The organism is Peribacillus asahii, assembly GCF_003570725.1.
GTDB classification, from domain to species: Bacteria; Bacillota; Bacilli; order Bacillales; family DSM-1321; genus Peribacillus; species Peribacillus asahii.
The window spans coordinates 1-57,671 of sequence record NZ_QWVS01000018.1; the positions used below are offsets into that span (position 1 = coordinate 1).

The 57,671-nt window shown below is 36.5% G+C and carries 61 protein-coding genes and 2 pseudogenes (1 of these 63 running past the window's edge); 44 read left to right on the forward strand and 19 right to left on the reverse strand.

Annotated features, from left to right (window positions below):
- The first annotated feature begins 210 nt into the window (after positions 1-210).
- The 12 genes and pseudogenes from D1953_RS10815 (at position 211) to D1953_RS10865 (ending at position 13,472) form a co-directional block, all read left to right on the forward strand.
- Positions 211-1,728 (forward strand): phospholipase D-like domain-containing protein, encoded by a 1,518-nt coding sequence (locus D1953_RS10815; RefSeq protein WP_119117203.1) that lies wholly within the window; start codon positions 211-213, stop codon positions 1,726-1,728.
- Between the two features lie 177 nt (positions 1,729-1,905).
- Entirely contained in the window at positions 1,906-2,484 is a 579-nt protein-coding gene (locus D1953_RS10820; protein WP_119117204.1) for a CBO0543 family protein, read from the forward strand.
- Positions 2,485-2,507: 23 nt separating this feature from the next.
- Positions 2,508-3,191 carry a DUF421 domain-containing protein gene (locus D1953_RS10825; RefSeq protein WP_119117205.1) on the forward strand — a complete coding sequence of 228 codons (684 nt, stop codon included), beginning with the start codon at positions 2,508-2,510 and terminating at the stop codon, positions 3,189-3,191.
- A 542-nt stretch (positions 3,192-3,733) separates the two neighbouring features.
- Positions 3,734-4,300, forward strand: a complete 567-nt coding sequence (locus D1953_RS10830) for a cupin domain-containing protein (protein ID WP_119117206.1) — start codon at positions 3,734-3,736, stop codon at positions 4,298-4,300.
- A gap of 224 nt (positions 4,301-4,524) precedes the next feature.
- Positions 4,525-5,037: pseudogene (locus tag D1953_RS10835) on the forward strand (DUF72 domain-containing protein); the annotation flags it as partial.
- A 245-nt stretch (positions 5,038-5,282) separates the two neighbouring features.
- A complete protein-coding gene (locus tag D1953_RS10840) occupies positions 5,283-6,602 on the forward strand; it encodes a hypothetical protein (RefSeq protein ID WP_119117208.1) in 1,320 nt (439 codons plus the stop codon).
- Positions 6,603-9,260, forward strand: coding sequence for a hypothetical protein (locus D1953_RS10845; protein ID WP_119117209.1), 2,658 nt, complete (start codon positions 6,603-6,605; stop codon positions 9,258-9,260).
- Positions 9,261-9,271: 11 nt separating this feature from the next.
- Positions 9,272-11,017 (forward strand): site-specific integrase, encoded by a 1,746-nt coding sequence (locus tag D1953_RS10850; RefSeq protein WP_119117210.1) that lies wholly within the window; start codon positions 9,272-9,274, stop codon positions 11,015-11,017.
- Positions 11,001-11,744 (forward strand): hypothetical protein, encoded by a 744-nt coding sequence (locus D1953_RS10855; protein ID WP_119117211.1) that lies wholly within the window; start codon positions 11,001-11,003, stop codon positions 11,742-11,744. Before D1953_RS10850 ends, D1953_RS10855 begins: the two co-directional genes overlap by 17 nt.
- 104 nt (positions 11,745-11,848) lie before the next feature.
- Positions 11,849-12,640, forward strand: coding sequence for a DUF2971 domain-containing protein (locus tag D1953_RS10860; RefSeq protein WP_119117212.1), 792 nt, complete (start codon positions 11,849-11,851; stop codon positions 12,638-12,640).
- A gap of 38 nt (positions 12,641-12,678) precedes the next feature.
- Positions 12,679-12,813 (forward strand): hypothetical protein, encoded by a 135-nt coding sequence (locus D1953_RS21955; protein ID WP_281271540.1) that lies wholly within the window; start codon positions 12,679-12,681, stop codon positions 12,811-12,813.
- Between the two features lie 146 nt (positions 12,814-12,959).
- Entirely contained in the window at positions 12,960-13,472 is a 513-nt protein-coding gene (locus D1953_RS10865) for a GrpB family protein (RefSeq protein ID WP_119117213.1), read from the forward strand.
- A 272-nt stretch (positions 13,473-13,744) separates the two neighbouring features.
- Here D1953_RS10865 and D1953_RS10870 read toward each other — a convergent pair whose 3' ends face one another.
- Positions 13,745-14,179, reverse strand: coding sequence for a hypothetical protein (locus tag D1953_RS10870; protein ID WP_245980041.1), 435 nt, complete (start codon positions 14,177-14,179; stop codon positions 13,745-13,747).
- Between the two features lie 193 nt (positions 14,180-14,372).
- On the opposite strand from D1953_RS10870, the gene D1953_RS10875 reads away from it, so the two are divergent.
- The 7 genes and pseudogenes from D1953_RS10875 to D1953_RS10905 all read left to right on the forward strand — a co-directional run bounded on the left by D1953_RS10875 (position 14,373) and on the right by D1953_RS10905 (position 19,771).
- Positions 14,373-14,582 carry a hypothetical protein gene (locus D1953_RS10875; RefSeq protein WP_119117214.1) on the forward strand — a complete coding sequence of 70 codons (210 nt, stop codon included), beginning with the start codon at positions 14,373-14,375 and terminating at the stop codon, positions 14,580-14,582.
- 118 nt (positions 14,583-14,700) lie between these two features.
- On the forward strand, positions 14,701-15,354 hold the full coding sequence (locus D1953_RS10880) for a peptide arginase family protein (RefSeq protein WP_245980043.1): 654 nt from the start codon (positions 14,701-14,703) through the stop codon (positions 15,352-15,354).
- A 159-nt stretch (positions 15,355-15,513) separates the two neighbouring features.
- Positions 15,514-15,846 (forward strand): annotated as a pseudogene (locus tag D1953_RS10885) (DUF72 domain-containing protein); the annotation flags it as partial.
- A gap of 70 nt (positions 15,847-15,916) precedes the next feature.
- Positions 15,917-16,747, forward strand: coding sequence for a sulfite exporter TauE/SafE family protein (locus D1953_RS10890; RefSeq protein WP_119117217.1), 831 nt, complete (start codon positions 15,917-15,919; stop codon positions 16,745-16,747).
- 12 nt (positions 16,748-16,759) lie between these two features.
- Positions 16,760-18,145 carry a bifunctional metallophosphatase/5'-nucleotidase gene (locus D1953_RS10895; protein WP_119117218.1) on the forward strand — a complete coding sequence of 462 codons (1,386 nt, stop codon included), beginning with the start codon at positions 16,760-16,762 and terminating at the stop codon, positions 18,143-18,145.
- 71 nt (positions 18,146-18,216) lie between these two features.
- Entirely contained in the window at positions 18,217-18,510 is a 294-nt protein-coding gene (locus D1953_RS10900) for a YunC family protein (protein WP_425454269.1), read from the forward strand.
- A gap of 175 nt (positions 18,511-18,685) precedes the next feature.
- Entirely contained in the window at positions 18,686-19,771 is a 1,086-nt protein-coding gene (locus D1953_RS10905; protein WP_119117220.1) for an HD-GYP domain-containing protein, read from the forward strand.
- A gap of 74 nt (positions 19,772-19,845) precedes the next feature.
- Here the strand turns inward: D1953_RS10905 and yunB are convergent, their stop codons facing one another.
- The 3 genes from yunB to D1953_RS10920 form a co-directional block, all read right to left on the reverse strand.
- The gene (gene yunB, locus D1953_RS10910) at positions 19,846-20,604 is read right to left on the reverse strand and encodes a sporulation protein YunB (protein ID WP_119117221.1); all 759 of its coding nucleotides are present in this window, start codon (positions 20,602-20,604) and stop codon (positions 19,846-19,848) included.
- A 179-nt stretch (positions 20,605-20,783) separates the two neighbouring features.
- Positions 20,784-21,779 carry a M23 family metallopeptidase gene (locus D1953_RS10915; RefSeq protein WP_425454268.1) on the reverse strand — a complete coding sequence of 332 codons (996 nt, stop codon included), beginning with the start codon at positions 21,777-21,779 and terminating at the stop codon, positions 20,784-20,786.
- A 125-nt stretch (positions 21,780-21,904) separates the two neighbouring features.
- Entirely contained in the window at positions 21,905-22,558 is a 654-nt protein-coding gene (locus tag D1953_RS10920; protein WP_182480578.1) for a YhcN/YlaJ family sporulation lipoprotein, read from the reverse strand.
- Positions 22,559-22,672: 114 nt separating this feature from the next.
- Between D1953_RS10920 and D1953_RS10925 the strand changes: the two genes are divergently transcribed.
- Entirely contained in the window at positions 22,673-22,948 is a 276-nt protein-coding gene (locus D1953_RS10925; protein WP_119117223.1) for a YutD family protein, read from the forward strand.
- A gap of 120 nt (positions 22,949-23,068) precedes the next feature.
- On the opposite strand, the gene D1953_RS10930 is transcribed toward D1953_RS10925, so the two are convergent.
- Complete coding sequence (locus D1953_RS10930) at positions 23,069-23,359, reverse strand: cytosolic protein (protein WP_119117224.1); 291 nt, start codon at positions 23,357-23,359, stop codon at positions 23,069-23,071.
- Between the two features lie 68 nt (positions 23,360-23,427).
- Positions 23,428-23,694: a DUF3055 domain-containing protein gene (locus D1953_RS10935; protein WP_119117225.1), complete on the reverse strand. Its 267-nt coding sequence runs from the start codon at positions 23,692-23,694 to the stop codon at positions 23,428-23,430.
- A 225-nt stretch (positions 23,695-23,919) separates the two neighbouring features.
- On the opposite strand from D1953_RS10935, the gene D1953_RS10940 reads away from it, so the two are divergent.
- From D1953_RS10940 to D1953_RS10950, 3 genes are all read left to right on the forward strand, one after another.
- Positions 23,920-25,224, forward strand: coding sequence for an EAL domain-containing protein (locus D1953_RS10940; protein WP_119117226.1), 1,305 nt, complete (start codon positions 23,920-23,922; stop codon positions 25,222-25,224).
- 21 nt (positions 25,225-25,245) lie between these two features.
- Positions 25,246-25,683 (forward strand): DUF86 domain-containing protein, encoded by a 438-nt coding sequence (locus D1953_RS10945; RefSeq protein WP_119117227.1) that lies wholly within the window; start codon positions 25,246-25,248, stop codon positions 25,681-25,683.
- A 167-nt stretch (positions 25,684-25,850) separates the two neighbouring features.
- A complete protein-coding gene (locus tag D1953_RS10950; protein ID WP_119117383.1) occupies positions 25,851-26,618 on the forward strand; it encodes a TIGR01457 family HAD-type hydrolase in 768 nt (255 codons plus the stop codon).
- Between the two features lie 120 nt (positions 26,619-26,738).
- Here D1953_RS10950 and D1953_RS10955 read toward each other — a convergent pair whose 3' ends face one another.
- Complete coding sequence (locus D1953_RS10955) at positions 26,739-27,236, reverse strand: phosphatidylglycerophosphatase A family protein (protein ID WP_119117228.1); 498 nt, start codon at positions 27,234-27,236, stop codon at positions 26,739-26,741.
- Positions 27,237-27,427: 191 nt separating this feature from the next.
- Here D1953_RS10955 and yutH point away from each other — a divergent pair, with 191 nt between their 5' ends.
- The 5 genes from yutH (at position 27,428) to thrB (ending at position 33,199) form a co-directional block, all read left to right on the forward strand.
- The gene (gene yutH / locus D1953_RS10960) at positions 27,428-28,429 is read left to right on the forward strand and encodes a spore coat putative kinase YutH (RefSeq protein ID WP_182480579.1); all 1,002 of its coding nucleotides are present in this window, start codon (positions 27,428-27,430) and stop codon (positions 28,427-28,429) included.
- Between the two features lie 345 nt (positions 28,430-28,774).
- Positions 28,775-29,680, forward strand: coding sequence for a L,D-transpeptidase family protein (locus D1953_RS21700; protein WP_245980045.1), 906 nt, complete (start codon positions 28,775-28,777; stop codon positions 29,678-29,680).
- A 227-nt stretch (positions 29,681-29,907) separates the two neighbouring features.
- A complete protein-coding gene (locus D1953_RS10970; RefSeq protein ID WP_119117230.1) occupies positions 29,908-31,206 on the forward strand; it encodes a homoserine dehydrogenase in 1,299 nt (432 codons plus the stop codon).
- A complete protein-coding gene (thrC, locus tag D1953_RS10975) occupies positions 31,203-32,264 on the forward strand; it encodes a threonine synthase (RefSeq protein ID WP_119117231.1) in 1,062 nt (353 codons plus the stop codon). The genes D1953_RS10970 and thrC overlap by 4 nt, the downstream gene beginning before the upstream one ends.
- Positions 32,261-33,199 carry a homoserine kinase gene (gene thrB / locus D1953_RS10980; RefSeq protein ID WP_245980046.1) on the forward strand — a complete coding sequence of 313 codons (939 nt, stop codon included), beginning with the start codon at positions 32,261-32,263 and terminating at the stop codon, positions 33,197-33,199. The genes thrC and thrB overlap by 4 nt, the downstream gene beginning before the upstream one ends.
- 131 nt (positions 33,200-33,330) lie before the next feature.
- On the opposite strand, the gene D1953_RS10985 is transcribed toward thrB, so the two are convergent.
- Positions 33,331-33,573: a NifU family protein gene (locus D1953_RS10985; RefSeq protein ID WP_252282673.1), complete on the reverse strand. Its 243-nt coding sequence runs from the start codon at positions 33,571-33,573 to the stop codon at positions 33,331-33,333.
- 136 nt (positions 33,574-33,709) lie between these two features.
- Between D1953_RS10985 and D1953_RS10990 the strand changes: the two genes are divergently transcribed.
- The gene (locus tag D1953_RS10990; RefSeq protein ID WP_119117233.1) at positions 33,710-34,042 is read left to right on the forward strand and encodes a YuzD family protein; all 333 of its coding nucleotides are present in this window, start codon (positions 33,710-33,712) and stop codon (positions 34,040-34,042) included.
- A gap of 60 nt (positions 34,043-34,102) precedes the next feature.
- Here the strand turns inward: D1953_RS10990 and D1953_RS10995 are convergent, their stop codons facing one another.
- Positions 34,103-35,170, reverse strand: a complete 1,068-nt coding sequence (locus D1953_RS10995; protein WP_119117234.1) for an NAD(P)/FAD-dependent oxidoreductase — start codon at positions 35,168-35,170, stop codon at positions 34,103-34,105.
- A 314-nt stretch (positions 35,171-35,484) separates the two neighbouring features.
- Between D1953_RS10995 and D1953_RS11000 the strand changes: the two genes are divergently transcribed.
- On the forward strand, positions 35,485-35,721 hold the full coding sequence (locus tag D1953_RS11000) for a YuzB family protein (RefSeq protein WP_119117235.1): 237 nt from the start codon (positions 35,485-35,487) through the stop codon (positions 35,719-35,721).
- A 50-nt stretch (positions 35,722-35,771) separates the two neighbouring features.
- Here D1953_RS11000 and D1953_RS11005 read toward each other — a convergent pair whose 3' ends face one another.
- A complete protein-coding gene (locus D1953_RS11005) occupies positions 35,772-36,461 on the reverse strand; it encodes a DUF2225 domain-containing protein (RefSeq protein ID WP_119117236.1) in 690 nt (229 codons plus the stop codon).
- 208 nt (positions 36,462-36,669) lie between these two features.
- Between D1953_RS11005 and D1953_RS11010 the strand changes: the two genes are divergently transcribed.
- Positions 36,670-37,032 (forward strand): HesB/IscA family protein, encoded by a 363-nt coding sequence (locus D1953_RS11010; RefSeq protein WP_119117237.1) that lies wholly within the window; start codon positions 36,670-36,672, stop codon positions 37,030-37,032.
- Between the two features lie 222 nt (positions 37,033-37,254).
- On the opposite strand, the gene D1953_RS21960 is transcribed toward D1953_RS11010, so the two are convergent.
- Positions 37,255-37,779, reverse strand: a complete 525-nt coding sequence (locus D1953_RS21960) for a CBO0543 family protein (protein ID WP_119117238.1) — start codon at positions 37,777-37,779, stop codon at positions 37,255-37,257.
- 405 nt (positions 37,780-38,184) lie between these two features.
- On the opposite strand from D1953_RS21960, the gene D1953_RS21705 reads away from it, so the two are divergent.
- Positions 38,185-38,652 (forward strand): hypothetical protein, encoded by a 468-nt coding sequence (locus D1953_RS21705; protein WP_119117239.1) that lies wholly within the window; start codon positions 38,185-38,187, stop codon positions 38,650-38,652.
- Positions 38,653-38,796: 144 nt separating this feature from the next.
- Here the strand turns inward: D1953_RS21705 and D1953_RS11025 are convergent, their stop codons facing one another.
- The 3 genes from D1953_RS11025 to D1953_RS11035 are packed head-to-tail and all read right to left on the reverse strand — an operon-like array spanning position 38,797 to position 42,767.
- A complete protein-coding gene (locus D1953_RS11025; protein WP_119117240.1) occupies positions 38,797-39,891 on the reverse strand; it encodes a GerAB/ArcD/ProY family transporter in 1,095 nt (364 codons plus the stop codon).
- Positions 39,892-39,919: 28 nt separating this feature from the next.
- Complete coding sequence (locus tag D1953_RS11030) at positions 39,920-41,140, reverse strand: Ger(x)C family spore germination protein (RefSeq protein WP_119117241.1); 1,221 nt, start codon at positions 41,138-41,140, stop codon at positions 39,920-39,922.
- Positions 41,130-42,767: a spore germination protein gene (locus D1953_RS11035; protein ID WP_119117242.1), complete on the reverse strand. Its 1,638-nt coding sequence runs from the start codon at positions 42,765-42,767 to the stop codon at positions 41,130-41,132. The genes D1953_RS11030 and D1953_RS11035 overlap by 11 nt, the downstream gene beginning before the upstream one ends.
- A gap of 149 nt (positions 42,768-42,916) precedes the next feature.
- Between D1953_RS11035 and D1953_RS11040 the strand changes: the two genes are divergently transcribed.
- Complete coding sequence (locus tag D1953_RS11040) at positions 42,917-43,162, forward strand: YczF family membrane protein (RefSeq protein ID WP_119117243.1); 246 nt, start codon at positions 42,917-42,919, stop codon at positions 43,160-43,162.
- A 185-nt stretch (positions 43,163-43,347) separates the two neighbouring features.
- Here the strand turns inward: D1953_RS11040 and D1953_RS11045 are convergent, their stop codons facing one another.
- Positions 43,348-44,340 carry an NAD(P)/FAD-dependent oxidoreductase gene (locus tag D1953_RS11045; protein ID WP_119117244.1) on the reverse strand — a complete coding sequence of 331 codons (993 nt, stop codon included), beginning with the start codon at positions 44,338-44,340 and terminating at the stop codon, positions 43,348-43,350.
- Positions 44,341-44,764: 424 nt separating this feature from the next.
- Here D1953_RS11045 and D1953_RS11050 point away from each other — a divergent pair, with 424 nt between their 5' ends.
- The 3 genes from D1953_RS11050 (at position 44,765) to D1953_RS11060 (ending at position 46,396) form a co-directional block, all read left to right on the forward strand.
- Positions 44,765-45,247 (forward strand): NUDIX domain-containing protein, encoded by a 483-nt coding sequence (locus tag D1953_RS11050; RefSeq protein ID WP_119117245.1) that lies wholly within the window; start codon positions 44,765-44,767, stop codon positions 45,245-45,247.
- A 33-nt stretch (positions 45,248-45,280) separates the two neighbouring features.
- Positions 45,281-45,598: a YuiB family protein gene (locus D1953_RS11055; protein ID WP_119117246.1), complete on the forward strand. Its 318-nt coding sequence runs from the start codon at positions 45,281-45,283 to the stop codon at positions 45,596-45,598.
- 186 nt (positions 45,599-45,784) lie between these two features.
- Positions 45,785-46,396 (forward strand): 3D domain-containing protein, encoded by a 612-nt coding sequence (locus D1953_RS11060; RefSeq protein WP_119117386.1) that lies wholly within the window; start codon positions 45,785-45,787, stop codon positions 46,394-46,396.
- A 127-nt stretch (positions 46,397-46,523) separates the two neighbouring features.
- On the opposite strand, the gene D1953_RS11065 is transcribed toward D1953_RS11060, so the two are convergent.
- Positions 46,524-47,321 (reverse strand): cobalamin-binding protein, encoded by a 798-nt coding sequence (locus D1953_RS11065; RefSeq protein WP_119117247.1) that lies wholly within the window; start codon positions 47,319-47,321, stop codon positions 46,524-46,526.
- Positions 47,322-47,331: 10 nt separating this feature from the next.
- Positions 47,332-47,814: a divergent PAP2 family protein gene (locus D1953_RS11070; protein WP_119117248.1), complete on the reverse strand. Its 483-nt coding sequence runs from the start codon at positions 47,812-47,814 to the stop codon at positions 47,332-47,334.
- A gap of 234 nt (positions 47,815-48,048) precedes the next feature.
- Between D1953_RS11070 and D1953_RS11075 the strand changes: the two genes are divergently transcribed.
- Positions 48,049-49,554 (forward strand): leucyl aminopeptidase, encoded by a 1,506-nt coding sequence (locus D1953_RS11075; RefSeq protein ID WP_119117249.1) that lies wholly within the window; start codon positions 48,049-48,051, stop codon positions 49,552-49,554.
- A 110-nt stretch (positions 49,555-49,664) separates the two neighbouring features.
- Here D1953_RS11075 and D1953_RS11080 read toward each other — a convergent pair whose 3' ends face one another.
- Positions 49,665-50,054 carry a YuzC family spore coat inner layer protein gene (locus tag D1953_RS11080; RefSeq protein ID WP_119117250.1) on the reverse strand — a complete coding sequence of 130 codons (390 nt, stop codon included), beginning with the start codon at positions 50,052-50,054 and terminating at the stop codon, positions 49,665-49,667.
- A gap of 218 nt (positions 50,055-50,272) precedes the next feature.
- Between D1953_RS11080 and D1953_RS11085 the strand changes: the two genes are divergently transcribed.
- From D1953_RS11085 to D1953_RS11110, 6 genes are all read left to right on the forward strand, one after another.
- Positions 50,273-51,022, forward strand: coding sequence for a GTP cyclohydrolase II (locus D1953_RS11085; protein ID WP_119117251.1), 750 nt, complete (start codon positions 50,273-50,275; stop codon positions 51,020-51,022).
- 15 nt (positions 51,023-51,037) lie between these two features.
- Positions 51,038-52,147, forward strand: coding sequence for a bifunctional diaminohydroxyphosphoribosylaminopyrimidine deaminase/5-amino-6-(5-phosphoribosylamino)uracil reductase RibD (gene ribD, locus D1953_RS11090; protein ID WP_119117252.1), 1,110 nt, complete (start codon positions 51,038-51,040; stop codon positions 52,145-52,147).
- A complete protein-coding gene (locus tag D1953_RS11095; protein WP_119117253.1) occupies positions 52,148-53,230 on the forward strand; it encodes an FAD-dependent monooxygenase in 1,083 nt (360 codons plus the stop codon).
- 10 nt (positions 53,231-53,240) lie between these two features.
- Entirely contained in the window at positions 53,241-53,804 is a 564-nt protein-coding gene (locus D1953_RS11100) for a 5' nucleotidase, NT5C type (protein WP_119117254.1), read from the forward strand.
- Between the two features lie 124 nt (positions 53,805-53,928).
- Complete coding sequence (locus tag D1953_RS11105; RefSeq protein WP_119117255.1) at positions 53,929-54,315, forward strand: hotdog fold thioesterase; 387 nt, start codon at positions 53,929-53,931, stop codon at positions 54,313-54,315.
- A 98-nt stretch (positions 54,316-54,413) separates the two neighbouring features.
- Entirely contained in the window at positions 54,414-54,971 is a 558-nt protein-coding gene (locus D1953_RS11110; RefSeq protein ID WP_119117256.1) for a DUF5366 family protein, read from the forward strand.
- A 39-nt stretch (positions 54,972-55,010) separates the two neighbouring features.
- Here D1953_RS11110 and D1953_RS11115 read toward each other — a convergent pair whose 3' ends face one another.
- The gene (locus D1953_RS11115; RefSeq protein ID WP_119117257.1) at positions 55,011-56,876 is read right to left on the reverse strand and encodes a transglycosylase domain-containing protein; all 1,866 of its coding nucleotides are present in this window, start codon (positions 56,874-56,876) and stop codon (positions 55,011-55,013) included.
- 200 nt (positions 56,877-57,076) lie between these two features.
- Between D1953_RS11115 and kapD the strand changes: the two genes are divergently transcribed.
- Positions 57,077-57,671, forward strand: the 5' portion of a protein-coding gene (kapD, locus tag D1953_RS11120) for a 3'-5' exonuclease KapD (protein WP_119117258.1). It continues 29 nt past the right edge of the window; 595 of the gene's 624 nt are visible here — the first part of the coding sequence; it begins with the start codon at positions 57,077-57,079; the stop codon falls past the right edge of the window.

Here is a 57,671-nt window from a genome sequence, read left to right on the forward strand (position 1 = left end):
GATAGCTTTTCACTACCTAACGTGTCGCACTCATGCAGAACAAGCCAGTCACGTGCATAAATTTGAAAGTCTATTAAAATTTTCCTAACTTAATAATTGTTCACCAAAGGTGAGCCTGTAATGTATATCTAAACATTTCCTTCGTATTCCAAACGTATACTCCCTACACAGTTTGTACATGTTAAGAGAAAAACAAGGGAGGGATTTCAGTTGGAGTGGATTTTTGGTCTATATCTATTTAATGCACTCTTTATGTTATTCATAGCAATTTGGGAAGTTCGTCGTCCTGCCAAGGCTTTGAATTGGATAATAATCGTACTTGTTTGGCCTATCATTGGTTTCTGTCTATATCTTAGCATATCAAATCCCAAGATTATTCATCGGAAAAGATTGACCTCTTCTCATAATGAGTCTGATAAATTACCTGATACATATAGTGATTCAGCATCGATAATCGCCGATGCTTTACGGCATTTCACTGTGCATGGGCTTCGAGTCGGTAAAGTCCAAGTACTAAACAATGGAATAGCAAAATATGAACAACTCATCGAATCCCTACAAAAAGCCCAAAAAACCATTGATCTGGAATATTATATCTATCGGAATGACCAAATAGGTAATCGCATCACAGAACTGCTGATCGAAAAAGCAGTAAACGGAGTGCGGGTTCGTTTTATTAGAGATGGTTGGGGGAGTAAAAAATTTCCGCGTCAAAAAATCCTTCAGATGATGGAAGCAGGGATAGAATGCCGGACAATATTTCCTTTACGCTTTCCATGGATTTTATCCAATTGGAATTATCGGGATCATTGTAAGATTGTCACGATTGACAGAAAGGAATCCTTTACTGGCGGTATGAACGTTGGGTATGAATATACAGGATTAAAGCCAGACGTAGGATTTTGGAGGGACACTCATTTGCAAATTATAGGGGAAGCAACAGGCGACTTGCAGACTATCTTCGACGTTCATTGGAATATCGCTGTACCAGAACGGATAAAGTCAAAAACAAAATCTGAGGCAACGAAAAAGGCCACTAAAATCCCAAAATATAAATCAAAGGGAATCAATCCAACCGGCAGCATAGATTTTTCAAGATGGTCTGCCGAATTAGGATCTGAGTTATGGCCTATAGAAGGTAAAACAGACAATACCCAAACAAAGACAGGAGAATTGCAAAAAGCATACATCCATACGTTGGAAGGAAACCCTGGAATTCCTACACCAGTTATTCGTCAAGCTTACTTTATATTTATAACACAAGCGACCAAAACCATTGATATAACAACGCCCTACTTTATACCAGAAACAGATATTATTATGGCATTAAAGACAGCTGTGGCTCGTGGTGTACAGGTAAGATTACTTGTTCCTCGCCATATTGATCAAAAAATCGTGGGCTTTGCAAGTCGTACCTATTACGGGGAACTTATAGAAGCTGGGGTCCAAATCTACCAGTACGATAAAGGAATGTTACATGCGAAACTGATGATCATTGATGAGGAAATTGCAGAAGTAGGCGCAGCAAACTATGATATGAGAAGTTTTCGCCTGAATTATGAAGTGTGTCAAGTCGTGTACAGTGCTGATGTGGCAAGGGAACTCACAGAGCAGTTCGAGAGGGATCTTACTGATTCTGTACCATTAAGAATTGAAGACTTGTTGCAACGATCCCTGACCGAGCGCATTGTTGAACAGGGTGCTCGCCTGCTTTCTCCGTTATTATAAGTTGATGTATCCTGTTTTTATTGTTCTATCTTAAATCTAGATTTAAAAAATTTTTGTTTTTAAAATATTTCTTATTTACAACGGAAATTAATTAACAAAAAACGGTAATGCTAAAAAGGCAGCTCAAAGAGTTTGAATTCAAAAATATCTGTTACTTTTTAATTTAAATATTAAGGAATGATAACAATAGATAATATATTTGGAATTTTTGAGGAAATACGTTTATTAGAGGATAAACTGTACCTTTTAGAATTAAATAATTGGCTAAAGAATGAATTTTTAACTTGGGAATGGTGGATATTAGTTGGTTTTTTAGTTGTGCCTTGGATTATATGGTCTAAATTGGTTAAACGAGACATTATTTTAGAAATTTTGTTGTTTGGTACCATAATTATCATAACAACAACCTTATTAGATGTAGTTGGCTTACAATATAGGTTTTGGGATTATCCAATTGCATTCCTACCTATTATTCCTCGGGCCTTGCCCTTTGATTTTTCAATGATACCTGTAGCTTACATGTTGTTATATCAATATTTTAGAACATGGAAACTTTTTATAATCGCACAAATCACTATGGCACTCACATACGCCTTTATTGGTGAACCTTTTTCCGAGTGGGTCGAACTTGTTTATTATTTTGAGTGGAGATACAGTTATTCATTCATATATTACATCATCGTTGGAATTGGAACTCGAGCTTTAATACTAAAACTAGCCTCTTTATCTAAAATTCAAGATCTTACAACTAAGTAAAATTTAAATTGGAGGAAAAAACTTTGGAAGAAGTTAATATTGGTTTACTGACGATCAAAGTCATAGTAGGTTTTGCCACTTTATTTTTTATCATTATCATAACAGGCAGAACATCCATCTATCAGTTAACCCCGTTTCACTTAGTTTTTGTGTTAGTACTTGGAGATTTTTTAGGAAATACCATTTATGAAGATAAGGTAGGGATTTTTCATTTTTTATATGCCATCGGATTGTGGACGTTTCTTATGTTGGGAATAGAGTTTATGACTCTAAAAAATAAATCGACACGTTCTCTCTTATTAGGCAATCCTAACATAATCATTCGAGATGGTGTTATGGACAGAAAGTTACTTACAAAGAACAAATTGGATGTAAATCAAGTATTGAGTATACTCCGTCAAAATAATGTCTTTTCAGTTCGCGAAGTCAAATACGGTATATTGGAAGCTAATGGGCAATTCAGTTTATTATTAAAATCCAAGTATCAAAAACCAGACAAGCAAGATCTCAATCTTCCAGAAAGTCGAGTAGACCTCCCAACATCGTTAATTATAGATGGGGAAATTTTATGGGGTAATTTACATGAACTCGGATTTGATCAACAGTGGTTAGATAACCAATTAACTACCAATGGATATGATAATGTAAAGCGTATACTCTACGCAGATTGGCGAGAGAGTGAAGGCATACATATAAGTCCTAAATAAAATTTGTTAGGATAAGAGCATATCAATTTTCTTGGTGAATATAATGTGGATTTAAAAATAAGATTCACCGTTTATAAAAAAGATGAACCAGAGAATCCGTTTTAAGAATTTATCTGATAAGGTGTTTGTTACTCTTCGGTCTTCCACAATCGAGCGCGATTGTGGAATATGCTCCTCTGTTTCTTCTTCAAGGAGTGCATTAGTTGAAGAAGGATTGGCTACTGAAGAGGAAAAAGCCCCACTCAATTGAGAAGGGCTGAATAAATTATTACATTTGAATGTGTCTTCTTTCGTCCTCCGTTGTTTTATATTGCATTTAAAATCTTTAAGTCGAATTTTTTATAAATGTTATTTAGAGCCCTTTTTTATAAACTATTTCTTTCTATGTTAAGTATAATACGATTTAAAAAGAGTATTTGGTATAGCATGCATACGCTTCATGGGTGGGCAATGACTCTTGCCTATTTTTCTCATTTTATGTACCTATAAATAGTTAACTGAATAGAATGATGAAAAAAATGGATTTATGAGAGGAGAATAAAATGTACTACCAACCATGCTACCAATATCAGTGGCATAATTATATGGATACTAACTGGAATAATAATAAATGGGGCAATTACAACTGGACTAATCATCAGTACAATAATAGTTGGAACAATATCAATAGGAACTCTTATTATCGAAACAACCGATTGAATGATTATGGCTCAAGACCATTTGTAGTTGATATTGAGAAGGTTACAAAGAAAAATAATACTTTCCGCACTGCTTTATGGACAGGAAAGCATTTACAATTGACCTTGATGAGTATCGGTGTTGGTGAAGATATTGGTTTAGAAGTTCACCCACATCATGATCAATTTATCCGTATAGAGGAAGGTCAAGGATTAGTTCAAATGGGGGACAGAAAAGAAATACTAGATTTTCAACAAAACGCTTATGAAGACTTTGCGATATTTGTACCTGCAGGAAAATGGCATAACGTAACGAATACAGGGAATAAGCCACTGAAGCTCTACTCTATTTATGCTCCACCTCAACATCCCTTTGGTACAGTTCATCAAACAAAAGCAATTGCTATGGCTGCTGAAGAAAACCACTATTAATAATTATTTGATGGAAGATTCTATTGGTTAATTATATATCGTTAAAGAAAGCTGTCTATTTTTATAGGTGGCTTTTTTTATTGATAAATAGCCGAAAGTTGTTGATAAATTACAGGAAAGCATTGATAAATATTCATACAGGGAAAGGGTTGTCTTTAGCTTAACTTTTTGGTCCTTTGAGATATATGTTAAAATAAAGAAAACTGCGGAATAGGTTGGTTAGAATGATTTATATCGGAGTAACAGGTTGGGGGGACCATCATTCTTTGTATCGTTATGGCGTGTCCCAACGTGATAAGTTAAAAGAGTATGGTGCACACTTTCCAATTGTGGAAGTGGATGCGTCTTTTTATGCTGTTCAACCGAAGCGAAATAGTGAAAAGTGGGTGAGTGAGACACCTGCTAATTTTCAATTTGTCGTAAAAGCATATCAAGGCATGACAGGACATCAGCGTGGAGAGATTCCGTTTTCAAATAAGAAAGAGATGTTTATGGCTTTCCGTGATTCAATCGAACCTTTTCAGAGAGCTGGTAAACTGGCTATGGTACTTTTTCAGTTCCCGCCTTGGTTTGATTGTACACGTCAGCATGTAGACTATCTTCGTTTCTGTAAAGCGGAAATGGGTGACATTCCAGTTGCGCTAGAATTTCGACATCAAAGCTGGTATTCCACTGTCTTTAGGGAGCAAACCTTGCAATTTATTAAAAATGAAAAATGGATTCATACTGTATGTGATTTATATTAGGATATCTTGGTGTTATACATAATTAATACTATATCAGGTGGTTAAAAGGTTTATATATCAATATTTTAGGGGGTAGACTATTTCACACGAATAGTCTTTTTTTGTGTGGAAATTATTTCACCTATAGGTTAATATAATATGAATAAAGTATTAAGACTATTTACTTATTAGTTTTAGGGGGACAGAGTCCCGTAGCGGGTAGCGGTGACTGGGTTACTATAGTTAGGGGGATTAAAGTGAATTATGAATTTGTAGTAAAACAAAAGAAGATAAAGGAAATGAGGGAAGGTAAACTAATTACAAGTGAAAAAACATTTCTCTGTGTGAAAGATAAGGAAACAGGATTACTTTACCCCCATCCATTATCTAATTTTATTAAAAATGAACTGGAAAGAAAATCTTTAGCCCCTACGACTCAGAAAAACTATGCAGAAGAAATAAAAAAGTTCTTACATTTTATTTTGGAGTGTATAGAGAATGAGGATGAAATATTCCTGCATTTAGAGGAGGAAGGGATACCAGGATTAGAATTACAACATGGTGCAAATTATATCTCATTCTTGACTCATCGGGTTAAATTGGGGCAACTTCAACCTACACAGGTGTATCGGACTGAACGTATTCTTGTAAGACTTTATCGATGGCTAAATGAACAAAAGATAACTAAAGAGACTGTGAAGTATAGGGAAGACATAAGAAATATAAATGGTGCAAGGGTACTTACAACCATTTCACCTTTTGATAACCTTGAACTGGGTACAGAATATCCCAATAGAAGGGAAAGCACACAGAGAATTAAAGACAGGAGACTACATGATTTTGGTAATGGTAGATTAGACTTGGTAAATCTTTTTATAAGGGTTGCGGAATTAGAAGCATCTGATATTGCATTAGGAGTAGCCTTTCAATGCTATGGAGGGTTACGAAGGGGAGAAGTGGTAAATCTATTGCGTAGCAGTGTTAAAGAGCCAAATAAGAATGGCTCAGGAGACTTTACAATTAACATACAGGACAATTGGAGAATCCTTTTTCCGAGCAAGGAGCTTATGGTGTCCGAACAAGTAAAGAAAGAAAGAATCCAAGCAATATTTAAAGTTCCTATTGTCTTAGAGTTGTATGAGAAACATAAGGAAAATTTATTACGATTAGAAAGAAAAGGAAAGATAAAAAATAAACATGCCCTGTTTTGTTCTATTCATACTGGAAGACCAATTACAGGAATGGCGTACTGGGAACGGTTTACTAAAGTGAAAAATAAATTCTTAGATATTCTTCTTGAGACTAACGAAAAGGATTACCAGTTTTTGACCTCAAAATCTTGGTCTACGCATATAGGAAGGGGGATTTATACTAATATGCTTGTGTTCTTACTTGGGTGGTCTGCGAGTGAAGTGGCTATTGCAAGAGGAGATAGTAATATTCAATCAGCACAAAGCTATATTGAAGAGCAAAATGTTAAGAAGCAAACCGAGGAAGCTATAGAAATTTTATCCAGAGCAACAATTCAAGCTGGTAATAAAAAATATATGAAAATCGAAGATTTAAGGAGCTTTTAAATGGAAGGCTATGAATCATTTTTTCAAGTCTATATTAAATACAAGGATTATGGGCTGACAGGGGGAAAAATTAAGAGGCTAATAGAAAGTAAAGAACTTGAAGAAAAGGTAGTAGGTAATCGAATTTATATTTCTGTTCAATCTTTGGATAAGTATGTTCAAAAAGTAGATACAATACGTAGGGATTATATGACTGTAGAAGAATTTAGATTTAATCTTACAGAAAATGCTCGATACAATCTTTCTGTAATTAAACAATTCGGTGAAGATACTTGTCTCGAATTATTAATAATGGACATTCCCATAACTCAAAGTGAGAAATACTTTATCAAGAAAAGTAGTTATGAGCTATTTTTGCAAGAATATATTTCAATTCAGAATGCCTATCAGGAACTTAAGATGCACAAAGATATTTGGGCATTTAAGGAAAGGCTAAAGCATCAAGGGATAATCGTTTTTCAACTTAATAATCGTTATGAGTGCCAGTTTGTTAAGAAAAAAGATATAGAACAGTTCCAGGAAAAGATAAGTTTAATTGAAGCAAGGGAAGCGTTAGGGATAATAGAGAAAAACTTGAGTAAAGCAATTAAACTATATGGGATTGAAAGTTTTTGGGGAGAAAAGGCGAGACGTTATATTACAAAACGTGATTTTGAGTTTTTAGTAGATTTACAGCAAAAAAAACTTAATGAATTAGAAGAAACCACTTATACAGGGGAAGAGGTAGCTAATCTTTATAAAGAGAAGATAGGCGGTCAAAAAATACTCGATGATGCCCTTAAAAAGTGTGTGATTGCTGGTGAAATCCATCCAATTATGCGGAAAGGTAAATATCAGAGTAAGAGTACCGTTTATTCTAAAGTGGCGGTCGATGAATATATTGACCGATTAAGAAAAGATAAAGAAGTATCGAGGTTATGTGATACAGCAGACACTTCAGACTATTATCTGCTTTTACATCCTATTCTTGAAATTGATGATGTTCATTTTTCTAAAAAGGCATCATTAACAGAAGAGCTTTGGTTTCGATATGCTCAACGGAAACTTAAAAATATGCAGGGCAACAGAGACACAGCCCTAAGTAGATTGTCTGGTTTTAGATACTCTACAAAAATATTAGTAGAATTGACAGAAACAAAAGAAATATATGGGTTTTCAGCAAATGAGCTAAATTTGCGATTGTTCAATAAGAATGTACCGATAAAGTATCAAACAGAGATTTTTTCGTTTTTGTATAACATTAAACAAACAGTTGAACAAAAAGGTGGAAAAAGATTATTTGAACTATCCAAACTAAATTTTAAATACAACCAAAACCAATCTAACAATAGAAAGGAAAAAGAAGTTTATTCGGTTGATGAATATTTATCTCTATACCGTTACGTAAGTGACTATCAAAACCATAAGAAATTAGCGATAGATGATGTGAAGAATGCGTTAAATAACAAGAAAGGTTATAACAAATATGATTCTACTTGGTTGTATGTATTATTGCATATAAACAATGGTTGGAGAAAAAGCTCCGTTGTGGAGTTCCCAAGGTTTCATCATGTTCTTTTTGATAAATTAAACTTGAATTCTATTGAATCATTAGAAAATATACAACTGACATACAGTGAAGCAGAACAAATCGTCAGATTCTATCAAACACAATGGTTTCAACATAACAAGAACAAGGAAAAAGCGACTTTCCATTGTTCAAGTGTACTTACTTTACCAATGGCTTACGCCATTTTAATCTGTGAGTTTAGATGTAGACAGTTACACCTTCATGCAGAGAATCTGATTCATTTTTATAATACAAGAAACCAGGTTAGCCCTCGTATTCATGATGTGTTCTTTAAGAACTATAATGATGATTTTAAGTTTGAATCAAGAAAAATGAATAGAACTGTTTTAACTTATACAAGTTCGGTAATTGAATCTGTCTTAGATGGAGACCCTATACAAATCGCTCAACATTTAAGAGGTCATGTAGGTAGTGAAACTACTAACATTTATATTCAACTTCCTCAAGAGCATTTAGATTTCATCACTGAACAGCTTTTTGATACAGGGTACTTCGGATATGTCTATAATCAAGTCAATCACTTATTAATCGGTAAGAATCCTGTCCATAGGATAGAGCAAACAACAACTTCAATAGAACTGAGAGAGCTACTTGGAGATGTTATAAAATTAGAAGACATGACTGCCTATCTAAAGTATTTATCGCAAGAAAGAGAAGATTTAGGTAAATACCTGGGAGAAATGTCTAAAGAAGAGTTAAAGAATAGATTAAATCTAATCAACTTGGGGCTTTCTCCTGCCAAAGAAGAAACGTATCAATGTCTCTTTGCCAGTTGTATCTCTAATCAAATAGAGTGTAATAAGTGTCCGTTTTCTATCCCACATTTCTATACACTTAGCATAATTGGTAAGAGAATAAAACGTACTCTCAGCAGATATAAGAACATAGTAGATAATCCAGATACTCCAGTAGGAGAGAAAAACAAACTCTATAATTTATTGCTTATGGATTATCAGAGCATTCTGGAAGCTAAACAAAAGTTTGGAACAGAGATTGTCGAAATGATGATTGATAATGAACTAAATGAACTCGTAGAAGACTTAGAGGAACAGCCAGACCCACAAGCAGACTTACAATATATAGATTAAGAGGGAAGTATATGGCGATAGAATCAGTAGATGTAATGGAGCAATTATTGAATAATATCCAAGACTATAATGACAGTAGATACAATCTGGAGTATTCAATTGAAGAGGCAAAAGAAATCCTTGAAGAAGAAATAAATAGAAGAGAACTAAGTGAATGTTACTTTGAAAACGACACATGGTATTTAGAGAGGTATTTGATAGGAAAAAGAAGGATAATTGATTTTAGTAAAATAACGGAAGTTATTCAATTCAATAAAAACATCAACGCAATCGAATTTACTAACATAGTTAAATGTTGGACTGCATCTTTAATTGAGGAAGGGTACTCTTCAGAGACTGTTGGAGACATGGTGCAATTGGGATTAAGAGGATTTCTAATTTTAACAAAAGGACTTACAGAAACTAATCATGAGGAGCTTGCCGATGAATTGATTAATTTGTCTATATCGAAATTGGGGTATATATGTAGTAGTGCATTAAACTTTTTCGATTATTACACCGACTTTGAAGCTGAAGAATATGTATCGTTATTATATTCAGTCAGAAAACACTATAAAGCGAAAGCAAGATTACTCCCTCCTTCTAAAGATATACTTATCTTTTCAAAGGTGTTAGAGGACTATTTTTCTAACGAGATATCCGAACTGCAATATCGGAGATGGTTTCCTATTTGGCTCTGGTGGAACTTGACTACTTTGATACCTATTAGACCAAGTGAATTTTGTACAATAGAACGTGAGTGTCTTATTAAAAAGGATGCTAATTTCTATATTAAGTTACCAAGACATAAACAGAAGCTAAATAATAAAAAACACATTCAGATTATAGATGAACTAAAGATTCCTGAAGAATTATATAGAAAGATAGAAGAATATAAGCATAGAACAGAATCCTTTGGAAAAACTGATACCTTGATTTCTTATTTATCTATTCCGCATTTTGTGAACAGAAAGTATGTTTCAACATTCCATCATACCCGATTGAATCCGCATAAGTATTCACTTCACATTTTCAGAAGACATTTAGAAGTATTCTATGAAGAGGTAGTATTTGGTGAATATAATGTAAGATTGTCCGAGGGTGCTTCTTCTATAGACGAGCTATCAATTACTCAAAGATTACTTCCTGGTGATACACGTCATTTAGCATTTCTTAATTTGAATAGACAGGGATATCACCCTGTTGAAATTGCACGACTTGGTGGACATGTTTCTATTCATTCGCAAAATCATTATTTCAATCACGTTCAAAGTTTTGTAGACCTTGAGATTTTAGAATTAATTACAAATGTAGAATTAGATGGTTATCAAAATAAAATGACCGATACAGATTCAAAGCAGGAACAAGCAATCAGCATGTCCTTTATTGAGAAGTATGTATTAAGACCTTCACGAACTGATTTTAAGTTGAAATTGATAGACGGTTATTGCACTGATGCATATCAACGATGTAAGGTTGAGGACTGTTGGGAATGTGATGCATGGAGAATCTCAGAAGAAGAGTTTCATGAAAAAAAGGATACTTTATCAAGAAAATTAGTGAATAGCGAATCTGAAATTAATCAAGTGATAGCGAATCTTAAAGACTTATACAAGGGAATTTACGTAAATGGAAAGGATGAATTTTATTCTTCCGATAGTCCTGAAATAAGAAAAGAGTTAATAAACAAAGCTAAACGCATAGACAATGCTATTAGGAAATACGTCAATCTCGTAAAGGTAAAAGAAAGGATTGATTCGATTGGAAACAAGGGGTAGAAAACCTTCAATATATCCTCAACAAGAGATAGAGAATATTGTTTACCGATTTACTCAAGAAGAAAAGGTTACTGGTTGGATTAAGTATTCAGAAGTATATCGGTACGCTAATAGGCTGTATGAAAATGGAGAAGTAAAATATAAGTTAAGTGAAGATTATTGGAGAAGAGATGGTCGTCAAGGAAAAGAGATAATAGATAAGGCAAACAAGTTATATGAAGCCACGTTCATTAATAAAAAGACTGCTGAAATCGATGTTTATGTAGATACAGAAGAATGTGTTAATAAGTTTTTTAGTGGTAAGCCCTCTGATAAAAAGAAACTCATAAATGCCCTGAGAATAAATGAAAAGAAAGCCAAGGATTCAAATAAACTTTTGGAAAAAATCGAAGATTTAAAACAGGAATTATCCAATCAAAAAGATAAAAACAAGGAGTTACAGGAATTAATTGACCAACAACAAATGATATTATTTTCGTGGTTCAATGCCAGTCATAAATCAGATGTACCTTTAATCAATTTGATAACAACAGGAAAGTCAAGGCATCCAATGGTGGATTTGTTTTTTGAAACTGCATTTTCTAATCCTATGGAGGGTTATGAGAAGTTTGAAGAATACAGGAAAAATAACAAACATGATGAAAATGAAGATAATAAAAATAATGTCGTTATACCCATTAAGAAAAGTAGACTTCAAGCAATTACGGAAAAATTTAATGATAAGTAAATAATTACCGAAAATTGGTATAATGATTGTGATTGAAATTTTAATTATGGTACGTGAAATTCCATCGTTTTAAATTGGAAGTAAAGGAAAGGAAATGAAATTCAATGAATACACCGAACATGTGGATGAAAAACTTTTTTGAAATGTATATGAAGGGTGACAGAGATGGGGCATATAGGCTTAAACATATGTATATACCTCAAAAATTATATAAGTATCAGTCTCTTTCTGAAAGAAACATTAATTCTATAAAGAACGGTAAATTGTGGTTTTGTAATGCCAAAAATTTAAATGACCCGTTTGATTGTAAAGCTACATATTTCAATGAAGAAGAATTATTGAGCCAATTAAAAAATAGAAGTGTAATTGAAAAAAAAGATGTAATCAATAAGTCCCTTGATTTTTTACAGAGCATAGCTAAAGTTACTTGCTTTACTGAAGACCCTTTCAATATGCCAATGTGGGCACATTACGGTGATAATCACGAAGGTATTTGTGTTGAATACGACCTAACTCAACTACCTTACGGGAGTGATTTTTCAAACGGTTTATATCCAGTAGGTTATGAAGATAAAAGATATGACGTTACTAACTTATTAAAGATGACATTTGAAGAAGAACCAAATCAGAAATTAGCATTGCTTTTTTTCTTAATGCTCTTGAAACATAAAAGTTGGAGCTATGAAAAAGAATGGAGAATAATATTACCAGATGAAAGGCATAATGGAGGATTGGAAAATTTTCCGATTAAACCAACTGCAGTTTATTTTGGATTAAATTCTTCCCAAGAAGAAATTGAAAATGCAAAACTGAAACTTGATAAGGATATCAAGTTTATAAAACTTAACATGCACAATAGCGAATTTTTTAACCTTGATATTAATGAATTAGCTTGACAATAAAACAGCTATATTTTTTAGAGGGGGTAGGATGAGTGATGACATTAAAGTGTAAGAAAGTAACCAACCCAACCAAAAGACCAATGTCTGTCCCGATGAAAGAGGAACTTGATGACTTAAAAAAAATGAATCGTAAGGCACTACGACTTCTTGCAAAAAGGGGCTTTTAAGGAATTTTAAAATATTAATAGAAATAATAAAGTCATTTAAATTTACTTTTGGCTCTGTTAAAGAACAGTGTTGATTTTCTTATTCAACTAACGGGCAGTAGAGTTGAACAAGGAGAGTTTTTTCTAATTGAGGTAGGGGGAGAAGAATGGATAAGGAAATAACAATTGAAGACTACAACTCAAATTGGTCCAAACAATTTAAAGAAGAAAAAGTTAAACTAAAGGAAATTTTAGCTGACAAGGCTATATCTATTGAACACATAGGAAGTACATCTGTTGAAGGGTTAGGTGCTAAACCTATTTTAGATATTGCTATCGGAGTAAATGATTTAGAGGTAGTTGGCGAATTCATTGAGCCTTTAAAACAAATAGGATATGAATTTGTTTATCATAAAGAACTTCCTGAAAGACGTTTCTTCAGAAAGGGACAATGGAGAGCTGGTACACATCATTTGCATTTTTATCAGTTTGAAGGAGAACATTGGAACAATCAAATTTTGTTCAGAAATTATTTAAGAAATAATCCTGATGTTTTAAAAGAATATCACCAATTAAAGGTTGATTTGGCAAAAAAGTTTCGTTTTGATAGAGTTTCTTATACTGAAAATAAACATCCTTTTATCCAGAATGTATTACAAAAAGCCAAAAAAGAAGAATAACTGGCATTAATTTTTATTGTGCTAACGGGGGCGTTAGTTTAATAAGGAATCACTAAAAGGACCTCCTTTTTCTTTTGCCCAAAAATCAACATTATCGTTTAACAGAGCCTTACTTTTAAAAATGTAAAGGAGGCTACTTAAATTGTAGTATCTCCTTTTAAAGTTCTTTAAAAATATTCAGTTTAGCTTTATTTCTGAAATTAAAACAGATAATAAAGTTGTTTAATCCTTGTTCTACTAAAGCATCCGTTAGGTCAATAAGGAATAGCAGTTTAATGGTATTGAAACCAAACAAACCATCCTTTTTCCTTACTTTTAGCTAAAAATATTTGACCTTGGGCTAAGTTAGCTCCAGGTGCTTTGGGAAAATCTAAACGTACAAGCCATGATTTTTCAGCAATTTCTTTGCCACAAAAGGTCTTTGCCATTCCAAAATAGTCTTCTTCTTCTTTATTACCAACTGTTTTTGGAAAAGGTTTGGCAGTTACTACATTCCACTTAGTATATATGTCAGGAAAATCATCTAATCCAGTTCCATAAGTTTTTGGTATTAAAGTATTTAACGCTTCTATTACCTCTTTTTTATCCTTAATCGATGTTTTCTTTAATTCACTTAATACTGGACATTCTTTAGGTTGTGCGTATCCTTGAATTGAACCAAAAAACAACATCGGAATGGTAATAATCAATATATATAAGATTTTCATATAATAAACCCACCTCAGAAGTTATCTTTCCTAATTTTAAGAAAAATAGTCCAGTTTTTGAGATATAATAGCTCAATAGTTAGTATCGGGTCTTCGTTTTTAAAGAACTTTATTGTTTTTTAAACGATTATATTATTTTTCAAACAACTTTATTGTTCGTGAACAAAGTAACTTTTGGAAAAGGAGTGAGGATATGAAATTTCAATATTACAATGACACTAAAAGGGATATAAGTATTCATCCTGGAACTACGCTTCATGGTTGTGAATGTGATACCTCTCCTATACAGCATGGCGAAGTTAGAACATTTATCTTGCCTCCAGGAACATTTCCTTTTGTGAAAATGTGGGATTATGGAGAGGAGAACGGTTTAAGTATATTAGTTTCCCCCATAAAGGAATAGTGAATAGTAAGAACAAGTAGGACAACAGGAAACAAAAGAACTTCTTGGATTTTTAGAACGTTTGGAAAAGGATATTTTTCTTTTGGAAAATATATGACATTTTATATGGAGGGGTATTTTGGATTTCGACAGTGAATATAGGATTTGTTTTCCTAATGAAAAAATATTTATTTCAAGAGACCATAATTGGGCATTTTCAGCATGGGAAATAGGGAGAATCCGAAATTATATAAAACCTGGTGCTACAGTTGTACATATAGATGCACACTTGGATTACCTTGAACCGTTATGTGACAATGCACAAATTACATCAGAGGACGAAGCCATTCATTTCGGAAGAAATTTAGGTATAGCTGAGTTTATTATTCCTGCACAAAAGACGGGAACTGTAGGTAAAGTGCTTATGGTCAGTAACGATAGGGTAAGTATAAATGAGGAAGTAGGAATTGAAAGAGCATATACCCTAAATCATTATGAGCAAATATATAAAAGAAAGTGGTTCGATGATACAGATGGGCAAAGTGTGATTTTAGACCTTGATTTAGACTTCTTTAACTTCAATTATGAGGATTGGAATTGTAATTCAGTTTTATTACCAGAACCGTTAATAAGAAGAGAGTTAGAATACATAAAGAAATATATGTGGGATTGGGATATGGTAACGGTAGCTTTATCACCTGAATTTTGTGGTGGAGAAGACCGAAGCAGTTATTTGTTTGAACTGTTCCTTGATGTATTTAATTTAGATATAAAAAATGCAATTTCTTGGTGAATAAATACACGAAAAAACCTAATAAATAATCAAAAAATGTGCTGTTTTTTTATGTAACTTTTTATTTCTCCCAAAACTACATGTGGCGAAATTGATATAATATATGATAATAAAGGAAAAAGTTAATTTCACACAACAAATTATCTAATATAATCTCACGAACCACAAGCTGGGGCAGGGTCGATACCAATTGTACTTGAAGCGACAGATATTAAAAAAACATTAATTCGGTTTCATGGCCGCAATGTACATGGTTGGCAGCACCCATCGGCACATAATTGGCGTGAAGTTCGCTATCTTTATCGCTATACTGAAAAAGAGCTTGTAGAATGGGTGGACCGTCTTCGATTGCTAGAGAAACAAACGCAAGATATATATGTGCTTTTCAATAATAATTCTGGTGGTGACGCGGCTGATAATGCAAAGCAATTTATCGATTTACTAGGAATTGAATACGAAGGGCTTGCTTCTAAGCAACTTGATTTATTTTAAATAATAGATAATAAACAGGCTGTGTTAAAATCTATCATTTTATTTAACAGAGTCAAGAGGACGGATAGAAATGGAAATAATTGTGCTGGTTATTGTTGGTTTTTTATCTGGAACGATTGGAGCGCTCGTTGGTCTTGGCGGGGGAATTATTACCGTTCCAGCTCTACTTTTTTTAGGAAGTTCTACTTCACTGCTTGACTCCATTACTCCCCAGGTTGCAGTTGGTGTTTCGACAATCATTATGATTTTTACGGGCCTATCATCAACATTAGCTTATATGAAGCATCAAACTGTCGATTATAAGGCGGGGGTCATTTTCTTTGTCGGCAGTGGGCCAGGGGGTATAATTGGAGCTCATGTTAATAAAATTCTTGATATACACTCTTTTTCATTATATTTTGGTTTGTTTATGATTTTAATCGCGACAATTCTATTTGTTAAAGACCGTTTAAAGCCGCTTACATTTAAACCAGGGAAAGGGAAAGTTATTAAGACATATAGCAATAAAGATGGAATGCAAACTACATATGGCTATCATCCACTTGTTGCGATATTGATTTCCTTTATCGTAGGTTTTAGCTCAGGATTATTTGGCATCGGTGGTGGCACAATCATTGTACCTACCATGATTCTCTTATTTTTCTTCCCTCCACATGTGGCGGTTGCGACATCTATGTTTATGGTGTTTTTATCATCGATTACGAATTCGATTACACATATTTCACTTGGAAATGTGAATTGGTTATATGCTTTAGCACTTATTCCAGGCGCTTGGTTTGGGGCAAAGTTCGGTGCTTTTATCAATACTCGTTTAAAAAGTCGTTCAATTGAACATGCTTTGAAAATTGTATTAATTTTATTTGGATTTCGTCTCGTATATCAAGGAATTACAGGACAATAAGGGAGGCAAATGATGTCTGAAATCATTCATTTATATCATACTAATGATTTTCATAGTCATTTTGAAAACTGGCCTAGAATCGTAGAATTTCTTAAAGAAAGACGTTTGCTTCATCAAGAGGCAGGTGAAGAAGCGCTTATTCTCGATATTGGGGACCATGTAGATCGTTGGCATCCCTATTCAGAGGGGACATTAGGCAAAGGGAATATTACGTTGCTCAATGAGGCTGGCTATCAATATGTAACGATTGGAAATAATGAGGGAATTACATTGCCGCATGAAGCACTAGATTGCTTATACGAACAGGCCGAATTTGAAGTACTTGTCGCGAATCTATATGAGGAACAGGACAGAAGGCCTAAGTGGGTGCTGCCTTATTCGATTCATACAACGAAGCAAGGAACAAGAATTGCTTTGATTGGTTTAACTGCGTTTTTTCAAAAATTTTATTCCACACTTGGCTGGGAGGTAAAAGAGCCATTTGTTGAATTACAAACGCAGCTTCAACAAATTAGAGGAGAAGCAGATATTATTGTTGTACTTTCTCATCTAGGTCTTAATGATGATGAGAAGATGGCAGAGGATTTTCCCGAAATTGATATTATTCTAGGTGCGCACACCCATCATGTACTTCATCAAGGTAAATTAGTAAATGATGTTCTGCTTTGCGGCGCAGGTAAGTTTGGTTTTTTTATTGGGCAAGTGGAGATCGATTTTGATGAGCATAGAGGAATTACGAAGAAAAGAGCCTATTTGTATGACACAAATGAGCTGCCAGAACTCGTTGGAGAAAGAGAATGGATTGAAGCTATGTATCATGCTGGTGGAGAAGCACTTCAAAAAGTAGTAACGAACTTACCAGAACCGTTACATAATGATTGGTTTCAAAGAGAGCGGTTATCAGAAATTTTATGTTCAGCATTAAGAGAGTGGGCCAAGGCAGATTGTGCTTTTTTAAATGCAGGCTTATTACTGGAAGGGTTGCCGAGCGGAGTCGTAAAAAAAGGCGATATTCATCGAATTTGCCCGCATCCGATTAACCCGTGTGTAATTGAAATACAAGGGAATGAGCTGAAAGAAATTTTATTGCAATCTAGAAATGAAGAATGGCCTCACCTTCAAGTAAAAGGATTTGGATTCAGAGGTAAGGTGATGGGAACCATGCTGTACGATCAAATCGAATTTTTGCAAACGACTAATGGGGTAGTTAAACAAATTAATATAAATGGAAACAAACTGCAGCCGCACGACATGTATAAATTAGTTTTACCTGACATGTTTACGTTTGGTTACTTCTTTCCACAAATTCAACGTTTGAAGAATAAAGAATATTTAATGCCTGAATTTTTAAGAGATATTTTAATTTGGAAATTAAAAAAAATGTATCCTGATTATTAAAGGATATTTCACGGTTTCGTCCTCTTTTTCATAATGTAAATAGGAGAAAGGGGCGAAATCAATTGATTAGCATGAATCCTATTAAGCTGAAAGAGTATACTTTTCTAGCGATTTCAGTTGAATTGCCAAAGACAACGTTACTTGTTGTGACTTCTGATAAAGGCTATATTATGTGTGGTGCTCTAGATGTGGCCCTTTTAAATGATAAATTAAAGGATCGAAAGATTGTAGCAGGCAGGGCAACGGGTGTTAAGACGATTGATCAATTGTTAGAAGCACCGTTAGAGTCCGTAACATATGAAGCAGAAGCTTTAGGCATTCACCGAGGAATGATTGGAAAAGAGGCATTATTGAAAATGGTTTAATGCTGAATGTAAGCGAGTTTTCTATTTATACTAGAAAACTTGCTTTTTTTATGTACAATAAGTATCGCTTTTCCAAAGAAGGGCGTTGAAAAATCCCCTTTTTAACCGATAATAGTTATATATTGTACAAATTATGTTTGTGAGAAATACATGCTAATGAGAACGGAGTACGGCCATGAGACTATTAGCTACAGAATCATTGAATCCAGGAGCTATCCTTGGGAAAACGATTTTTAATGAGCAAGGAAATATTCTATTAGGTGAAGGAATCACCTTAACAGAGAAAATGATCAATCGATTAATGGTTCTTAATATACGATTTGTTTATATTGTAGATGAACAAACAGCAGACATTATACCAAGCGAGCCTATTTCAGATCAATTAAGGATGGATACGTTTAAAGCGATTGAATCTGTTTTTATTCAATTACAAAGCGATAATAAGCTTAAAACGAAAATTGTTGTCGAAAAAGCGGCTGCACGATTTACAGAACTTGTCCGCAATATCACAGCTGAATTGAAAAATAATAAAGAGTTATTTACGTTACTAGGGGATCTTTTTACATATGATAATGAAATTTTTAGTCATTCATTAAATGTCACTTTATATTCATTAGCGTTAGGAATTGAATTAAAATTAAATGAAAAACAACTAGAATTGCTCGGCATAGGAGCTATTTTTCATGATATTGGAAAAATGGCAGTGCCTGAGGATATTTTGAAGAAACCTGGAAAGTTGACAGAAAGTGAATTTGAACAGGTGAAGAATCATTCAGAATATGGATTTATGTTACTGAAAGATATTCATACGATTTCTTTACATGTTGCTCATTGTGCATATCAGCATCATGAGCGAATTGATGGCTTAGGCTATCCACGTGGGATTAAAGGGGATGAAATACATCAATTAGCGAAAATTATTTCGGTTGCTGATGTTTTCGATGCCGTTACGTCCCATCGTGTGTACCGAAAAGCAATGCTTCCAAGTGAGGGGTTAGAAGTTCTATACGCCGGTGCAGGGAGTCAGTTTGAAGTGGGCATTGTTGAAGCATTTCGTCGAGCAGTAGCCATTTATCCAAATGGTCTGACTGTGCAATTGAATGATGGAAGAAAAGGGGTGATTTCTGGTCAAAATATTAGGCTGGGAGATCGTCCAATCGTTCGTATTTTAGAAGAATTTGATCATACACTGAATCAGGCGTACGAATTAAATTTGAAAGATTATCCTCAATTAATGATTGTGCAATGTGCGAATGCTTAGTAAAAGCTCCCTCATGCCATCTAAGGAGTGAGAGGGAGCCTTTTGAATTCATACGTATGGAAAGAAAAAACGGCTTACTCCTTCTCCTCCTCCTCCTCGGGCTTCATGATAGCAGGGGCAATTGTGCTTGAACCGTTACTGTAATAGCTTGGTACATCTCCCTCAATTAATATTCCACCAGCATTGATTGTATGTTCAACAATCATATCATCGGCTAAAGATGGAATAACAATTTGCATATTGACCTTAAACTTAACCGTTAATTCAAGAAAGACTGTATTAATGCCTGCGTGGGTTAAATGTGTATTAAAGTCTGATTCGACGTTACCGATAGCAGCCATTTTAACAGGGATTTTTGGACCGTAATTAGCGAGAAGGGCATTGCCTGTAATAACACCTAAAGGAATATAATACACCACTTCTTTGAGTTGTTCTTCGTCTATCGATGAGGCTGTCGCAAATGGATTAGAGTCGATGATTCCGAGTTTTTTTTGAATGTCCTCTTTAATGTCTGTTTGTAAGCTAATCGACGCTTTTGGATTAATTGTATAGGAAGGAGAACTATTGTCTCCTGTATCGTTCTTCATAATGATTTCGTTTAAATTTGCTTCTTCCATATTTTCATCTATAGATTCGTGAATAGCGTTTGTGGCAATTCTGTCCACTTCGTTTTTAGCGATGCTCATAATAACCGGTTCAACTGTTTTATTAACAAAGGAAAGAGATAGAATACTTGTAAAAATAAAAAGAATGAACGAGATGAAGAATACGTGACGTGTTTTCAGGGGTCCCTTTTTACGAAATAGTTTGGATCTTCGTCTTGCTCGAAACATGCTAAGGGCCTCCTTTAATAAAGGCTGTACTGAAAGGATGCGAAATTATGGCTTTACATAAAATAGACTAAAATATAGCGTTCCATAAATAAAGTCTTATTCAAAGGATATGCATGACGCTTAGAGAATTATGTTAAAAAGCGGTGAGAAATCTATCTTCTCACCGCTGAATATGTTTATTAATTTTTTCTCTCTAGTTTGTCATTGCGTTCCCAAATTCTTAAGTATGGGTAAGGATCAAAACTCCATTCAGTAATGCCATTATCTTTATAGAGACCAAAATGTAAATGAGGAGGGAACTTCCCAGAGGTTCCAGGAGGTCCGTAGCCGGTACTTCCAACACTTCCAATTATTTGGGCGGGTTTAACGACTTGTCCTACTTTTAAATCGTTAGCAAAGCCGTTGAGATGAGCAAAGTAATGATAATTATTATTTAAATCTCGAATGCCTATTCGCCATCCCCCATATTTATTCCACCCTTTCATTTCAATGATGCCATAACAGGTTGAACGAACGGGAACCCCGTAAGAGGCAAAAACGTCCGTCCCTTCATGAATACGTCTCCCGCCCCAACCGCGAGCAGAACCCCAGGTACTTCTATACGTATAATGACTTCCAATAGGGAGAGGAAACGCTTTTTCCTGTAAATCTAACGTACCAAATGTTTTATAAATTCGAGCATTTCCGATAATAATACCTACCGCTTTATCTCTTTTGTAATAATTCCATAATCCAATGCGTATATTTTCTTCATCCGTCCCATAGTTAAGTAAATAGTTTGCAAAGGTATATAAACGGTCAACATCACTATTGATGTCGGCACGTCCATCTCCATCTCCATCTAAGCCAATGCCGCCAAATAAGCTAATGGACAGCGGCTTAACATCGGCAGGGTTTGGGTTTAATGCTCCTACCCATTTCGAGGGTTCAATATAGATGCCAATGACTCCTTTCGCTTTTTCACGGTCTTTACGGGTTAAGCGCAAATTATGTTCATACTGATCTGCTGCGGCGAGATAATACCAAGGGACCTGTAGGACAGTCTCCATATTTTGATATAACTCTAATCTCTTGGTAAATAAATCAGCCTCGGATGGTGATGGAGTAGCAGCGAAGACTGATCCGCTGCTGCATATTATGGAAATCATTATTAGAGAAAGGATGGCTCTTTTCACAATGTCAGTCTCCTTTCAATGTATGCTGTCATTAGTGTTCATCATTGGAGGGGAAATCATGAAAGATAAATTGTGGTAATGTTGCAAAAAGAGGGATTGGTCTTCAAGCCCCAATCCCTACAATTTTACATATTCCTTGTGTTTTCATGGACGTTTTTGTTATTATGTCGTTCAGTAACATTTTCTCCATTTTCATTTTCTTCATCACTTATTTTAGAGCCTTGTGGAGATTTAAGCATTTCTTGAATGGTTTTATTAAGCGAGAACTCCATGCCTTCATGATCTGATTCTAAATTTGCATAATTTTCAATATATGGAGCTAATGCAATATTGTCACTCACATACACATGATAATAGCGAGGAACAGCAGACATAGCCGTTCGCTTCACTTGGTCGGCTGTTTTTTGGCGATTATTTGAATCGGTTTCATACACGACAAGTACTTCCTCATCTGTCACAAGTGTTGCTACGTCATGTACATTAGGGAGTTGGATACTTAAATTAGAAATGACATCGGCTAACTGTTCGCGGTCAACGGATGAAATTTGATTATCAATGTTTTGGCCCTCTATGGTTGTTTTATTAACTCGAGTAAAGCCGAAATCATCGCGGTCTCTGGCAGTATTTTGGTAATCTTCATCATAGTAGCGAGCAGGAGTTCGTACTGTAAGTGGTTTTGCTGTATTTGTGTCCATGCTTGTATCTTTATCTCCATTTGTTGAGCAGCCACCTATAATAAACAATGAACTAAGTCCAATGGATAAAATTGCTTTTTTCAAAGCTGACACCCCCTTATCGATTAGGTTAGGCATCTTTCTGTAAATTTCGCTTAGTAATTGATGGTGAATCAGTTATAATTTAAGAATAACTATGTATTTTGAGAGGTGAAGAACATGATTACGATCAATAATATAGCCTATGAAGTAATCGATGAGCGGAGAGATGGCTATAATGAAGAGGCATTTAAGGCCCGTTATAGTGAAATCTTAACGAAGTATGATTATATTGTTGGCGACTGGGGATATGGACAGTTAAGGCTTCGTGGCTTTTTTGATGATCAAAATCATAAAGCCACCTTTGATACGAAAATAAGTACAGTAACAGAGTACTTATATGAATACTGTAATTTTGGCTGTCCGTATTTTATAGTGAAAAAAATAAAGAAATAAGAAAAGAGGTGCCCCAAAAGGTCGTATTTCTTACGATTTGTTTTGGGGCACTTTCTTTTTATGAACCTCTACTGAGTCAGTAACTAAATGACTTTAGTTAGGGGGGGTATTATTTACCCTTTATTCTCTTGTGCCGTCCGTATACGGACGTTGAGCATTTGTATTCGGATCGTCATGAGTCGGATGAGCACCTGGATATTGACGAGGCATATTTTCATGCAGGCTTTTATTTTCATAGTTGAAGTTGCTGTATGAGCGTTGTTCTTCACCCCATGGTGTGCTTTTGCCTTCAACCGGTGTATTTTCACCTCGCGGAGCCCCATAAGGACCGTCTGGCAGGTCTTCAGGAATGATATAATTCCGCTGTTTTTCAACATTGGAAAAGTCGTAATATTTTCCTTTTTTGTTCAAGATGAATCCCTCCTAATAGATGGTGGTTCATCAATAGGGTGTCCAATAATCACAGATACATAAAGGAATTAAATGACTTCGGTTAAGAATCCGCGTAGTTCCGCTGCTTCTTCTTCAGTTAGTTGAAAGGCTTGTTCAAGATATCCTTCTTCTTCTAAGTCATCGTGTCCGATAATGGCGAAACGATTGCTTTGTAAATTTAACACTAATTTTTTGCCATAGAACCGGTCAGTCATCGTAATAGCTAAATCAAAACGGGATTCTTCCCCCATAAAGCTCACAAATCGTGTCTTTGTATCGATTAAATCGTTGTATAAATAAAAGCGCTCTCCCACATGCATTCTCCTTTCAACATTTTATTTCTTCGTTTCATCATAACAAAATCTAAATAATAGTGAAATGTGTGCATGGAGAAGGTATTTGTATCTTTTTGATGAACCTATGAAATTTTTGTGGAGGAAGGAACATCTAATAGTCGATATTTTCGACAAGGTTTCTTTATTTAAGACAAAATATGATAATATATAGGTAATATAGCCCGGGTGAAAGGGATGATAAACATGTCGCTGAATGATAAGAAAGGTTATAAATCACTAGGGAAGTGGCTTAAACTGTTTAGTCCATTGTCTAGGCTTCGTTTCTATCCACCTCAGTTCATTATGAGGAATCCAATGATACAGGCAGTAAACGTATCATTTTCACAAGGATATGAAGTAGCCGTCATTGTGTTTGATATTCAAGATGTACTTCAATTCAAAGAAGAGATGGGTAAACAGCAATATGATACCTATATCAAACAGCTAAAAAAGGCATTCAAAGAAGCAATTGTAGATAGAATACCGAAAGAAGATATTCTTATTTTGCATGATTATAACAGCGATAACGTTACATTCCTTATGCGGATAGACTGTATGGAGAAAAAGTCACGTGAACTGGATGAAATCATTTATATGATTACAGCAAGCGTTCAAGAACATTTGCAAGAGACAAGTCCTCAATGTAAGTCCTCGTTTATAACCGGCTATATGTTTGTTGAGAAGAGCCAGTATCCAATTGAACATGCTGTGAATAGAGCTTATAAGCAAGCGGTTATAATGACGGAAGAAAAGAGGAAAGCTGGGTTTAGTGGATTAATGATGACGATGGATGATATTATTTCTGATCAACATATTCGATTGATGGTACAACCTATAGTTGAAGTTGCTACGAATCAGATGAAAGCTCATGAAGTGCTTACCCGTGGGCCAGCCGGGACAGATTTAGAAAACCCATTAGCATTATTCTCAGCGGCCAGGCAAACAGGGAGACTCTATGAATTAGAGCAAATCGTACTAGAAAAAACGTTTAGGCAGGTTTCAGAAAATGATTTATTGAAGCAAGTATTTATTAATCTTACACCTGTTACAATTGAGAATTTACATTTTCCAACAGACATTAAGGTGATGTTAGACAAGTATCCAAGTATTTCGGCTGAGCAATTTGTCCTTGAAATTACGGAGCGGGAGTCCATTAATCATATAGATTATTTTATTGCCAATATTCAAAGCTTAAGACAATTAGGTTTTCAAATTGCTGTCGATGATACAGGCGCAGGTTATTCAAATTTAAATACTATTATTGATATTATGCCGGATATTATTAAAATTGACCGCTCTGTTATTCAAAATATTGATAGTAGTACTGTAAAAGAGTCGATGTTAAAGGGACTTTTATTAATTGCGAAGGAAACAGGTTCAATCGTTGTAGCTGAAGGAATTGAGAGTAAAGGGGAAGCTATGGTATTATCAAAGAATAATGTTGATTTGGCACAAGGATATTTCTACGCAAGACCTACAGGTGTAGAGAAACTTAAAGTGTCATCTTAGAATAGAAAGGATCTGGAAAGAATGTACTTTGTAGACCGACAAAAAATTGAACAAATTTTATGTTTCCTTGAGGCCCAGTTATCAAGGTTAGAACAAAAAAAAGAATGGAATGATGAGCTGTCACAATTGGCTTTGGAAAGGATTGTTCAAACGTCCATTGATTCTGTTCTGGATGTGGGCAATGCAATGATTGATGGCTTTATTATGAGAGACCCTGGTAGTTATGAAGATATTGTGGACATTTTACTTGATGAGAAAGTAATTAGCGAGGAAATTGCGACACAATTTAAAAATGTGCTGCCACTTCGTAAAATGCTTATCCAAGATTATATTGAAGTGTCGCATGAACAGTTACAGACTGTATTTACAGCTAATCTTGCAGCGTTTACTCAATATCCAGAGTTAATTAGAACATACTTAACTAATGAATTAGGAGCTGTTTCTGCTTTTAAAAATTAGGCTATGTTGCAAGAAGGATTAGTTTCAGAAGCAATAAGCCGTATAAAAGGCTAAAATGAACATAGTAACTCTTTATACAAGCGACCGGTAATGGCGCTTGTATTTTTTTTAGAAATGACTATGTAATATAAAGGTGGGAGTACCACCTTATGAAGGGAGCAGTATGTATGAAATCTTATAAAGGGTATTTGATTGATTTAGATGGAACCATGTATCGTGGATCTGAGCAAATAGCTGAAGCTGCAGGATTTATCAATGAATTGCGCCAACGAAACATTCCTTATTTATTCGTCACCAATAATTCTTCGCGTACACCTGCGCAAGTGGCAGAGAAATTACGGAATTTTGGAATAGAAACAGACAATAAACAAGTATTTACTACAAGCATGGCGACAGCGAATTTTATTGCGGAAAGAAAGGTTGATGCAACGGTATATGTAATCGGTGAAGAGGGCATTCGAAATGCTTTACAGGAAAAAGGGCTAGAGCTTGTGGAAGAGAATGCGGATTTTCTCGTTATGGGCATTGATCGGGCTATCAATTATGAAAAATTAACAAAGGCTTGCTTAGCTGTGAGAAATGGTGCTGCATTCATCTCGACCAATGGAGATATTGCTATTCCAACTGAACGCGGACTGCAGCCTGGAAACGGTGCCATCACATCGGTTGTGGCGGTGTCGACGCAAGTAAAACCGATTTTCATTGGTAAGCCGGAATCGATTATTATTGAGCAGGCGTTACAGGTATTAGGTGTCTCAAAAGAAGAAGTTATTATGGTTGGAGATAATTATGATACAGATATTATGGCAGGAATTAATGCAGGGATGGATACTTTACTCGTTCATACAGGCGTGACGAAAAAAGAACACTTGCTACAATATGAAAAACAACCAACCTTTGTTGTCGATACACTGGCTGATTGGCAGTTTGAATAGTGCAGGTAGATAAGGAGCCGAGTACAGGGAAGAAAATTGTACTGGCTCCTTGTTCTTTTTTAAAAAAGAACATTATTGATGTTGGGTTCATGAGGAGCAAAGAACCGGTAATAGTTTTTCTTAATCTGTCTTTTCTGCTCGATGGGCTAATCGACTAGAAGCAGCAGCGGCAATAGCACCGACAATATCATCTAGAAATGTATGCACCTTTCCTGACGTTTTATCATTTAAAGATTTCAATATTCCCGGCTTCTGCTTATCTACGTATCCATAATTGGTAAATCCAATGGAGCCGTACACATTAACAATCGAGAAAGCAAGAACCTCATCTACTCCGTATAACCCTTCATCTTTTTCAATAATTGTTTGCAGCGGCTCTTCTAATAGTTTTTTTTCAGCTAGTAAATCCAGTTGAATGCCTGTTAGGATGGCATTTTGTACTTCTCGTTTAGACAGAACGCGTTCTACATTATAAATGCAATCTTCCATTTGTAAATTCTCATGATAATCTGCTTGTAAATACATAACAAGATTGGCGATATCTTCGATTTTGACTCCGCGTTTCAAGAGCCATTCTCGTGCTACTTGCTCCGTTAGTGATACTTCTGATTTGGCCATAGAATCACACTCATTTCGATTATTTTGAATGATGCTTAGCGGTTTAGAAATGTTATTCAGAAACTGTAATTTGTATCATATATATAATGTATCCCTGAGTAACAGGTTATGATACCCTACCTTTCATTTTTTTAAACATTGTACGAGTTTGGTTGGATGATTTTCAAACTTTAGTAAAGGCGGCGATTGGAATGATAGAAGAAATCATTTATCAAAATTATGGAATTTCTGTTGAGCGTGAAGAGAAGAATAGTCGCTACCCTTCCTTTCGTTCAGGTAATGTCATTTACAGTATTATTCCGCTTGAAACAGTTGAACCAGATGAGCTTATGGAAAGGCAAAAAATGTCGGAGCATTTAAGAACTCAAGGAGACCGATCCGTTGCTGCTTTTGTTTTGGCGAATCACGACAGCTATATTTCTGAGGCAGACAATCAATTATTCGTGTTACTTGCTAATGAAGTAATTGAGCCAAGACGAAATCAAAAGACAGGGAGAGAGTTAAGCATTTTTCACGCACAAGGACGCAGTATTGATGAGAAAATTACAAAATGTGCGCGAATTGGCCAATGGAAACAGTTATGGGAAGCTAGAATCGATCAATTAGAAAAAATTTGGAGCGATAAATTGCAAGCACATCCAAACAATGCGTTTGAGCAGTTATTTATTGAAACTTTTCCTTATTATATGGTGTTAGGAGAAAATGCGGTCCAATATTTAGTCGACACAGAAATAGACGATTATCCAGATGCAGTTGACAGCGGAACAGTTTGTTATGAACGCTTTACACAAAACACATGGAACGACGAGAGATGGATGAAAAATCCGTTTGATTGGGTATTTGATCATGCTACAAGAGATTTGGCAGAGTGGGCAAGAGATTATTATCGGCGTAATATCCATACATACCAACGTGGACTTACGCAGTTCTTTCAGGACTACCAAAGCGTAGAGCATTTATCCAGCTTCTCAGCCCGTTTATTGTACGCTAGAATGCTTTTTCCGATTCATTATTATGAAACGGTTGAAGAGTATTTTACAAGCCCAACAGAGTCTAGAGCGAATGAATTAGAAGACACCCTTTCGCTCATTACAAAATCCTCTCAGCAGTACGAACATTTTTTAAAGCATTTTTATGAACTAGCTGAAATTCCAGCACAATACATGCAGTTACCGGAAGTAGGCTGGCTGTGAAGTATCCTCAATTGAGAGAACTCGTGTTTTACTAGTTAGTTGAATTCATTTTTTAGGTTCTGTTCAATAACGTTGTTGATTTTGACTCATTTTTGTTGAGGGTTCATCATCTGCTCTAGATTAGCGTTAATCGTTTCGAGAGACAGCAAGAACGGTTAGGTATCTAGAGCTTTTCTTATGGCTCATCGGCTTCTCCCTGTTTAGCTAGAATCGTTTTGATTAGATGCTCCTTTGCCACAAAAAAACCTTGTGTAAAATGATTTCTCCTTGTATTCCTATGTTATGATAGGAAGAGGAATTTTTAGAATAGTACTACAATTAAAAAAGTTGAAAGGATGTGGATAGATGAAACAATTTGTAGCTGCTGTTCTTATATGCTTGCTTACTTTACATATGATAGTGGTTCCGACTCAAGCTGCCTCTTCCAATCAATGTATAGAACCGCAATTTTCGATAGTGTTAAAGACGAATGCTGAGTTAAAGTCGAAAGCAAGTCATACAAGTAAAACGGTTAAAACTTATCCGAAGAATAAGAAGCTTTCGGTTATGAAACGCAACGGGGATTGGTATTCTATTTGTTATAGTAAAAAAATAGTTTACCTAGCAATAGAAGATGCGCGTGAAGTATTTAATGCTAAGGAACGAGCGGTACTTGTGCAAACGGATGCTAAACCAGATGTAAAGCAAGTTGTTTCAGCAGTTGGCCCAATACTTCAGTCTACGAAGGTAACCATTCAAGCGTTTGAGAAACGAAAAGGAGAATGGCGCAGAGCATTAACCGAAATGAAGGGCATAGTAGGAAAAAAAGGCTTTACTACGAATAAAAAAGAAGGCGATGGTAAATCACCAATTGGAATGTATTCATTTGGAACAGCATTTGGCAGCGGAGCAAAGCCATCGGGAATGAAGCTAACTTATAAAAAAACAACGAAATATGATTATTGGGTTGATGATGTCACATCCAAGGATTATAACAAATGGATTACATATAAAGGTGTACCAACTAAGAAGTGGAAGTCTTTTGAAAGAATGAATCACTCGTTATATAGATACGGAGTTGTTATTAATTACAATGTTAACCCCATTGTGAAAGGAAAAGGGAGTGCAATTTTTCTTCATATTTGGAGAGGGGAAAATGGAGTTACAGCAGGCTGTGTAGCAACATCAGAGAAAAATGTTTTACGCTTATTAAATTGGCTAAATCCAAGTAAGCACCCTCATATTATTATGGATACAATAGAAACCTTATAAGCAAGTAAGCAGTCATAGGTAAAAGGAAAAGATTCTTTTATACACATTCTTCTATTGTTCGAAAAAAAGATATATTTTTTTGAGGCTTACTCTAACAAGGGATTAAAACAAATTGCATGTAAATCTGTATTTTCTAACTATTGATAATTATGAATAAAAATCATATAATGTCTACTATAAAAAAACAAATGTTTTCTTCAGATAAACAGTGGTTAGGGGGAACCGAAATGAAAGCTATCTCAATCGGTTTATTAGGATTAGGTACGGTAGGTTCAGGAGTTGTCCAAATTATTGAAAGTCATCAAGACAAATTAATGCATCAAATTGGATGCCCTATTCAAATAAAGAAAATTTTAGTGAATGATTTAACGAAAGAGCGTGCCGTTCATATCGATCGCAATATGCTAACAGATAACCCAGAAGATGTTATTTATAACCCTGAGGTTGATGTAGTCATCGAAGTAATGGGTGGTATCGAAAAAACGCGTGAATACTTATTACAAGCATTAAAAAATAAAAAACAAGTTATTACGGCAAATAAAGATTTAATGGCTTTATATGGTCCTGAATTATTAGAAGTTGCGACTGAAAATGGCTGCGATTTATTTTATGAGGCAAGTGTAGCTGGTGGAATTCCAATTCTACGTGGACTTGTAGATGGATTATCCTCAGATCGCATTACAAAAATGATGGGGATTGTGAACGGTACTACAAACTTTATTTTAACGAAAATGAGTAAAGACGGCAGCGCCTATGAAGATGTATTAAAAGAAGCTCAAGATCTTGGTTTTGCTGAGTCTGATCCGACAGCGGATGTAGAAGGGTTAGATGCAGCACGTAAAATGGCAATTCTAGCAACGCTAGGTTTTTCGATGAACGTCGGTTTAGAAGATGTATCTGTGGAAGGAATCACAAAGATTTCTGAGGAAGATTTAGCATATAGCAAAAAGCTTGGCTATACAATGAAGTTGATTGGTGTTGCATCAAGATCAAACGATAAAGTCGAAGTGAGTGTCCAACCTTCACTATTACCTGAAACGCATCCGCTAGCTTCTGTTAATAATGAATATAATGCAGTATATGTATACGGAGAAGCAGTAGGAGAGACGATGTTCTATGGCCCAGGAGCAGGCAGCTTGCCAACCGCAACAGCTGTTGTCTCGGACTTAGTCGTTGCTTTGAAGAATATGAGACTCGGTGTTAATGGCCGCAGTGCTATTGCGCCTCAATATCCAAAGGCATTAAAAGGGCCAGAGGAAATTCAAGCTAAATTCTTTATTCGCTTGCATGTAAAAGATGAAGTAGGTGTGCTTGCAAGGATTACAAATCTATTTGCTGAGTATGGTGTTGGATTTGATAAAATTCTTCAGCTGCCAATTGATGATAAAGGTGCTTCTGAAATTGTGTTAGTGACACATACGGCTTCTATGGCAGCATTTGAACAAATTCAGCAACAGTTAAATGACTATGAGATGGTCAAAGAAATTAAAAGTACGTACCGTGTTGAAGGAGAGAATACGAAATGAGCTGGCAAGGTTTAATCAAGGAATATAAAGAGTTTTTACCCGTAACGGAAAATACCCCTGAATTATCGTTATTAGAAGGAAATACACCATTAATTAAATGCAACAATTTATCTGAACAGTTCGGGGTTGAACTATATGTAAAATATGAAGGATTAAACCCGACAGGGTCATTTAAGGACCGTGGAATGGTATTTGCTGTGGCGAAAGCGATTGAAGAAGGTGCAGATACAATTATTTGTGCATCTACAGGGAATACATCAGCAGCCGCAGCTGCTTATGCAGCTCGCGCTAATATTCGCTGTATTGTCGTGATTCCAGAAGGAAAAATCGCAATGGGGAAACTAGCTCAAGCGGTTATGTACGGTGCAGAAATTGTATCGATTGAAGGAAACTTCGATAATGCACTTCAAATTGTTCGTAACATTAGTGAGACATCTCCAATTGCGCTTGTAAACTCTGTAAACCCTTATCGTATTGAAGGACAAAAAACAGCGGCATTTGAAATTTGCGATACGTTAGGAACAGCACCAGATATTTTAGCTCTTCCAGTTGGAAATGCAGGGAATATCACTGCGTATTGGAAAGGGTTTAAAGAATACAATGATCATAAGCAAACAGGTCTTCCAGAACTGAGAGGATTTGAAGCGGCAGGAGCGGCTGCGATTGTTCATGACCGTGTGTTTGAAAATCCTGAAACAGTAGCGACAGCGATTCGTATCGGAAATCCAGCAAGCTGGAAATTTGCTGTTGAAGCGGCGAAAGAATCTAACGGAAAAATTGATGAAGTAACAGATGAAGAAATTTTAGAAGCATATGTATTACTGGCAAGAAGTGAAGGGGTATTTGCTGAACCTGCTTCTTGTGCAAGTATCGCAGGAATCATTAAACAACTAAAAAGCGGTGAAATTAAAAAGGGCAGTAAAATCGTTGCTGTGTTAACAGGAAATGGTTTAAAAGATCCGAATGTAGCGGTGGATACAAGCACAATTACACCAACATTACTGCCAATGGATGAAAAAGTCATCTTAGAACATCTTCAAGGTGTGAAACAAGTATGAGTCAGGAGTCCGAAATGTTTTTAATCCGTGTACCAGCAAGTACGGCAAATTTGGGTCCAGGCTTTGATTCCATAGGACTTGCCCTAGGATTGTATTTGGAGATACATGGATCTTTATCAGATAGTTGGGAAGTTGTTCCACTAACGGAGGAAATGGCTGCTTTTCCGAAAGATGAAAGTAATTATATTGTTCAAATTGCAAAGAAAACAGCAGCCTTCTATGGAAAAGAGTTAGCGCCATGTCGCCTGTTTGTTTCAAGTGAAATTCCACTGGCACGTGGATTAGGAAGCAGTGCATCGGCGATTGTCGCTGGTATTGAATTAGCCAATTTAGTCGCAGAATTAAACTTAACGAATGATCAAAAAGGCCGACATGCTTCACTTTTTGAAGGCCATCCGGATAATGGCGGAGCTTCTGTTTATGGCGGGCTTGTTGTCGGCCTGCATACGGAAGAGCAAACCGATATTGTATCGTTTCCAATCAAAGGTGTCAAAGTGATTGTAGCGATTCCAAATTTTGAGCTTCTAACAGAAGATTCAAGAAGTGTGTTACCAAAGACATTAGCCTATAAGGAAGCGATTGAAGGAAGTGCAGCTGCCAATATGGTGCTCGCTGCAATTGTTTCGGATAATTGGAAACTTGTTGGTCAAATGATGCAGAGAGATCGTTTTCATCAACCATACCGCGCTCCACTAGTACCACATTTAGCTCAAATTGAGGAAATAGCTGCTCAAAATGGAGCCTATGGCACAGCGTTAAGCGGTGCAGGTCCAACCGTCCTTTGTCTGGTTCCTGAAGCGCAAGCGGAGCAAGTGCAAGAAAAATTATCCAGTAAATTCCCGGATTTCGTTATTAAGGAACTTCTGATTGATAACAAAGGAAGCCAAACAATGATTTTATCAGAAGCAGATAAGGAAGAGTTAAGTTTTCTATAGGAAGAAACGAGCAGGGGGATATGTTCATCCTGCTCGTTTCTTTGTTTAAGGCAGAGCTAATAAAAAAGCTAATTTTCTTCAAGTGTATATCCATACAACATGAAGAAAATCAGCATTAGCTTTTATAACAATTAGAATACTTGTTCAACTTCAATAACACCAGGAACTTCTTCAAGAAGTGCACGTTCAATTCCTGCTTTTAATGTAATCGTTGAACTTGGGCAGCTACCGCAAGCTCCAAGCAAACGTAATTTAACAATTCCATCTTCTACATCGACAAGTTCACAGTCACCGCCATCGCGAAGAAGAAACGGACGAAGTTTATCAAGTACTTCTTGAACTTGACTTTCCATTGTTTGTTCAGTCATTGCCATCGACTCCTTTCCTAATCATATTATAATGCGAAGGTTATAAAAAATCCAATTAGAACTTAGCGGAAAAATCATCTATCTTTATATATAAAAAAGAGATACAATACTAATAATTCCAATCAGAAAAATGGAGGTTTATATGGAACAAAGATCTATCGACATCCAAATATATGGTGCTGAACAAATTTGTGCGAGTTGTGTAAATTTACCATCTTCAAAAGATACTTGTGAATGGCTTGAAGCAGCGTTACAACGAAAATTCCCTAATCAGCCATTTTCCATTACTTACATTGATATTCATAATCCGCCAGCTTCTACGAAAGAAAGGGAGTTTTCGTTAAAGATGATTGAAGAAGATTTGTTCTATCCACTTGTATTAATTGACGATGAAATTATAGCAGAAGGAAATGTGCGTTTGAAAACGGTCGTCGATAAAATGATTCAATGCGGGTATAAACAAGAAACTGTCTAATCTTTATAAAAAAAGTTTTGAAGCATCTTGCTTCAAAACTTTTCAATCTATATTTAAGTATTAATTGTTATGGTATTTATAAGCCCACAGGATACCAGATTTAATTAATCGAGCAAATCTTCCTGTGATGGCACGATTACCAACTAAGCCGAAGCCTTGTTTTTTCCCTAATGAACCAAGAGTTCCTTTTAATTTCATAGGAGGGAAGCTTTCGGGAAGTGGTTCATTTGCCCATTTTTTTACAAGAACTTGAACAATTTGTTCTGCTTGTGCTTCCGCTAATTGAGCACTTGGAGCAAATGGCAAGCTTGCACAGTCTCCTACAACGAATACACTGTCGTTGTTTGGCAAGAAGTGCTGTGGCGTTAATACGGCTCTGCCTTGTGCATCTTTTTCAATATCCATATCTCTAATAATTTTGCTAGGTTGGATACCAGCTGTCCAAACGATAACATCACTATGAACAGCTTCTTCACCATTGTATAAAGTGTTTGGCTCAACTTTTGTAATATTAGAATGGTGAACAATTTCAATATTATTTTTAGCAAACCAAGATTCTACAAATACGCTTAAACGTTCTGGGAAAGCGGATAAAATATGCGGTCCACGGTCGAATAATCTTATTTTTAAATCGGGACGGCTTTCGATTAATTCACTTGCTAATTCAACCCCGCTCAGTCCTCCACCAATGATGGAAACTGTTGCACCAGATCCTAAATTATTCAATGCTTGGTAGGTTTGACGAGATTTATCGATGGTTTGAATACTGAATGTGTGCTGATTTGCACCTGGAATACCGTGGTATTTATCTTCGCAGCCAAGCCCAATGACTAAATCATCATAATCTACAGGCTCTTGATTTTCTAAGATGACTTGTTTTTTGTCCATATCAATGGATAATACTTCACCATATACATTTTGTAAGCGTGGATGCTCAGGAAATGCAACACGAATATGGTGATCGGAAATTGTTCCTGCCGCTAGCGCATAATATTCTGTTTTAATACAGTGATATGGATTGCGGTCAATAAGTGTAATGCGAACATTTTCAGGCAGCTGATTAGGCAGCAATCTTTGAAGCATGCGCATTCCACCATACCCGCCACCGAGTATGACTAAATTCTTCATGTAAAAATCCCCTTTGTTTAATCTGTAAAAATTATTATTTCATTCACTTGTGAAAGTAGGTATACTACTATAAATATCCCCAAAACATTGTGTTAAAAAATAAAAATTATTTGTAAAGATAGTTTTAATCCCCACAAAAGTATAACGAAAATGAATAAAAATCACAACTGAATTATGAAAATCGCTTGTTTTTGTTGTTAAATATTGACGGTATATGAAAAAAAAGATAGGATATTTTTTTGGACAACCTTTAAAATATATTTAAATCGTTTCAATATATGAATATTTAGCTCCAACAAATGAGGTGAGACTGGATGAAACCGATTATCGAATTTTGTGTTAGCAATTTAGCGAGTGGTGCCTATAAAGCAATGGAACAATTAGAAAAAGATCCGAATTTAGACATTGTTGAATATGACTGTTTAAGTTATTGCGGGATTTGTTCAAGCGATCTTTTTGCTCTTGTTAATGGTGAAGTCGTTACTGCAAGTTCTACAGAAGAGCTTGTGGCCAATATATATCAATATTTAGATGAACATCCAATGTTTTAAATTAATTGAACACTGCAAACACTTTCTTGCTTGCAGTGTTTATATCAGTATTAGTGTGCGGGCATTTCTCCTTTAATGTCTGCCCAGCGATCGCGTGCCATTTGAATGATAGACGTTTCAACGGCTGATTTTCGCTTTTCAAGAACCATGGAAAAATGTTTTGTAGCAGCCTGCAGCTCTCCTATCCGTCTAGATAACTCTCCAAGCAAGTACAAAATACGTACTTCAGACACTTGAGTGCCAGTGTAGTCCCCTATAGAAAAGGATTCTTCATATTCACGACGTGCCAATCTCATAAAGCGATGTTCTTGTTCTTCATTTTGTTTTAGACGGTAAAGCCAAGCTGTTCGTAAATAAAGTCCGGCAATGGTAATATGCTTTTCTTTTTTTAAGATGGCACTATAACAAGCTAATTTATACGTTTGAATGGCATCGTTAATCGTGCGTTCGCCAGAAAAGGAATGAGGCACCCAATGAGAGCAAATTTTCTCTGAAATTTCTTCTTTTGTGCCAGGAGCGAAATATTTAGAGAATTCTTTTGAAAATGCAAATCCACATTTGGGACAAACATGTATGTTATAGAATAGTCCATTAGTTGTACCTTCCGCATATTTTGGACAAAAATCCGTATCATATTCAGATACTTTAATAAATCGAGAACGAATTTTTTTCGTAGTGGCTGGTTGTTTACAAAGAAGGCATTCTATACTTTTGTCAAATAGCGGTGGTAGTTCCCCCATGAGTATCATCCTTTCAGTAGTATATAAGTTCTAGTTATATGGATGTGTTAATGGTTTAATTATAGCTCAACTTGTGATAAAAGGCTCATATAAAATAAAAGGATTAACATCGTTTTCAGGCAGGAAAATTGAGCATGAGAAATTTTTTAGTATATACTAGTAGTAGTTTGAATTGACTTACTCAATTTTAAAGAGGGAGGATTTTATTGTGAGCGATGTTGTTAATATTACGGAAGCGGCAGCTTTTCAAATAAAAGAAATGATGAAACATAATGGAGAGGAAGGCTCTTTCTTACGAGTAGCTGTAAAAGGTGGCGGTTGCAGCGGTCTATCCTATGGAATGGCATTTGAACAAGAGGTAGGCGAGAAGGATCAACAATTAGAACAGTTTGATATTAAAATTCTTGTTAGTGAAGGTGATGCTCCTATTTTAAATGGAACAACAATCGATTATAAACAATCGATGATGGGCGGAGGATTTACCATCGATAATCCGAATGCCATCGCATCTTGTGGCTGCGGGTCATCATTTAGAACGGCGACAAACACGGGAACACCAGAGAATTGTTAAGGTTTTAACTTCTGTTATTGAACGGAAAGTTAGGCGATGGGGATTATGTTTTTGGCCTATTGCGAAATCTGTATTCACTTTATATAAAGCGCTTCTTGACGTATTTTGATGATACGTTAAGAGGCGCTTTTTTCTATGTCTGCGGGGGCGTGATTGATAGAAAACAACAACTTTTATAAATTATTTAGAGTATTCTTAGGCCTTATTAACTATACAATGTTTTCATTTAAGTACTTCTTTTGGAATGTCGAATATATTCCACAATAAAGCTATAAACAAAATAGAAATTAGCCAAGCTAACAAGGGTCTATTAACATGAATTCTTAGCGTGGTAAACATAACAATATTGAATACGACAGACCATCCAATATTCCATCCATGATGGTGCTCAAACAAATTTAGATATTTAACGTTAATGAATTCGATTAGACTATAAAGAAAAACCCACAACAAAATCCAAAGTATTTGTTTAATTCTGTTTCTAGGAAAATTCCCTAAAAAAATGAGTAATGTGGAGGAATATACTAACAGCATAATCATTATGTCAATAATAAGGTGACCATATAGAATATTACTACCGAAAATAGTTTCTTTATATGACCACAATTTGTAATCGTGCAGTAAAGCATTCTTTAAAAGATCACCAGCTATAAAAAACAAATAAGTTGGGTAATAATTACGCCAATTTTTCCAATCACCCCATTTAATTGTAGCCATTATAAATAATAAATTATAAAAGAAATGCATAAGACTCCTCAAAAATATGTTTTTTAAAAAATTATTGCCTTAAACAATAAAAATTATTAATGTTCTTTGCAAAGCAGATTTGGTTAGGAGTTGGAATAGACACATATGGCACATAAAGAGAAGCGACTCCTTTATGTCGTTTTTGATTTATATTGTGTAACAGATGAAATAGGTTATTTAGCGAAGAAACAAGATAGGGGTATATTTTATCAAGTACTGGCATAACTCTGGAGGGAATTGTGGAGACTTCCCATTTAGATGAATTTATCCTGAAATGTCTAGATGTCCTTCCTGTTTCTTTAGCGGTTGTCGAATAAAGATATGACCGCTCAAATGGGCGTTTTTTTTAAAAATCTTTGGATACATTAAAAAAGAGCAGAGAAATAGGTTGAGGTGAAATCGCTTATGATATCGAAGAGGCACTTAGTATTTAATTTGTCTATCATAATCATTCCATGGTTATCGTTGTTATTTATAGGAAAGCGCAATATAAAACGTTATTCTTTAGCGGGTGTTTTTATTATTATTTTTGAGATTATAAATCATTTGTATGGACACAAGAGAAAGTGGTGGAAGTTTTACGATAAGCGATTATTATTTATTAAGGACGAGCTTCCTTTTAGTATTGGCCCTTATATGCCTCTTTCTATGTGGATACTTAAATTTTCATACGGGAACTTTAAAAAGTTTATACTACTTAATGCTATTGCTGATGGACTGTTTGCTTTTCTTCTCATTGATGTTCTTAAAAAATTAAAAATCATATCTCTAAATGGATTAAATCATTTTCAATTTTTTATATACTTGCACTATAAAGCATATTTATTATATGGAGTACAGTATTTGTTTGAGAAAACAAAAAGAGTTAGTTGAACAAGAACACGAAAAAGACCCAATATGAAAAATAGGTCTTTTTTCTTTGGGGGAACATTTCACATAATATTTCTTTATATCCCCAAGGTTAGATTAATGAAGGAAAAAAACGTCGTCAACTTTCTAAGCAACTAAGCCGGATTTTTATCGACTTTTCCTATTTTTAAAAAAAGCAATAATGAGAAGCAAAAGAGGGATTACCACTTGAAGCGGCAGATGTACAAAAAATGGGATAATTTGCAAACCCTCCTTGATATGCTCAGAAACATTGCTGGCAATTGTAATGGATAAAAATAAAATTACAATTCCAATTGGATAAACCAGCCGTGAAGGTTCTTTGATGTTAAACAAGTCTGCTATGCCTATAACAGCTACATAACAATACACACTAATCTTAAAGAAACCGCAAATAATCGAGGTCAGCATAAAATACACATCCAGACGCTCCAAAAACTCTGCTAATCGAATAGTCTGGATGGTACTGAGAAAGGGAAATGGTGAGCGTGAGACGAGATCAACACCGAGAACACTAATGTTAAGCACTGTGATAATTGCTATGTTGATGCCGCTTAACCCTATAGCGAACAAACCAGCAACTTTTGCCTTTTTAGATTGATTTACATACGGCAGAATCATCGCAAATGCAACTACTTCTCCAAATGGGAAATACAGAGTTTGAGTAAAGGTAATTTTCATAATCGATAAAATACCTTCTTCGAGTACTGGCTTTAAGTTAGTAAGATTGAGCAAACCAGAAGCAACAATCAGAATAAAGCCAGTAATGGCAAGTAAATACACGATTATAAAAAACAATTCCCCTGTTCTTGCTAGTACCTCAATCCCTTTACGAACTGTATAAACCATTACCAGCATCAATAAGGCACTCACAATGAACAGAGGAGTATCCGGGTAAGCTACGGTTACTAGCATCTCTCCAAAGTCCCGCAGGTCTCTTGACGCGATATACATAAAATAAAGTAGGAAGAAAAAACCAAGTAGTCGTCCAAGCACTTTCCCTATAATTTTTTGTACATACTCTGTTGGCAGGTTATCAGGGTAATACTGATAAAGACCATAATAAATCCAAAATAGTACGAAGCCGCCAACCATCCCAAGCAGAACAGACAGCCAGGCATCCTGTTTCGCCTCAACCGCAAGGGGGAGCAATAAGGTAGTACCGTGTTCAAATAATAATATGAGGACAAATAGCTGATATGCGCTGATTTTCGCTTTCTCCACTGATTTGTCACTTCCTTTTCATTAACAATTATTGATTACTCTCCATACGGAAAAAGTACGGTTTGTTTCTTAAACCAGTGCGCCGTACAAAAGCCTCAACGGTCACGTCTGCTTTTAATTGGGGGAAGTGAACATTGTTCCAATCTTGTTTCAGCTTCTTCCATGCTTTCGGATCAGAACGATGTACCGCTTCACCGAACCCGAAAATATCTGTTTGATTTTTCTGGGCACGTTGGATGGCATCATTAATCTCTTTCTGAATCTTTTTCTCCACTGTCTTTTCTATGTTCAACAGTACACTCGGGTCGGTTAAATCAACAGGTACCATTACTTCACCGATGTCTCCCTCTGCATCGACATGAATCGAAATTTTCGGTTGGCCGTTTTTCATGTTAGCAGAGACTTTTGTTTTTTGACGGAGCACTTCATAAGCAACGGCCTCTTGTTCTCCTTCCCAACTAATATTTATATCTGTTACTTTGATTTTGTCTAATATCCATGTGACTCCTCTTGCCGTTTCCCCTTGAAACCAGTCGACCAGTTTTCCGTCTTTAAAAACAGCAAGACCATCCGCTTGAATATTCTCCTCAACAGCGGATTGTTGAATATTTTCTAGCTTTTTTCCTTGTTCAGTATTCCCGGTCATACGAAACCCAGTAATTACTGGTTCCTTTCCGGGAGATATGAGATTCTTAATCCCTTCTTGAATGCTGACCTCCATATGTTCTCCCCATCTTTGTTCCGTAATTTTTAATGTTTTAATCACTTTATTAGCTGGAATTTTATCGACCCCCGTCAATGTATTCACAATATCTGCTGCTTTTGAATCATGGGCAATTATAATCGTTGCCGTAGTCCGGAATTCAGGATCGCGATCAAAGGCATCTAAAATATTAATAATGCCTTCTTCTTTTGCCAGCTCTTCATTGATAACCAGAAGGTTGGTATGAGAGTAATACAGCCTTCGTGAGATTTTAGTTGATGCACGACGACTCATTTCTACTATATTATCTCCAGTAGAGGAGTAGGTGGTAATAGATGGAGCCTCTCCACCACCGCCTTGCAGGCCCCCGGCTACGTTTCCTGGATTGATAAGTTGAATGGTTCCGACATACTTTCCTTCTTCATTTTTATCAATACCAAGGGCAGAGACAAACGCAATATCGGTTAATTCCTTTTTACTCCAGCAGCCTGAAGTCAAGGCTAGGCCTGTTAACATCAAGAATAGAAACATCCATTTACGATTCATTTTGATCACTCTTTCTCGTGTGACTGTTTACCATTCCACGATTAGTAGGAGGATGTGGTTTCTGATCTTTTCCCTGACGAATGTTATTTTCATTGCTGATAAAGGGCGGTCTTTGCTTCAAAGCCCACCATGGCAGTCGGACGACTGTATCACCTGCATTTTTCGGACTGAATGGTGCAAATGGTGACATGTATGGAACACCGAACGAGCGCAGGTCACATAGATGAACGGTTAACATGATGAATGCTAGAATAATTCCGTAAAAACCAAATGTTGCAGCGGTTATCATAAATAGGAAACGTATCAAACGGGCTGAAATCGCAATGGCAAAAGAAGGGGTTGCAAAACTGGCAATTGCTGTGATGGCGACGACAATTACCATGGCCGGTGAAACAATCCCAGCCTGTACGGCCGCTTGTCCAATTACCAGAGCTCCAACTATGGATACCGCCGCGCCGATAGCCCTTGGCATTCGGATACCGGCTTCCCGTAAAATTTCAAACGTTACTTCCATTATCATGGCTTCTACAAAAGCAGGGAAAGGGACGGCTTCCCGCTGTGCTGAAATCGCAATCAGCAGCTGTGTCGGAAGCATCTCCTGGTGAAATGTTGTAGCAGCAATATAAGCGGAAGGCCCTATAATAGAAATAAAGAAAATAATGACCCGTAAAAGACGTAGTGCTGTTGCAATATCGAAACGAGCATAATAATCTTCGGCGGCTTGAAAAAACTGAATAAATATAGTAGGGGCAATAAGCACAAACGGAGTTCCATCCACAAAAATGGCTATCCTTCCTTCAAGGAGATTTCCTGCAACCATATCCGGCCTTTCTGTATGGTAAAGTGTTGGAAAGGTTGTCATTGTCTGGTCTTCAATCAGTTGTTCAATATACCCCGATTCAAGAATGCCATCGATATTAATTCTTTTTAATCGCTGGCGCACCTCTTCGACGATTTTCTCATTAGCAATTCCGTTAATATACATTATCACGACATCTGTTTGTGTAGCCTTGCCGATTTTCATCGATTCCAGCCATAAGTCCGGGTTTTTAATGATTCGACGTACGAGGGCTGTATTCGTTCTGATTGATTCAGTAAAACCGGACCTTGAACCACGGACGGCCACCTGAGTACTCGGTTCCTCAATCGAGCGTGTTTCTCCGCCTTGTGTACCGACACTTAATGCTTCATTTGTTCCATCGACGAGAATAAGTGTTTCACCTGCCATCAAAGACAATAACAACTGCTCCCAGTTACTGACCAGTTTTATACTACCGAGAGCAACTATGTTATTAGAGATCACTTCTAAGGCATTTTCCCGAGTTAGCTTTTCTTGTAAGGCATGATTCTTCATCATTGACTCAATTAAAAAATCGTTGATGGATATACTGTCAACAATACCTTCAACATAAACAACGGCTGTTTTAATTTCGGAATGAAGGCTAATATTCAACGTTCGGATAACTATATCTGAACTATTTCCTGTTTTTTGTTTAATCATGTCAAGATTGATGGATATGGAATCATGGATGAACTCCAATGATCGATTGTTAGGCTGATCGCGGCCGCTCTCCTTATGATCCTCGCTATTTGTCTTTTTCTTTCGCTGTTTGAAAAATGAAGGCATAGCATAAGGCACCTTTCTTAACTTTTATTTCCTATTGTATTGTGTCCAGATGATTATTCCGGTATACAAACCTTTACCACTATTTTGCTTTCTGTATAACGTATACAGCAGTTTAAGATAGGAAAACATCTATTAAGGAGTGATAAAAAATGAAAATCCTCGGTATTTCTATTTTAATGATGGGAATTTTAATAGGTTTTTCCCTGGGTATAGATCTTCTTCTAGGATTTGAGATACGTACCTCGTTGAAAAGTGCCTTTAATCCTTTTCGTGTGATGGAAGTTCCTGAATTTGTTATTATCTTTTTTCTTGTTTTCTCATTAGTGTTTGAATCTGTGCGTTCTTTCTATCAAAAAAGAAACGTAAAAACAAATAATTCTGAAAAACACCCTTAAACATAATAAACGAGAACAGGTTTGACCTGTTCTCGTTCTATTTCACTAACTTAACTGACTATCTCCATAAATAACATCTTCTCTTGCTTTTCCCTTTTAGAAATATTTACTTCACAGAACCGTTGGTAAAAGTACAACGGTTCTGTCGGCTTTTTCTATTGTTTATTTGTTTTCCCTTTTCATATTTAAAACATAGATGTACTATGCATTGGTTGGACTTTTGCGGTTGGGTCGATAAATTGTTTGGCGTGATTGACCGCGACTGGTGCTTCGCCAAATCCGCTGGCAATTAATTTTACTTTGCCATCATAGGTGGCAATATCACCAGCTGCGTAAATTCCAGGGATATTTGTCTCCATTTTGGAATTTACGACAATATTGTTTTTTTGAATGGTAAGTCCCCATTCTTTAATAGGACCGAGTGAAGAGACGAAACCATAGTTCACAATGACTGCATCGACGTCAAGAGTTTGCGTTTCTTCTCCGTTTGCATGTTTAAGAATGACGGTGTTAATTTGATCGTTTGTACCAATGAATTCAACGGGCACATAAGGAGTTTGAATGTGTACTTTTGATTTCTTTACATTTTCTACACTATGTTCGTGAGCGCGAAATTTATCACGTCTATGGATAAGGGTAACTTGCTTAGCAATTGGTTCAAGCATAAGTGCCCAATCGACCGCTGAATCTCCGCCTCCAAATACTGCTACTTTTTTATCGGCAAAATCGTTTAAATTATCAATAAAGTAGTGAAGGCTTTTACCTTCATATTGCGCTGCGTGTTCTATCTCAATTCGACGAGGTTGAAAGGCGCCGTTGCCAGCTGTAATAATAATGGCTTTGGAGTAATGGACTTCTTGATCGGTTGTTAATTTAAAGTGTCCTTCTTCAAGCTTTTCAACTTTTTGGACCGATTGCTCTAAGACGATTGTTTGTTCGAACTTGGACATTTGTTCTTTTAAGTTGTTAATTAGTTCTTGTGCGCGAATTTTAGGAAAGCCTGCGATATCATAAATGTATTTTTCGGGGTAAAGCGCAGATAATTGACCACCTAATTGAGGTAAACTTTCAATGATTTTTACAGATGCTTGTCTCATACCACCATAGAAAGCCGTAAACAGTCCTACTGGTCCGCCGCCAATAATCGTAATATCATATACTTTTTCGTTCACTTTCACGCATATCCCTCCGTCTTAGCTATTTGTGTATTCCAGAAAATATATTACTTATTTTACCATATAATGTTTTGAATCATAGGATAAATTTGGTTATTTATAAAGGTTAAAAATTATATGGCATCAAGTAAAACTTTCATCAGTATGGTTTTTCTTCAGCCCTCACTTATCTTATTATTTCCTTAGAATGTTAAGCTAGAGGTCTCACTGTTCGTTAAGTGAGGGATAAAATGGTTGATTTAAAGAGGTTCAGCTAAAATAAATCAACAGAGTCTCTAACAGGACTAAGTATTTAAATTGTGACAGGGAGGAGAAAAATATACACTAAAGTGATACTTCATCATTGCAGAGTCATTCTCTTTTTGAAGTTGCAACTTGAATATTTCCCATTTCTGTTTAAAATATACATAAAGGCGGGGGTTGTACAATGCAGGAGAGATGTCGAAATGTATGGTTAGCTGTATCAGGAATTGTCATATCAGATCAGGGAGAATGGTTAGTTGTAAAGAAACGATATAGTGGGTTAAAAGGGGTCTGGTCGCTTCCGGCAGGTTTTGTAAAGGAAAATGAGACAGTAGATGAAGCAGTCATTCGAGAGGTATTAGAGGAAACAGGCGTTGCTACTGAGGTTGAAGGCATCGTTGGGCTGAGAAGCGGTGTACTTAAAGGCGAAATTAGTGACAATATGCTGCTGTTTCGCTTAAAGCCATTAAATATGGAGGTACAGGCTCAGCTTGAGGAATTATATGAAGCAAAATTTGTTCAGCCAGAAGAATTACTCAAAGAAGGAAAACAATCGATTTTATTAGAGGAGCTAATTTCTTATAATCTAGAAGCCCTGCAACAAGTACGTACAGGATTGAACCCTGGCGATCATTTTGGTTATACGTCATATAAATTATTTGTTTAACCATATTTAAAGGCTTTATGAAGGAGGGCAAGTATGCCATTACCTGTGTTATTAATTTCCATCGTCTTATTTTTCGTTCTGTTCTTCGGCATTGGCTTTTTACTGAATATGTTGTTCCGCTCTTCGTGGGTTATGGTCATTTTATTTCCAATCGTTGCGATTCTTATCGTGAATCAGTCTAAGCTGATTGAATATGTGAGACAGCCTATTGAGTCCTTGAAGCAACTAGGGTTGAATTTTGCTGCGTTACATATGGCAGATATTATTATTTTATCAAGCGGGCTATTAGGCGGGATATGTGCAGGTATCACAATTAAGCTATTAAGAAAAAAAGGGTATCAAATGTTTTAATGGACAAGGCTGTCAATCACTGACGGTCTTTTTTTATTGGTATAATTTACGGCTTATAATACAAAGTCCTATCATATAGTCACTCTTAAAAAGATAAGATAAATCCTTCACTTTTATGAATATTTCCTTCTATTCAAGGAAAGGAATAATGAAAGTGAGAGGAGAGGAATAGTAGTGAGAAAGCTGATGTATGTCGGAAAGAGAATTGCTATTATGCTTGTCTTTCTGTTAGCTATTCAAACGACGATCGAGCATGTGACAGGGGGAACGCCCTCAATACTTAAGCACGTATTAGCTAGTGAAAATCGAAATGAAACGACAACTTCTAAACCGAAATCGATACAGGCTGTTCAAACCTTGGAGAATGAATTTGATTTTTCTCGGTATCCAAAACATCAAGTAGTTGCAACTGGTTATACGGCAGGATATGAATCAACAGGAAAAAATCCTGATAGTCCTGCTTACGGAATTACATATTCAGGTGTGAAAGTAAAGCGTGATTTATATTCAACGATTGCTGCAGATTTAACGGTTTTCCCAGTAGGAACGATTTTATTTATTCCTGAATATGGCTATGGAGTGGTTGCCGATACAGGCAGTGCTATTAAAGGGAATCGGCTCGATTTATATTATGAAACCGTTCAGGATGTATATAATGAATGGGGCAAGAGAACTGTAGAGGTTTATGTGGTTGAAGTAGGTAAAGGAACGTTATCGGAAGCTCGATTAAATCAATTAAATGAGGCAGAGAATATGCAAGTATTTCGTGAGCAAATCTTGGGCAAAAAGCCGGAGTAAGGTATAGGCAGGGGCTCTCCTATAGTTAATCTCTACGTATTTTCTTTGTTTCTTCATCGTTTTGAGAGGGAGCCTTATAGTCATTTAAGTGTTGTTAAGGTTATAAGCATTAGAAAGACCTGTGATGTTACGTCACAGGTCTTTCTTTACAGAACTTTTCAGGATGCAAAATAGCGGCAAGTTTTTCGAGTCCGTCTAACAATCGAGGAGAAGGTCGGCAGTAGAGCGGCTCTTCCATAATGAAAATACGGTCATTTTGTAGAGCGGTAAGGTCTGCCCAATTTTCTCGTTTTCGAACGATTTTTGGATTAATTCTTTTTAAAGGAACACCGACCCAAGCTAGACAAATATAATCGGGATTGCGGGATAAAACATCTTCTGAAGATACAGTAACACTTGCTAAATCGACGTCTTCAAATAGATTATAGCCCCCAGCGAGTCGACTGATTTCGGTGAGCCAGTTAATACGGCCGGGAGTGAAGAGAGGATTTGGCCACCATTCCCAATAGAGTGATGGTCTTTGTTCAATTGTATCGGAAATTTCTTTATAGCGTTGAACAGTAGCTCTAAATTGAGCGGCTTGTTCAGCTGCTTTTTTGGATAATCCAACTGCTTCTCCTAATGTAAGCAGGTCTTGAGCGATATCTTCAAGAGACTGCGGATTAAAAGTCAGGTGAGGAATTCCACGTTCCTGCAAGCCTTCAATGTTCTTTTCCATTCCTGGAACACTTAGCGAAGCGAGCACTAAATCTGGTTTCAACGATTGGACAAGGTCCAGGTTAATCGATAAATCCGGGCCAACCTTTGGAAGATGTTGAATAGAATTGGGCCAATCTGAATAATCATCAATAGCAATAAGCTGATCTTCAATGCCAAGATATACACAGAGTTCTGTATTACTCGGACAAATCGAAATAATTTTCATAGAAATGCACCTACCCCTTAAAGACAGAATAATAGAGAATAAAGGCAATGAACGCTCCTGTTAATGCGCCGAAAAAAACTTCAATCGGCTTGTGGCCAAGCAATTCTTTTAATTGATGTTGTTTTTGCTGATCTTCTTTTTTTTGCCAATTCTTCACTTGATCAACTAATATGTTAAAATCTGCAACAAGTTGATTGAGAACAACAGCCTGCTCTCCAGCTTGGCGCCTTACTCCTGTCGCGTCAAACATCGTAATAATCGCAAAAATGGTAGCAACAGCAAAAACGGGTGAATCCAGTCCGTTTTCAATGGCTATGGCAATTGCAAGAGCTGTTACCGCAGCAGAGTGAGAACTAGGCATGCCTCCAGTGGAAGTGAGCAAGGACCAATCCATTTTGCGGTCCGCTATGTAATGAATTGGAACTTTAATAAATTGAGCAAAGAAGATGGCCACTAAAGAAGCTATAATGGGAAAGTTTAAAAATATGTCCATCGAGATTAACCCCTTTCTCTCACACTGACTGATGTATATTACTTACTTCCATGAAAATATGTCGATTCCTGCTTAATATTTCGCTTAGAGTCATTCTTTATATGAAATCTGAATAAATTTTTTTCAATTGCTTCGTTTTTCGTTTATACAGCTACTAGCTTAAAGTAAGCTATGTAGTATTTGGAAAATAGAAAATCCGTTATACTAATAGAAAAAGCTAGAGGAGGAACCAGTATGTTCACAGTTCACGGGACGCTTGATTTAACAAAACATGAGGAGTGCTTGTTAATTGGAATATTTGATCAGCCAAATAAGTTCACTGAAGTTGGTCAGGCAGCGGACAAGAAAATGAATGGGCAGTTAACTGAGTTAGTAAAGGAAGGTGAGATTTCAGCGAAGAAAAAGTCAATTACGACGATACATACATTAGGCATGATTGCTGTCAAGAAGCTAATCTTTGTTGGTCTTGGAAAGAAAAAAGACTTAACATTTGAAGAGCTTCGCGAAGCGTTTGGAAAAGTAAGTAAAGCTATTCAAGCTTCTCGGGCGACCTCACTCTCTGTTGCTTTAGATACGTTTACGACAGAGAAAGTAGATGGGTTAGATGCAGCGCACGCTTTTGCAGAAGCTTTTATGCTTGCGACCTATAAATTCAATGGTTACAAGCAAAAGTCGAATCAAGTAGAGAAGTCTGTCAAATCGTTTACTATATACAGTGAAGGGGATAAGGATGAAATTGGTGCCTCTTTACATGTTGGGCGAGTATTTGGGAAAGCGACGAATTCAGCGCGTACGCTTGTGAATACACCAGGAAATTTACTAACATCAACAGACTTAGCTGATTATGCTATACAATTAGCTGATCGTTATAATTTTGAAGTGGAAATTCTTGAGAAGGAAGATATGCTTAAATTAGGTATGGGGGCGCTTTTAGCTGTAAATCAAGGGTCGAATGAGCCGCCAAAGATGATTGTGTTAAAGTATCAAGGAAAAGAAGATTGGAAAGATGTAATTGGGTTAGTTGGAAAGGGCATTACGTTTGATACGGGCGGTTATTCGTTAAAAACAAAAACAGGTATTGTTGGAATGAAAACAGATATGGGCGGTGCGGCAGCTGTACTAGGTGCAATGGAGATTATCGGTGAGCTAGGGCCTGAACAAAATGTTGTGGCTGTTATTCCATCAACAGATAATATGATTAGCGGGGAAGCGTTTAAACCGGATGATGTAATTACTTCAATGAACGGAAAAACGATTGAAGTATTAAATACGGATGCAGAAGGACGGCTTGTGCTAGCGGATGCTGTTACGTATGCGAAGCATCATGGAGCTGAGTATTTAGTCGATGTAGCCACATTAACAGGGGGCGTGATTACGGCATTGGGGAATGATATGACAGGTTCGATGACGAATCATGAGGCTTTTTTTGAACAAGTACTGCAAGCATCTTATGAAGCTGGAGAACCAATGTGGCGACTGCCTATTACAGAAAAAGATAAAGAGCGCGTGCGCAATAGTAGAATTGCTGACTTGAATAATTCTCCGGGTGGAGCAGGTCATGCTATTATGGGCGGTGCATTCATTGGTGAATTTGCTGAAGAAACACCATGGGTCCACTTGGATATTGCTGGGACATCTATAACAATCAGTTCAAATGACTTAGGACCAGCAGGCGCAACAGGAGTAATGACACGTACATTAGCATTACTCGTTGAGCGATTTGAGGCAGAGAATAATTAATTGAAACCGAAGTTCTCGTCGAGCTTCGGTTTCTTTTTTTGAGTGTAGAGATTCGATTTATACTTCGTTTCCATATACAATTAGAAATAAATGTGTCGATCAATATCAATTTAAAGATGCATCCATTTTAGGTTTATAATAATATGGCAGTAATCTTCACCTGATTTGGGGTAAAAATCCAAGCGAATGCCTTCTGGATTATAATTAATGTCAGGGACGGTATGAACACCTGTTTTTTGAATCATATTGGTGACAACTGATTTCTTAGATTGCTGAGCGGCATTCATAAGTCCCTCAGCAAATGGTTTAGAGCTAGCGAGCATATCAATGACTTTTTTAGCATCTTGTAGTAAAATTTGGGATAATTTAGCTGATTTTATTAATAAATCGGGATTCGCAGTCGGTAAGGGGCGTAGCTGAGCGGGAGTTGTTGTTCGATATAGATGGTCATAAGTCACTGGAATTAAAGAAGCATGATGAAGACGTGGAAGTTCTTCCAATAAGTTGTTCTCCTTTCGTACCGATTTTTATTTACAATATGTATAGAAAGAAGCGATTATGCTTGTAAGGTGCTTGGATTCTCTATCCATTTATCAGGATATGTAAAGTGGTTATCTAGCACATATTGCATTTGACGTGTATAGTTTATAGTTATATACTTACTTACATAAAGTAAGTAAGTGAACGAATTCCAAAATATAAAATAGGTGATTATACTATGAAAATAACAAAAGAAACGAAAGAACTTTTAATAGATAAGATGCAGATGATTCAAACACCTGGAAAAGCAGACTTGTGTCTAGTGGGTCCAGTTCGATTGCCGATTCAACAGCAAGATTTGGAAGTTACTTTTCAGTGGTATACATGGCATTCATTAGAGGCTGGTGTTAACACAAAAGAAGCTGTTCTTGATTCACTTGCAACTGCGAACTTAGCCTTTGGACAGCAGTCGTCAGTTCTTGTATATGGTGACTTTGCCAACTCGGATGATGCTTTGATTCGAATGCACAGCATTTGTCATACAGGTGATATTTTTGGCAGTCAGCGTTGTGATTGCGGCTATCAGCTTCATCAATCGATGAAAATGATTGCAGAGCACGGCTGTGGAGCTATTTTTTACTTAGCTGACCATGAAGGACGAGGAATTGGTTTGTTTTCTAAATCATTTGCTTACCTTTTACAACAAGAAGGATACGATACGGTTGAAGCGAATCATGCACTTGGATTTGAAGATGATACGCGCTCATATGAAGAGGCGATTCGCGTGTTAGAGATATTAAGAGAAAAGCCTGTTACGCTTATTACAAATAATCCGAAAAAGCTTGCTGCTTTGCAAGAGCACGGATTAACAGCTAATCACCATATCCCGCTATGGGGCGGATTAACAGAATACAATCGTTTCTATTTAGATACGAAGGTTCAGAAATCAGGGCATATGCGTCAGGAGAATTCTACTTTGATAGGATAAGGAGTGCGGAATTAGATGAATACAGATCAGTATTATATGCAGCTGGCACTAGATTTAGCCAAGAGTGCGAGAGGGAAAACTCATCCAAATCCGCTTGTTGGAGCCATTATTGTGAAAGATGGTGTTATTGCCGGGACAGGTATCCATCGAAAAGCAGGTGAGCCGCATGCGGAGGTTCATGCGTTTCGAATGGCAGGGGATTATGCGAAAGGTGCAACTTTGTATGTCACATTAGAGCCTTGCTCACATTATGGTAAAACCCCTCCTTGTGCGAATCTTGTAAAAGAATCGGGTGTGAGCCGCGTTGTAGTTGCTATGCAAGATCCGAATCCAGAAGTGGCTGGACGAGGAATTGAATTGTTACGAAATGCCGGAATTGAAGTCGAAGTCGGTGTGTTAGAACAAGAAGCAAAACGTTTGAATGAAGTATTTATTCACAATATGCTTAAAAATCGTCCATTTGTTATTTCTAAATTTGCAATGACATTAGACGGGAAGTTAGCGACACATACGGGGCATTCTAAATGGATTACAGGTGAACAAGCCCGCCATGCCGTTCATCAGCTTCGCAATGAAGTAGATGGCATCTTAGTTGGAGTGGGTACGGTGTTGGCTGATAATCCATCTTTGACGACTCGTCTTCCTGAAGGCGGCGGTAGGAATCCGGTGCGTGTTATTTTAGATAGTGAATTGCGTACACCGCTTGATGCAGCTGTAGTTCATACACATGAAGCGAAGACTATCATTGTAACAACGGATACAGCTGATCGAACAAAGCTTGAGGCACTGCAGGCAAAAGGTGTGGAGTTTATTTTCGTTGCTAAAACAGAATCGGGACTGGATTTAGAAGCTATGCTTGCTGAGCTCTATAAAAAAGGCATTACGGAACTTTTAGTCGAAGGTGGCGGAGAAGTAAATGCTTCATTTTTAAGAGCTGGTTTGATTGATAAATATTTTATTTATATTGCTCCGAAGTTACTTGGAGGTCGAAATTCGTTAACGCCATTTACCGGACTGGATGTAGATAGTATGGATGAGGCATGGAATGTAACTTTTGATAAAGTTGATACATTCGGTGAGGACCTGCGTATTACCGCTTATCCGAATCAAGGTGAGAATAGATAGATGATGTATCGCAGTGATGTATGTATTGTCGGTGCTGGTCCAGGTGGCGCTTTACTTGCTTATTTATTAGCGAAGAAAAATGTTTCTGTTATTTTGATTGAACGTTATGCCGGGATGGGGAAGGCGTTTCGTGGCGAGCATTTAAATGAAGAAGGGGAAGCGATTTTAAAGAAATACGGTTTATTCTCGGCTGTTGAGGAATTAGGATTATTACACATGAAGCAATTGGAATATTGGCAGGATGGTCAATTGGTGAAAAAAATCCTTCCAGACTCAAAAGTTGGCCATTTAGGTATTCATGTGCCTCAAGCTCATTTATTAAAAGTATTAGTAAAAGAATCACAGAAATATGATTCCTTCACTTTATTGATGAATACAAAAGTAACTGAGTTATTAGAAGATGAAACGGGACGTTATAATGGAGTTAAAGCGATAAAAGATGGCAAAGAGATTGTTGTAAGAAGTAAACTCATTATTGGAGCGGATGGACGATATTCAACAGTACGGAAAAAAGCTGATATTGATGTAACGGTTCGAAAGCATGGCTATGATTTGCTTTGGGCGAGAATTCCGGCACCAATCGGTTGGGAGCCTGCTATTAAAATGGCGCTTATTAACGGAAAGCAGTTATCTTTATTTACACAAGCTTTAGGATTTATCCAAATTGGCTGGAATATCGAACAAGGCTCCTATCCACAGTTGCGGAAGCAGCCGTTTCAACCATTCATTGACCAACTTGTGCAAGCTTTCCCAGTGCTTAAAGATTCTGTTTTGCAGAATATTCGTTCATGGGAAGACTTTGTTTTATTAGATGTATATAGCAGTTCCTCTGAAATGTGGGGGAAACATGGTGTTGCATTGATTGGGGATGCTGCACATACGATGACTCCGACTGGTGCTTTTGGTTTAAATAGTGCTATGAAGGATGCGGATGTATTAGCAGAATTAATCAATAAAGACTATATTGCGGAGCTGGATTTACTTAATTGTGCTACAATACGGAAAGAAGAAGTAGCAAAATTACAAGCGATACAAATTGAGAAGGAAGAGTCTTTTGCTTCGCAATTTGTGGTGTTAGCTTAGGGGGAATAGTGTGAAATTTGGCTTTGATATTGATGATACGCTTATTGATTTACGAGGATATGCGTTTCAATTATATAATCAGAAATTGAATCAAAATGTAAGCTTAGATGTGTTGCAAACAATTAACACATTAGAGATTCACAAAGTGTTTGGTTTGACCGGAGAAGAGGGCGGCAAGCTGTGGAATAGTCTAGCGGATGAAATTTACTATTCAGGATGTCCAATTTTTGAAGGGGCACTAGATATGTTACAAGAGCTCGACCGTGAGGGACATGAGATTTTTTATATTACGGCAAGAAAGAAAGAACATAGTGAACGCACGAAACAGTGGTTAATTAAACATGGCTTTCCTTTTCGAGAGGACCATTTTTATTGTGGAATGAAGGATCAGGAAAAGATAGAAATCATTCTGGACTTACAATTAGATTACTATTTTGATGATAAGCCAGCAGTGCTAGAAACATTATTAGAGATTCCAACAAAGGTTTATGCAAAAGACAATCCATACAATCAAAAGGTAAAAGTTCCGAGATTAAAGGATTGGTCGGAATTAAAGGATATTTTAGCGCAATAAGAAAACTGATGCTGAGGTTTGTGAACTGCAGCATCAGTTTTTTTGTATTTTCTTTTTTTATATTTTGTAAGTTTATGGGATTATATGTACAATTAAGGAATAAAAAGAAAATGAGGTGTAGAAAATGGAAAGAAATGTAGAAGGAACTTTAATGAATTCATTAGGGATTGAAATTAAAGAGTTAACTGAGGGGAAAGTAATTGCGACAATGCCAGTCGATGAAAGAACAAGGCAGCCGTTTGGATTATTGCACGGAGGCGCATCTGTCGCTCTTGCGGAAACGGTAGCGAGCGTAGGGGGCTTTCATCTGGTGGATCAAACAAAAGAAGCCGTAGTCGGTCTAGAAATCAATGCTAATCATATAAAAGGAAAACGTTCAGGCAAGGTCATTGCGGAAGGAACCATTCTTCACCGCGGCCGTAAAACAATGGTTTGGGATGTGAAGATTCGCGATGAACAAGACAAACTTATTTGCGTTTCTCGCTGCACATTGGCAGTTGTGTCACAGTGACTTTTTAAACTGTGGACAGAATGTGGATAAAACTGTTGATAAATAAAAACCAGTGTGTTTGGTAAGGGGGACACATTGTTTTTTCTGGAGGATTGGGCATGAAGAATACATATTTTTTCGGTTATTTTCCGTTTATTACGGTTGTATTATTTAGTTTATCGTTTGGGCTTTATTCTGAAATAAGGTTGTTAGATTTATTTGATAGTTTAGGGCTTTATCAAGGAATGTTGGAATTTTTTTCGGAAACAGGTATTAAAATAGCTTTATTAGTTGTAATGTTTCTTGTTTTCTTCATGCTGTTTTCGGCGTTAAAGCTAATTTTGGATACGATGGTTGAAATGTCTTTGCTGCTTTTTTCGAAGGATTCGGAGGGAACGGGCTTAAAGAGTATTCGAATGGGGACGATTATTTATGTAGTTGGTGCTACAGTGTCTTTAGTAAGTACTCAGTCAATTATGGGGCTGCTCGTCATTTTTCTCTTAACAAATGTCGCGGCTTTCATTTATTTTGTGTATAAAGTTTCAACAAACTTAAGTTTGTTAGGATTAATTGGTTTAATCTTCTTTCATATTTTCATATGGTCGATCTTTTTATTAGTTGTCGCGTACTCTGTATTAAAACTTTATAACAGCATAATTAATAGTTTACCTATTTAAAAGGTTCAAATAAAGATAGCCTGTCCGAAATTGGACAGGCTATCTTGCTTCTGCTTGTTGGCTAATATTACGCCAAATACGAACATGTGGTGAGGAGTGGTAAATCGATTCAATACTGGAAGGTTTATCTCGACCAACCCAAACACCTGTCGTATAGCTGTCTGTTAAACCAACAAACCATATATCTTTTACGCCGTTTGTTGTTCCTGTTTTGCCGCCGATATAACCTGTTGGAAAATAAGCTGCTTTTGCTGTACCTCTAACAGTTACTTCATGTAATAGTTCACGCATTTTTGCGACAGTTGCTGGGCTCCAGACTTGCTTTTGTTTATCTTTCCATTTATAAAGAGTTTTTCCTTCGGGGTCTGTTACTTTAACAATAGCCCGAGCAGGCTGATAGCTGCCGTCATAAAAGGATGTAAAGGCGCGAGTTAATTCGAGTGGGCTCATTCCATAGGTGAAGCCACCAACAGCGGCTGGTAAGCGATGATCTTGCTCGCTCACTTGTTCAAATTGAAATGCGTCTAGATATTCGAAGCTTGTCTCAATGCCTGTTGCATCAAGGAGACGAACAGCTGGTGTATTATAAGAACGAGCCAATGCCGTTTTTAAAGGAACCATGCCATAGGTTGCTCCTCCATAGTTTTGTGGACAATAGCCGTTTTTACAATAATTAGCCCCACTTACTTGGGAGTATACAGAGGCGCCGGTTTTTTCGATATACGGTGCATAAACGAGTAAAGGTTTAATAGCAGAGCCTGGTTGACGGTAGCTTTGATAAGCGCGATTGAAAGAATTTTTTTTATAATTCTTTCCCCCAATCAAAGAGACAAGCTCCTGCGTATGATGTTGTATAACGACGGCAGCTCCTTCAATATCACCGTAAGCAATTCCGTTATTTAGCGCTTGCTTGGCCGTTGTTTGCAAGTGTGGATCAAGAGCTGTATGGATAGTTACTCCAGAGTTTAATAGTTTTGTAACTTTAGTTTGTAGCTGTTTTTCTGCTTGTTTACGTACAGTTTGGTCTTTGCTAGCAAGCCTTGCTGTCAATCCTTCTCGAGCAGCTACTAATTGCTTTAGTTCATGGTGCACATACGTCACATAGTCTGGATAGTTATCCACTTTTGTACGAACGTTTAAGGTGATTTTTTCTTGAACAAGCTTTTTGTACTGTTTCTCAGATAAAAATTCTGCTTCAACCATTTGTCGTAAAATACGCTCTTGTCGATTTTTCGTTGCTTCAAAATGCTTGAGCGGATTATAGCGCTCCGGGTTATTCGGAATCGCTGCTAAAAAGGCTAATTGGGCTTTTGATAGCTTCTTAGCAGGTGTATTGAAATAAAATTGAGAAGCGGCTTCAATGCCATATGTGCCGTTGTTAAAGTAAATTGCATTGATGTACAAGTCTAGAATCTCTTCTTTCGAAAACAATCGTTCCATTTGATAGGCGTAGAGCAGCTCAGTGATTTTTCGGTCGTATGTTCTTTCATGTGTCAAATACACATTTCGAGCGAGCTGCTGGGTAATCGTACTTGCGCCTTGTTCAATGGAGGTGCTCTGACTATTTGCAACAACTGCACGGCCAATAGCTACAGCATCAATGCCTTCATGATGATAAAATTGTCGATCTTCTATAGTGACAAATAAATCCTTTAAAAACGTGGGAATTTCTTCGTCACTTAGATTTACCCGATTTTTTTCTAACGATATTTCACTAATAACCTTGCCTTGGTTGTCTGTCATATAACTTGTTTCTTCTAACTGAATCGTATCGATAGAAATGTTATCATCGAGTACTTTTTGAACGCTTTCAGCCTTGTTCCACTCTTGAGAAGCTAAAAAGATTAATCCTGTTACAAGAGGGATAAGGGAAAGGATAAAGAGAGAGCCAAGAAACTTGCGCATAGTCCAACTTCCTAACTAATATAGTTTTAATATGGTATTTTTGTGGGAATTACCATGTATAGCTAAAGTATACATGAAAAATGGGAAAAAATGTTGAAAAAATTTACAGAAAATTATTTGTGAATTGCAGGAATTTACTGAAAAGTTTTAAATTGTTCTGCTATAATATTTGGTAAAATCATGATAAAGGGGGGAGAAGTATGGAGAAACAGCACTATGTCTTTATTGACTTTGAATTTACGATGCCAGAAGGGAGAGGGAATCCTGTTGGATTTTATCCGGAAATCATTGAAGTTGGTTTCGTATCCGTTGTAAATGATTCCATTAAAGAGCAGTTTTCTTCATTTGTTGCTCCAAGTAAGTTTAAAACGTTAACGGATCGGTGCAAGAAATTTTTGAGTGTTCAGCAAAGGCAAGTTGAAAGCGGTATGCCTTTTACGGAGTTAGTCGATTTGTTCAAGAAAATGGAAGCGGATTATCCAATGACGACAGTCGTTACGTGGGGAAATATGGATATGAAAGTGTTGAAACAAAATTGTCAAAAGGCAGGAGTAGAGTTTCCATTTAAGGGGAAACAAGTTGACTTATGTATGGAGTACAAGCGGTTCTTCGGTGATCAAAACCAAACTGGTTTGTGGAAAGCTGTACAGGCTTACGGAAAAGAAGGGACAGGCAAACATCACCGTGCACTTGATGATGCTTTAACGACGTATAATATTTTTAAATTGATTGAAAAGGATAAAAGTTATATGAAGAAACATGAGCCAACAACGATTGGAGATCGTATTGATCTAT

Coding starts and splice junctions, on each gene's coding strand:
- D1953_RS11095 (WP_119117253.1), top strand. CDS start 52,148: ATGATGTATCGCAGTGATGTATGTATTGTCGGTGCTGGTCCAGGTGGC.
- D1953_RS10950 (WP_119117383.1), top strand. CDS start 25,851: ATGAAATCTTATAAAGGGTATTTGATTGATTTAGATGGAACCATGTAT.
- D1953_RS11105 (WP_119117255.1), top strand. CDS start 53,929: ATGGAAAGAAATGTAGAAGGAACTTTAATGAATTCATTAGGGATTGAA.
- D1953_RS10845 (WP_119117209.1), top strand. CDS start 6,603: ATGGAAGGCTATGAATCATTTTTTCAAGTCTATATTAAATACAAGGAT.
- D1953_RS10875 (WP_119117214.1), top strand. CDS start 14,373: ATGAAATTTCAATATTACAATGACACTAAAAGGGATATAAGTATTCAT.
- D1953_RS11115 (WP_119117257.1), bottom strand. CDS start 56,876: ATGCGCAAGTTTCTTGGCTCTCTCTTTATCCTTTCCCTTATCCCTCTT.
- D1953_RS10865 (WP_119117213.1), top strand. CDS start 12,960: ATGGATAAGGAAATAACAATTGAAGACTACAACTCAAATTGGTCCAAA.
- D1953_RS11110 (WP_119117256.1), top strand. CDS start 54,414: ATGAAGAATACATATTTTTTCGGTTATTTTCCGTTTATTACGGTTGTA.
- D1953_RS11005 (WP_119117236.1), bottom strand. CDS start 36,461: ATGGGGGAACTACCACCGCTATTTGACAAAAGTATAGAATGCCTTCTT.
- thrC (WP_119117231.1), top strand. CDS start 31,203: ATGAGCTGGCAAGGTTTAATCAAGGAATATAAAGAGTTTTTACCCGTA.
- D1953_RS21700 (WP_245980045.1), top strand. CDS start 28,775: ATGAAACAATTTGTAGCTGCTGTTCTTATATGCTTGCTTACTTTACAT.
- D1953_RS10860 (WP_119117212.1), top strand. CDS start 11,849: ATGAATACACCGAACATGTGGATGAAAAACTTTTTTGAAATGTATATG.
- D1953_RS11040 (WP_119117243.1), top strand. CDS start 42,917: ATGAAAATCCTCGGTATTTCTATTTTAATGATGGGAATTTTAATAGGT.
- D1953_RS21705 (WP_119117239.1), top strand. CDS start 38,185: ATGATATCGAAGAGGCACTTAGTATTTAATTTGTCTATCATAATCATT.
- D1953_RS10890 (WP_119117217.1), top strand. CDS start 15,917: ATGGAAATAATTGTGCTGGTTATTGTTGGTTTTTTATCTGGAACGATT.
- D1953_RS10830 (WP_119117206.1), top strand. CDS start 3,734: ATGTACTACCAACCATGCTACCAATATCAGTGGCATAATTATATGGAT.
- D1953_RS11085 (WP_119117251.1), top strand. CDS start 50,273: ATGAAAATAACAAAAGAAACGAAAGAACTTTTAATAGATAAGATGCAG.
- D1953_RS10895 (WP_119117218.1), top strand. CDS start 16,760: ATGTCTGAAATCATTCATTTATATCATACTAATGATTTTCATAGTCAT.
- D1953_RS10985 (WP_252282673.1), bottom strand. CDS start 33,573: ATGGCAATGACTGAACAAACAATGGAAAGTCAAGTTCAAGAAGTACTT.
- D1953_RS11035 (WP_119117242.1), bottom strand. CDS start 42,767: ATGCCTTCATTTTTCAAACAGCGAAAGAAAAAGACAAATAGCGAGGAT.
- D1953_RS11000 (WP_119117235.1), top strand. CDS start 35,485: ATGAAACCGATTATCGAATTTTGTGTTAGCAATTTAGCGAGTGGTGCC.
- D1953_RS10870 (WP_245980041.1), bottom strand. CDS start 14,179: ATGAAAATCTTATATATATTGATTATTACCATTCCGATGTTGTTTTTT.
- D1953_RS10955 (WP_119117228.1), bottom strand. CDS start 27,236: ATGGCCAAATCAGAAGTATCACTAACGGAGCAAGTAGCACGAGAATGG.
- D1953_RS10940 (WP_119117226.1), top strand. CDS start 23,920: ATGTCGCTGAATGATAAGAAAGGTTATAAATCACTAGGGAAGTGGCTT.
- thrB (WP_245980046.1), top strand. CDS start 32,261: ATGAGTCAGGAGTCCGAAATGTTTTTAATCCGTGTACCAGCAAGTACG.
- D1953_RS10905 (WP_119117220.1), top strand. CDS start 18,686: ATGAGACTATTAGCTACAGAATCATTGAATCCAGGAGCTATCCTTGGG.
- D1953_RS10995 (WP_119117234.1), bottom strand. CDS start 35,170: ATGAAGAATTTAGTCATACTCGGTGGCGGGTATGGTGGAATGCGCATG.
- D1953_RS10850 (WP_119117210.1), top strand. CDS start 9,272: ATGGCGATAGAATCAGTAGATGTAATGGAGCAATTATTGAATAATATC.
- D1953_RS10900 (WP_425454269.1), top strand. CDS start 18,217: ATGAATCCTATTAAGCTGAAAGAGTATACTTTTCTAGCGATTTCAGTT.
- ribD (WP_119117252.1), top strand. CDS start 51,038: ATGAATACAGATCAGTATTATATGCAGCTGGCACTAGATTTAGCCAAG.
- D1953_RS11050 (WP_119117245.1), top strand. CDS start 44,765: ATGCAGGAGAGATGTCGAAATGTATGGTTAGCTGTATCAGGAATTGTC.
- D1953_RS11075 (WP_119117249.1), top strand. CDS start 48,049: ATGTTCACAGTTCACGGGACGCTTGATTTAACAAAACATGAGGAGTGC.
- yutH (WP_182480579.1), top strand. CDS start 27,428: ATGATAGAAGAAATCATTTATCAAAATTATGGAATTTCTGTTGAGCGT.
- D1953_RS11070 (WP_119117248.1), bottom strand. CDS start 47,814: ATGGACATATTTTTAAACTTTCCCATTATAGCTTCTTTAGTGGCCATC.
- D1953_RS11055 (WP_119117246.1), top strand. CDS start 45,281: ATGCCATTACCTGTGTTATTAATTTCCATCGTCTTATTTTTCGTTCTG.
- D1953_RS10945 (WP_119117227.1), top strand. CDS start 25,246: ATGTACTTTGTAGACCGACAAAAAATTGAACAAATTTTATGTTTCCTT.
- D1953_RS10820 (WP_119117204.1), top strand. CDS start 1,906: ATGATAACAATAGATAATATATTTGGAATTTTTGAGGAAATACGTTTA.
- D1953_RS10990 (WP_119117233.1), top strand. CDS start 33,710: ATGGAACAAAGATCTATCGACATCCAAATATATGGTGCTGAACAAATT.
- yunB (WP_119117221.1), bottom strand. CDS start 20,604: ATGTTTCGAGCAAGACGAAGATCCAAACTATTTCGTAAAAAGGGACCC.
- D1953_RS11065 (WP_119117247.1), bottom strand. CDS start 47,321: ATGAAAATTATTTCGATTTGTCCGAGTAATACAGAACTCTGTGTATAT.
- D1953_RS11060 (WP_119117386.1), top strand. CDS start 45,785: ATGTATGTCGGAAAGAGAATTGCTATTATGCTTGTCTTTCTGTTAGCT.
- D1953_RS11030 (WP_119117241.1), bottom strand. CDS start 41,140: ATGAATCGTAAATGGATGTTTCTATTCTTGATGTTAACAGGCCTAGCC.
- D1953_RS21960 (WP_119117238.1), bottom strand. CDS start 37,779: ATGCATTTCTTTTATAATTTATTATTTATAATGGCTACAATTAAATGG.
- D1953_RS10925 (WP_119117223.1), top strand. CDS start 22,673: ATGATTACGATCAATAATATAGCCTATGAAGTAATCGATGAGCGGAGA.
- D1953_RS10970 (WP_119117230.1), top strand. CDS start 29,908: ATGAAAGCTATCTCAATCGGTTTATTAGGATTAGGTACGGTAGGTTCA.